The following is a 48546-nucleotide window of genomic DNA, read 5'->3' as shown; positions in this document are numbered from 1 at the left end:
GCTGGTGTCATCGTGCAAACACTGCTGCACCACCAGCAGCTTGAACCCCTCATCGTATCGATTGCTCATAAAAACACCCCGAAGGTTGGATTGGGTGTCCAACTTTCGGGGTGCAGTTCAGAATGGCGGGGTTCGTTTTTTCATGGCCCTCAGTCATCTAAATAGCGGCAAATCTTTTCACCCAGCAGTAGAAAGAGCGATACGATGACCGCAATGCCAAGTTGGAAAAGCCCCGCCTCATAGGCAGCCGCACCGACGATATTGGCAAATTGAATAGCCTGAAAAAACAGGTAGAGGCCGACGACGGTGCTTAGCACGGCGGCTACACGGAACGCGTTGGCCAAGGTGAAGAGACCGTGATGCGTATCAGTAGTGGTGTCCTCGGTTTTGGTGTTTTCCGGTGAACTCATTACCTCTCCTTTTAAATCACTGTATCCATTTGATTCAAAATGAGCTGATATCGGTATGGAAATCAGCGCGTCGGCAGTGGTTATCGGCGAGATTGTGAGTAACTTTAGCGAACCCTATTGAAGAGGCTCGGACACCGCCGAGCCTACCGGCTGGGTGACATCCTAGACTGGCCCGAGTCCGTATGAATCGGTAATTTCTGATTAAGAAATTTGACATTTGTCAATTTTTTGCTCTCTTTTCCTCAATTCCGTTCTTCCCAGGCCGATAAGGTCTATAGGCAGGCCCGGCCTGCCTATGTGCTAGCACAACGATAACGACAGCCTTCACTGAGCGTTCTGTTCGCCAAAGGTTGCCTGGCAGGAGAGCAAGGGATGAATTCCATAACGCTGACCAACATCCATGATGCCGAGCCTTTGTGGTCGGCGGAAAAATCGCATGAGCCGACGCCACGCCCGGAGCGACTGGGCTTCAGTACCCGCTTGACCTTGATGATTGTCTCCTTGGTGCTCATCTCGGTGATGTTGGTGGCTGGCCTGGTTTACGCCCAGTACCGTCAGTCCTTCACACAAGCTACCGTCAATCAACTGCAGGGTACCGGCGAAATGATGGCCGGTGCCTTCACCCAGTGGCTCGGTGCCCGCCAGGATGAGATCGCCTTCGTGGCGGGGCTCGACCCCGTACGCCAAGTAGAGGTCGAACCTCTCCAGCACCTGCTGACGCGCCTTGCCGAACAGAGCGGCTACTACGATACGATCTTCTTCGTTGGCGCCGACGGCGTGGGAGTAGCGGGGGTGAGTTTCGAAGGGCGTGCCGCTGTGATGTCTGCGGAGGAAGCCGCCGAGTTCCAGGTGGCAGACCGCGCCTGGTTCCGCGAGGCGATTCAGGGCCAGCCGGTGTTCTCCCAGCCGCTGGTGTCGCGTGCCACCGGCAATCAGGTGAGCAACGTGGTGGCGCCCGTGTTTGGCGATAACGGCGAGGTGGTAGGGGTGGTGCGCGGTGCGGTGCGGCTCGACGTCTTGTTCGAGCGTATGGCTGAGATGTCGCTCGGCGGAAGCTCCGACACTTATCTGCTGGGTGGAGATGGCATGCCGGTGACCCCGGTGGCGGCGCTGGCGGGTGAAAGCCGCGAGCTGGCTACCCAGGCGGCGGTGGCCATCGGTGCCGGTGAGCACGGGGTGGGCCGCTACGCAGACGCCGCCGGTACTCCGGTGATCGGCAGTTATACCTTCCTGCCGCTGCTCAATTGGGGGCTGGTGGTGGAGGTGCCCGAGCGCGAGGCCTTGGCCGAGGTGTCCCGGTTGTTCTGGATTCTGGTGGGTATCACCGCGCTGATCGTTTCGATCGCCGTGCTGGTGAGCATGGGCGTGGTGCGTTCGGTGGTGAAGACCCTGGGGGGCGATCCTCGGCGGGCTGCCGATGTGGTTCGGCGCGTAGTGCAGGGCGACCTGACCATGCGAGTGCCGGTTAAGCCCGGTGACACCACCAGCCTGCTGGCACATATGCATGAAATGCAGCAGAAACTGCAGGCGATGATGAGCGACATTCGGCGGACTGCCGAATCGGTCAGCGTGGCGAGCAGCGAGATCGCTCAGGGCAACGAGGACCTGGCCAGCCGTACCGAGGAGCAATCCTCTTCGCTGGTCGAGACGGCATCGAGCCTAGAGCAGATGACCGCCACCGTTCGCCAGACGGCCGAGTCCTCCGCTCAGGCGCGTGAGCTGACTGTCGATCTCGATGAGCAGGCGCGCAATGCCAGTGGTGTGGGGCAGCAGGCGGCTCAATCCATGGGTAGCATCAAGCAGGCCAACAAGCGGGTCGAGAGCATCGTCGAGGCCATCGACGGCATCGCTTTCCAGACCAATCTACTGGCGCTCAACGCCTCTGTGGAAGCGGCGCGGGCTGGCGAACACGGCCGTGGTTTTGCCGTGGTCGCCACTGAGGTACGCAACTTGGCGGGCCGCTGCTCGGCCGAGGCCAGCAAGATCCGCGAGCTGGTCGATTCCAGTGTTGCAAGCGTCGATGAGGGCGAGCGTCTGGTGAGTATGGCAAGTCAGCAGCTGGCGAGTATTGCTGAGGGGGTGCAGCGGGTCTCGAGCTTCATCAGCGAGATTGCTACCGCTGCTACCGAGCAGTCGTCTGGCATCGAGCAGATCAACATGGCGGTTAGCCAGCTAGACGAAGTAACACAGCAGAACGCTTCGCTGGTGGAAGAGGCCACCGCCGCTAGCCACTCCCTGAGCGATCAGGCACGGGAGCTGGCGAGGCTGGTACAGCGCTTCAAGGTCGATGAGGGTAAGACGTTATCCCAGTTGGCGTGATACGAATGGCCACCGCTTAGCTTATACTGCACGGCGGTGGCCAGTCTCATCATCATGCAAGCTCAACGGCCTCGCCGTGATGGCGCTCCGGGTGACGGGAATCGGTTACTATTGGTGGCGTTCCGATCTGCCGGGTGCCCTTTCCCCATGCCTAGTATCGATGTCGTCATCGACCTGTCCGCCGAGGCTTGCCTGGCTCACTATGAGGGTCGGGTAGGGCAGGTGCTGGCCTATAGCCTCGATGGCCGCCGGGTGGTGTTTCCCGCTGAAGCGCTGCGGCGCGTGGTGACGCGTGACGGTGTACACGGCACCTTTCGGCTCTCGTTCTCCTCAGAAGGTCGCTTTCGCGCGATTGTCCGCCTGAGATAGCCGCTCCAATCGAAATAGCGTTTAATCTTCGCTCTGTTTGTCGAATGTCAAACTTCGGCATCTCGTTAGGTTGTAAGAGCTCTGATATAACCTGGTCCGTGCCAATCGGCCAGCTTCGGGTGGCCGTGTACAAGGACCCTATCATGTTTACCAGCAAATCGCGGGAACCCCGCGAGTACCAAAATCGTGGCCTGGACGCCCTGGCCGAACCGCCCGAGGTAGGCCACGAGCTGTTCGTCGGTCTGAGCGCTCTTCGCGATACCCTGAGCAGTCGCCACCATACACGGGACTTTGCCTTCGCTCATGCCCGCTACCTGCGCAGCCGAGTGCTGGCGCTAGGGCTCATCTTTGCGCTGCTTTCGCCACTGTGGATCGTGGTGGACACTTTGGTACTACCGGTCGAACTTCTGCGTTATACGTTGCTGGGACGGGTCATGCTGATGCTGGGACTGGTGGGGGTGCTGGCGCTGGCCTATCTCAGCCGCGAGCGAATCCGGCGCATTCGTTTCAGCGCTGGCATGCTACTGGCGCTCCCGGCGGCCTTCTACTTGCTGGTGTTGGTCATCCTACCGCAGGAGCAGTTGGTAAACCTGGTTGGCTATGGCTTCATTCCTTTCCTGCTGGTAGCGGCACTCAGCGTGTTTCCCTTCACGCTGTTGGAATCCTTGGGGGCCGGCCTCGCCATGCTGGGGCTACTGGCCTTTGCGCAACTGACCGATGGCAGTTGGCTGAGCGGACAAGGGGTAGAGAGCCTCTGGTTACTGGCGACCCTGTTGGTAGTGTCCCTGGCGGCCAACCATTTCCAGCTCAGCCTGCTGTTACGGCTCTATCGCCAGGCGACCCACGACCCGCTGACCGGTCTCTTCAACCGGGGGGCGCTCGAGGTGCATCTGAGCAAAGTGCAGACCTGGCAGCGCGCAACCGAGGGGCAGGGGAGTTTCGGTAACGTGCCCTGTTCGTTGTTGATGCTGGACCTCGACCATTTCAAGCGTATCAACGACAGCTACGGGCACTCGGCGGGCGATAGGGTGCTGTGTCAGTTCGCGGACCTATTGGTGAGGCAGACGCGTCGGCACGATTGTGTTGCTCGCTATGGTGGCGAGGAGTTCGTCATCATTCTGGTGGGCAGCGGTGAAGCTAGAGCGATGGAAGTTGCCGAGCGCATTCGCTATGCCGTGGAGAAGAGCGAATTCACCGACCACGACGGCAAGATCATAGCGGTAACCACCAGCATCGGTGTGACCCGGCTGCTGCAGGACGAGCCGCCCCAGCAAGCGCTGAAACGTGCCGATGAGGCGCTGTACCGGGCCAAACGGGAGGGGCGCAACCAGGTCATGGGGGCTAACGATCCTTTGATTGGAGAGTGACGCCCCCTCAAGTCTTTCGACCACCTGCCGATATTCGATTTCATAGAGAGTCGTCTAGCGGGGTCCTGATGCCCAACAATTCACAGCAGGTAGCGTTGCATACCTGGCTGCTACTCGTGCCGCTTCTGCTGCTGGTCATGGGAGGCATCAATGGCCTGGCGAGCTGGCAGCTTCCGGTGGAGTGGCAGCCGGCTTGGGTCAGTTTGCCCATCATGCTGCTGGTGGGCGCCGGTCTGCTGGCAACGCTGCTGGGTCGAACCAAGATGGCACAGTGCTGTGGAGCACTGTTACTTCCGTTCGGCCTGTTCGCTCCCGCGCTGACCTGGCTACCGCCGGGGGGAGTCGCGGTGCTGCCGCAGTACATATCACTTTCTCCTGCAACCAGCATTGCAGTACTGATCGCTTCGATCTGTCTCATGGCAGGTATCGGCTCTGCGCGAGGTCGTCTCTCCTGGTGGCTCGGTGGCGTGGGGATCGTGCTGGTCGGTGGGCTTAGCATCGTCGCTGGGTTAAGACCCGATTTGCTTATACCTAGCCCTTGGGGCGCCGCCTTTGCCACGCCATTTACTGCCTTGCCTGCCTTGCTGACGGGCACCGCCATGGTGCTGATGGCCCGCAACCCTACCGTCTCTCCTGTGCTGATTCGTAGTGTGGTCATGGCATTGGCCGGTGGGGTCCTGTCGAGCGGCCTCGCCTGGTACGCGCTCACCTGGCAGCAGTACGATGCCAGACAGCAGCACGCAGCCGAGTTGTTCAATAACTTCAAGGTCAGTGCAGAGCGCGTGGTGGACAGGCATCAGCGTGAGCTGCAACGCATGGCAGCTCGCTGGGCTGAGTTCGGAGGATTGCCGCCGCCCTCGTTTCGGCAGGTCGAAGCCGATACCTATTTCCGTGACCTGCCTAGCCTGCTATCGCTCTACTGGCAGGATGGTGAGAGCGAGCGGTTTCAGTGGGGGCGGGAAAGAGAAGTGTCGTTCCAGTTACTCAACTGGCTGGAGCAGCATGACTGGTTGCTCGACTGGTTGGCAGTCGGCGGGGAGTATCCACGCTGGGTCTTGCCCGATGCCGCTCGTCCTGAGCTGGCTGTGGTGTCAGTACCGCTGAGTCAGCTTGCCGAGGGGCGGCTGATGGCCGTTCTTGACCTGCGCCGGCTGTTGGAACAGGAAATCCATTCGCTTGCTACGCCGCTTGCACTCTCCGTTCGACGCCAGGGAAGCCTGATGGTGGCCAATCGAGTCTCGGGCGAAGTGGCGACCGAGCTTCAGCAGGGCTTTTTGATACTGCCCGGGGGAGTCACCTTGAGCGTCAAGGTTCAGGGCGATGGTCCCTTCGCGATGTCCAGTCTGGGCGAGGCAATCCCCTTGGGCGTAGGGGTGGCGGGGCTCGTGTTGAGCTACCTGCTAGCATTCAGCCTGGCCATGGCCGATCTGAGCCGCCGCCGTTCACTGGCCCTGGCGCGTACTCAGCGGCACCTGCGGGCTCAACAGCGCGTGCAAACCTTGATTGCCCGCGATCAGCCGTTGGAAGAAACGCTCGGAGCCATTTGCCGCATTGTCGAGGCGCAGGTGCCTGGTGGCATCGTATCGATCATGCTGTGCGACGAGACGCGTCTTTATCTGGATCGAATCTACAGTATCAGCTTGCCTCAAGCATACTGCGACGCGGTCACTGGTACCGCGATAGGACCGAAGAACGGTGCCTGCGGTCGGGCGGCGTATATCCGTGATTTCGTAGTATGTGCCGATATCGCTCATGATCCCAACTGGCGAGGGTTTCATGCCCTCGCCGCCGAGCACGGTCTCAAGGCGTGCTGGTCATATCCCGTGAGGGCCAGCAATTCGGAGGTGTTGGGTACCTTTGCCATCTATTATCGCGAGCCGGGCGAGCCCAGGAAAAGCGACCGGCGCCGCGTGGTCGAGGCCGCCGAGTTGGTATCCCTGGCGGTGGAGCGTGAACGCAACCGTGAGGCGCTGAGGGAGAACGAGCAGCGCTACCGCTCGCTGTTCACCTATCACCCCGATGCGGTGTTCTCGCTCGATCTGGCAGGACACTTTACGTCGGTCAATGCTGCGTGCAGCAAGATCACGGGCTACGCCATGGAGCAGCTCATCGGCTCCCATTATTCGGTGTTGGTGTTGCCCGAGGATCGTTCGCGTATCCAAGCCTTGTTCCGCAATGCGGACCCGGGCGAGGCCTTCCGCTATTCCGCCACCATTTACCATCGCGAGGCGCGGGCCGTCTATCTAGATGTGACCAATTTGCCCATCGTCGTCAATGGTAGCGTGATCGGCTTTTACGGTATTGCCAAGGACATGACCGAGCAGCATCGGCGAGAGACGGAGCTGCGTATTCTCCAGCGCAGTGTCGAGGCCAGTATCAACGGCATCGTCATTGCTGATGCCAGGGCAGAGGGAAAGCCGGTCATTTACGTCAACGAGGCGTTCGAGCGCATCACCGGCTATGGACGCGACGAGGTGCTGGGGCGTAGCTGCAGCTTCCTTCAGGGCAGTGAGACGGATCCGGAAGCGGTGGCATCGATGGGCAAGGCGCTGGCCGAGCGGCGCGAGATCAACGTCACGCTGTGCAATTACCGTAAGGATGGTACGCCTTTCTGGAACAATCTCTACTTGGCCCCGGTGCGAGACGGAGAAGGCACGGTAACGCATTTCGTCGGTATTCAGCATGACATCTCCGAGCGTAAGTCCTATGAGGCGAAGCTCTCCTTCCATACCAGCCACGATGCGCTGACGGGGTTGGCCAATCGCTCTCTGTTCGAAGACCACCTTCTGCATGACGTTCAGCTGGCCAAGCGCCATGGCCGCATCCTGGCGGTGCTGTTCGTCGACTTGGACGATTTCAAGCCGATCAATGACAGCCTCGGTCACGAAGTGGGCGATCAGGTGCTGATTCAGGTTGCCCAGCGCCTGGCGGACGAGCTGGATCCCGGCGATACGCTGGCCCGCTTCGGGGGTGACGAATTCGTCATTTTGCTGCCTGAGCTTGCTCGTGAGGAGAGTGCCATTCGTCTGGTGGAGCGATTGCTCACATGTATTCGACGCCCGTTCCGGGTTGCCGAGCATGAGCTTTACATCGGTGCCAGTGTCGGTATCGCCTTTTTGCAGGATGAGCTGGAGAATCCGGTCGAGCTCATCCAGCAGGCCGATATGGCCATGTATCGGGCCAAGCAGAAGGGGCGAAACGCCTGGGAGTGCTTCACCAGCGATATCAACGATGAGGTCAGCGCGCGGATGGCATTGCGCAACGATCTGCAGGAGGCGATCGAGGCGGAGAACTTCGAACTCCATTACCAGCCCCTGCTCGATGCCCATAGCGGCGATGTGGTCGGAGTCGAGGCGCTGGTGCGCTGGAAGCACCCCGTCAAGGGTTATCTCTCTCCCGGCCTGTTCATCCCCTTAGCCGAGGATACCGGTCAGATCGGTCCTATCAGTGAATGGGTATTGCGTCAGGCCTGTCGGGACATGTGTCGGCTGGCGGCCGAGGGTTATGGCCAGTATCGCGTTTCGGTCAACCTCTCGCCGCTGCAGTTCCGGCGGCCAAATTTTTTGTCCAACCTGCAGCAGGCGTTACTCGAGACCGGGCTTGCGCCGGAATATCTCGAGCTGGAGCTGACCGAGGGTATCCTGATGGCCGACTCGGCCGCTGCCGTCGAAACGCTGCATCGCCTACGTGATATGGGCGTCGAGGTTTCCATCGACGACTTCGGCACGGGTTTCTCCAGCCTGAGCTATCTCAAACAGTTGCCGATCGGCAAGATCAAGATCGACCGCAGTTTCGTACGCGATATCGCCACCAGCCGTCATGATGGCGCGATCGTCCAGGGCATCATCTCCATGGCGCACCATCTGGGGCTTGCCGTGGTGGCGGAAGGCATCGAAGATGCCGAGCAGCGTGACTTCCTGGCGGCGCATGGCTGCGATGTGTTCCAAGGCTTCTTCTTCGCCCGCCCCATGCCGCTGCAAAAGTTGCGTGCTTACCTGGGACAGCCGACCGTCACTAGCGAGGGCGATGCACTGCCGGCCAGCAGGTTTTCGTAGACGGAAACGACAATCGTAAGACAAAAAATATCAGTGACCCAAGGGTGGAGAGGCGAGGATGGGGCAGCAAGGGGATGAATTCATTCGGGTGGGGAGTCCGAGCGAGATCGAGGTGTTGCTGGATCAAATGATTCAGCCTGGCGGTGCCTCACTGCTGCTCGACAAGCCAGGCAGTGCCCCCATGCCGGTCGTGGTCATGGAGCAGACGCCACCAGCATCGATGCTTATCGACATCACGGCGGTGCGTGAGATCGTGGGGGAACTGAAGCGGGGTATCGGGTTTCGCCTGTTGGGCCAGGTACACGGAAAGATGATTCGTACGCCTGCACTCAAGGCTCTGCAGGTAGAGGTCCTGCAAGGACGGGTGCAATGTCAGTGCGATTATCCTCACTACCTGGAAGAGCTGCAGCGGCGTGAGGCCTACCGTGCCCGGCTGCGGCTGGGTATGGAAGTGGGAGCCATCCTGCGTGCCAGTGAAGGAGTGAGCGATGCTACGGTCCAGGGGGACCTCAAGGATCTCTCGCAGCAGGGGTGTCAACTGGAGCTGCCCTCTTCGGCTGCCGCTCTGCTGGCCGAAGCGGCTCTGGTGGAGGTCGAGCTGTGCTTTCCCAATGGTAGCCGCTTCATGGTGCAGGCTGCCCCGCGCCATCAGGTGGCGGACAGTGACCGCCAGACCTTGAGAGTGGGGTTTCAGTTCCACGCTTGCAGTGCCGAACAGGAGCGCAAGCTATGGTTCTTCGTTCGTGAGATCGAGCGCGAATCATCACGCTATAGCGACGAATCCGACGTAGGGCGACTGCCCTCGATGCTGTTCCAGAGCCAATCTTCCGGTGCTTCGCCAGCGGTAGGCAGGCGTAACTTGTTGACCTATCCCACTCCCATGGCGCGACGCCTGGCGCGGGTGGCAGGCTATCTGGATGCGCAACTGCTGGAACTGCAGCAGGGCGACGACGTCGATCCGGTACAGCTCTCCCGGCATGCCGACATGCTGCTCCAACTGGCCGAGGAGGATATCGAGGCGCTGCTATTCGCGACGCGCTGCCTGAGCCAGGAGCCGGTATTGGTGCGTCACGGACTGGGAGTGGCCGTGCATATGCTGGCCCTGGCCGGTACGAGTTCGGTGCCGCGGGATGTGCGCAAGGCCGTTGCCGCGAGCGCGATGATTCATGACTTGGGTAAGGGGCTGCTGCCGTCCGGCCTGCTTGCGGCCGGTTCGTTTGGGCCGGATGAGCATACCCAGCTCAAGCAGCATGTCGATCTGCTGATGCAGCGAATGGAGCGCTGCCAATGGCTGTCGGAGAAGGTGCTGCACGCCGTGGTGGTCAGCGCCAACGAGCGACTGGATGGTAGCGGATACCCTAAGCGTCTCATGAGTGAAGGACTTTCCGAGTTGGCGCGCATGAGTGCGGTCGTCGATGTGGTGGATGCCATGCGCCGCAACCGTGCCGACCGACCGGCTTGGCGTATCGATACTGTCTATCGGCACCTGCTCAAGTCTCCTGAGCAGTTCGACCCGCGCTGGGTAAAGCGTTACGTGCAGCGCTTCGGGCTGCGTCCGATCGGCTCCTTGGTGCGTTTCTCCGGCGGTGCGCTGGGCTGGATCCAGCGCCTCGATCAGCAGGGCAAGCCCTTTCAGGTACAGCTGGCCGACGAAGCGGTTCCGCCCGCTGAGACCATGGGCGAGGTGTTGCGCGGTGATGTCGAATCGCGCCTGGGCGAGATGGTCGAGGAGGTGCCTGTTTCGACCTGACGATTCTCCCGTCAGCAGGACTAAAGTTGGCCCATTTTCTGCCGATATAGCGAAATAACCCCTAGGTCGCGGGCTTTTCACCGGAACCCTTGGCGCGAAGCCTGCCAGAATAGCTGCATGGAAAAGGAAGCGTCATGACGACGATAAGCTCACTTGGCATTGGTTCCGGGCTGGATCTCAACGGCTTGCTCGATCAGCTCAATGCGGCCGAGCGCAAGAAACTCGAGCCGATCAAGCTGCAGCAGAAGAACCATCAGGCCAAGATATCGGCCTATGGCAAGCTGCAGAGCGCGCTGACCAAGCTGCAGGAAGCAGCCGCCAAGCTTAACGATCCGAAGTTCTTCCAGAACGTCTCGAGCAATGTCGTCGGCAGTGGCGTAAAGGCGGCGGCCAAATCGGATGCGCCGCCGGGGCGCTACTCGGTCAATGTCGATAAGCTGGCTACCGCCCAGGGTATCGTCGCCAATGGTGTGGAGAGTCGGACGGCCAAGCTTGGCGCAGGGCAGATCACCTTGACGCTTGGTAACGGCACGTCGAAAGAGATCGCCATCGACCCTGCCAAGAGTTCGCTCGAGGATGTTCGTAAGGCAATCAACGACAGCAAGTCGGGTGTCACGGCGACTATCGTCAATGATGGTCAAGACAAGCCTCATCGCCTGGTGATCACGTCCAACAAGACCGGCACCGAGTCGGCGGTCACGGCGGAGTTTTCCGGCGAGTTAGCTGCCCATCTGGGGGCCGGGGCCGAGATCACGGTCCATGCTCAGAACGCGTCGCTCACCGTCAACGGCATCCAGATCACCAGCCAGACCAACCAGGTGGAAGGGGCTATCCAGGGGGTGACGCTGGATCTGGAAGAGAAGACCAAAGAGGACGGTAGTGTCACCGTGGTAGTCGAGCGCAACACTCTGGCGATACGCGAGGGCATCAGTGGTTTCGTCAAGGCTTATAACGATCTGCGCAAGACCGTCAGCGAACTTACCAGTTTCAATGCCGACACCGGTGCGGCTGGTGAGCTGCTCGGTGATGGTGCTCTGCGCACCGTAGAGTCGCGTCTGCGCGGCGTGCTGAGTGGTGGAGTTGAGCAAGGCGAACTGCGCATGCTGTCGGATCTAGGGATCACCCTGCAGCGCGATGGCACGCTTAAGCTCGATGAAGAGAAGATGAGCGGCCTGGTTGCCGGAAACCCTCAGGCGCTGGCCAGTTTCTTTGCTGGTGAGAACAAGGCGGGCGGGTTGTCGGGCAAGCTGGGAGAGACCCTGGACCAAGTGTTGCGCGATCGTGGGCTGCTTGACAATGCCAAGCGTGGGCTCGAGTCACGCATCACCGGCCTCAAGGAGCGCCATGAGCGCATGGAACGTAGCATCGAGCAGACCATACAGCGTTACCGCGTACAGTTCGGTCAGCTCGACGCCATGATCGCCAGCATGAATCAGGTCAGCGATTACCTGTTCCAGCAGTTCGATATCATGAATGCCCAGCTTGGGCGCAAGAGATAAGGGTGCCCTCGGCTGTGCCGAGGCTGACGCCACAATCATTCAAGTCATGCCACCATAGGAGAGTTTCGCCATGACTGTCATGCGAGGAGCCGCCGCTTACGGCCGTGGTGCCGGTGCCTATGCGCGGGTTGGAGTGGAAAGCGGCGTGATGTCGGCCTCGCCCCACCAACTGATCGTGATGCTGTTCGACGGTGCCCTAGGCGCCATTCGCGCGGCGCGTATCCATATGCAAGCCGGCAACACGGCGGAGAAGGGCAAGTCCATCTCCAAGGCGCTGGATATTGTCAACAACGGCCTCCTGGCCGCGCTGGACACCGAGAAGGGGGGCGAGATCGCCGAGCGGCTTGGTTCACTCTACGATTACATCGGCAGGCTGCTGTTGGCGGCCAACCTGCACAACGATCAAGAAAGTCTCGACCAAGCCGAGAAGCTTCTGGATGACATCGCATCGGCTTGGCGCGAGATCGGCAGCGCGGGAGCGCAAGGCTAAATGGCAATGTCCACCCCACGTGCTGTCCTTGACGGCTATACCCGACTCCGGAAGCAGGTTGCTATCATGCTCGAGCTGGCAAGAGCCGGTGAGTGGGACGCCCTCATCGAGCGGCAGTCGGGCTACCTGCAGCTGGCGGACCAGCTCCGGCAGCTTGACAAGGAGGCCGAGCTTAACCAGGCGGAGGTTCAGCTCAAGGCTGATCTGCTCGAGGCGATTCTGGCCGACGACCTGGCCATTCGCGAGCAACTGCTGGCACGCCGCAACGAACTCGGACAGCTGATGGGCACCAGCCGACGGCAGCGTGATCTGCATCGTAGTTATGGCAAGCAGGCAGCCTCGGTCGTCGAAGCGAGAGACAAGTTCGATCCGGAGACGCCGTGAGTGGCATCACGCCCCTGCTGGATACGCTGCTCCACCAGGTGTTGGGCAAGCGTGTCGATACGGCGCCACCACGCGACCTGAACGAGCCCGTACGCCCGGTCGATCCGGGTGAGGGCCCCCGAGCCCTGCATAGCGACTCGCGGCTGGACGGGCGACGGCCTGCCGTGGCGCCACTCCCCGGTGCGACGACTTCCACCCAGCGTGGCGAAGGTCAGACACCGCGAGCCGATGTGCTATCGCCACCCGCTTCCACCCAGACCCACTTCAGCCCCTCGGCCCGAACCATTGCCGATCTTCTGCTGCGCTTTCCCGCCCCACCTTCGGTATTGAGCGCACCTGCTCCACTGATGGGGGCGAACGAGGCGCCGGGCGCCACCACGCTGGCCGACAGGCTGCAGACAGCCATACGCGACAGCGGTCTTTTTTACGAATCGCACCTCTCGCGCTGGTATCGGGGCGATGTGAGCCGCCAACAGCTGGAGCGCGAGCCGCAGATGATGCGTACGCTGCGCTTCACGCTGGCATCGACACCGCTCGGAACCACCGGCTCTGCGCCTGCCGCACCGTTGGCCGGGCAAAAGCCATTCACAGGCATGCCGCCAGGGTCTGGCCAGGCGAGCCCGGGTCAGCCGATACCGGGGCAGGCAATGCAGGGCCAGGCGCTTCCGGGGCAGGCGGCGCAGGCCGCGCAAACCTATATCTCGACAGAATCGTTGTATCCCGCTGCAGCGCGCGGCGAGCGTCCGGGTGGTGAAGCGCAATCTGCCCACCTGGGAGCGGCAAGGGATGTTCCGATGTCCGCCGTGTCCCGTGAGGGTGGGGAGATGTCGGCGCGTGAAGTCGTAGATCCCTCGCTGCGGGCTCGCGGCGAACCTGTGCACGAAAGTCTTCAAGGGGTGGTCCGTCATCAGCTCGAGATGCTGGTAACGCCCATCCTGCGTTGGGAGGGGGATGTCTGGTCGGGCATTTTCCTGGCCTTGATGATCCACATGCCCGCCGGTGCCCGGCGCGATGGGGATGAGGCCGACAGCGGTGAAGAGGACGCCACATCCCAAGCCTGGCACTCCGAGCTCCGGTTGACGGTGCCCAAGTTGGGTGAGATTCGTGTTGCCCTGTGGTTGCAGGAGCACCGGCTCCGGCTTCAGCTGTCGAGCCGGGACCATACTGCGCTGACTGCCTTGCAGGCCGAAGTACCCGAGCTCGAGCGCCGGCTCAGGGCGGCTGGGGTCGAGACGGTATTGATCGATGCTCGTCCGTGGGAGACGGTTGTGGAGAGGGGGGGCTATGACGAAACCCAAGCCTGAGCGTCGCCGTCAGGCGGTGGCGCTGGCCTATCGTGACGGCGATGATGCGCCGCGAGTGCTGGCCAAGGGCTACGGTGACATGGCCGAGCGAATTCTGGCCGAAGCTCAGCGGCAGGGAATTTATGTCCACGATGCACCGGAACTGGTGTCGCTGCTGATGGGGCTGGATCTCGATGAGCGCATCCCGCCGATGCTCTATCAGGTCATCGCCGAACTGCTCGTTTGGGTGTACGAAGTCGCCGACACTCAGGATTTACAAAGAAACGATTAGTGTGTTCATGTAAAAAATTGTAACATGATGTATTTTCCAATCGCTTTGTCAAGTGGGTCGTGTGATTTTTTTTGTGTTGCTGCACAAGGCGTTAACAATCTAACCCTTAAGACTTAGCAGGCTCAGTAGTATGCCTGAATGAGCCTCTGGTGCACTAGTGGTTGGCAGGTTGCAAAACAGTGGTCACAATGCGGATGTAAGCTTTTATAGGATTTCAGTGCGTGTCAGGTATTGCTTTGCCTGCGCGCTCTGAGCTCCGGCACAGAATGTAAAAAACTATAAGTACACGTGATTCAACCGCGTGCAGGGAACCTAAAAATGAAGAACATGAACCACCTGGATGAAATCCAGGAGCTCAATCTTGCCTATCTGCTCCTGGCTCAGCGACTGCTCAACGACGACCGTGCGGCGGCCATGTTTCGCCTGAAGATCGATGGTGAAACCGCAGATCTTCTCTCGTCGCTTGGTGTCATTCAGCTGACCCGCCTGGCGCGCACCAATCAGCTGCTCTGCCATTTTGGTTTCGAAGGTGCCGAGCAGCTGCGTCAAGTCATCGATAACCCCCGTGACAATGGATTGTCCCAGTTCCACGCCTCGCTGCTCATGGCAGGCCGTGGAGCGACTTCCATGTCACGGGGGGTGTGAGATGTCACAGAAAAGCCTCGTCGAGGAGATGCAGCAGGTCCAGTTGGCCATCGAGTTGATCGAGCTGGGGGCGCGTCTGCAGGTGCTGGAAACCGAGACCGACCTGAGCCGGGCACGCCTGATTCGGTTGTTCAAGGAGGTGCGTGGCATGTCGCCGCCCAAGGGCATGCTACCGTTCTCCACCGACTGGTTCATTACCTGGCTGCCCAACGTGCATGCCTCGCTGTTTTACAACATCTATCGCAATCTGCTCGAGGAGCAGGGGTGCGAGAGAATGCAGGCTTTCGTCACTGCCTATCGCCTCTACAGTGAGCAGGTCGGCATCGACCAGGCTGAGCCGGTGCTGGCGTTGACCCGTGCCTGGACCTTGGTGCGGTTCTTCGAAAGCGATTTGTTGCAGCTTTCGAAATGTACGCATTGCAGCGGCCACTTCGTCGCTCATGCCCATACGCCGGATCACGATTACGTCTGCGGCATCTGCATGCCGCCCTCACGTGCCGGCAAGACGCGTAAGCGTCGCGAGCGTGAAGCTGCCGAGATCGAGCAAGAGATGGTGCTGACCAAGCGTGTCGGTTGATTAGCTTGCCGTCGAACGCTCGATGAAACCTTTTGAACGCCGCCCCGGCCGGGGCGGCGTTCTGCTGTCTATCCACTCGAATTCACTCTTTTTTTTCTGTGTGGCCTCAAGTGTTGCCGAGTCAGGCCGATAGATTGGGTTAACGACGACTCGCATCCACTAAAGGGTATCGGTTGTGCTGATTCTGCTTGGTTACATCGTAGTCATACTGTGTGTCTTCGGTGGCTTCGTGCTCGCCGGCGGCTTCCTTGGCCCGCTCTACCAGCCCACGGAGCTGTTGATGATCGGTGGTGCCGGCGTGGGAGCGTTCATCGCTGCCAACAACGGCAAGGCGATCAAGGCCACGTTCAAGATATTCCCCAAGCTCAAGCGCACCAAGAAGTACAACAAAGAGATGTACCTGGAGCTGCTCGCAGTCCAGTTCAAGCTGCTGACCAAGGTGCGCCGCGAAGGCATGCTGGGCATCGAGCGCGACATCGACAGTCCGCAGGAGAGCGCACTGTTTCAGGAGCACCCCAAGGTGCTGGCCGATCCGATGATCATGAATTTCCTCACCGATTACCTGCGCTTGATGGTAGCCGGGGGCATGGATCCCATGGAGATCGACGAGCTGATGCTCCATGAGATCGAGACCTTTGAACAGGAGGCGCACATCCCGGCAGATGCCATCGCCAAGGTGGGCGACGCCATGCCGGCATTTGGGATCGTGGCCGCCGTCATGGGCGTAGTGAAGGCCTTGACCTATGCCGATGCCGGGCCGGAGCAGATGGGGGAGATGATCGCCCACGCTCTGGTCGGAACCTTCCTGGGGATTCTGATGGGCTACGGTTTCATCAATCCGGTGGCCAGCAGTATCGAGCGCCAGATCAAGGAGGCGGAGAAGATGCTGCAGTGCATTCGTATCACCCTGCTGGCCAGCCTGCATGGTTACGCACCGCAGTTGGCGGTTGAGTTCGGCCGTAAGGCCCTGCACACCGCCGATCGGCCGGGCTTCACAGAGCTCGAGACCTACGTGCGTAACGCCAAGTCGGGTGCGGCAGCGGAATGAGTGCGGCGGGAGACAAGCGCCCGATCATCATTCGGCGCAAGAAGGTCGTCCACGGCCACCATGGCGGGAGTTGGAAGATCGCCCTGGCCGACTTCATGACGGCCCTGATGGCCCTGTTCCTGGTGATGTGGATTCTGTCGGTGGCCAGTGACGAGCAGCGTCAGGGTGTGGCGGATTACTTCAGTACGCCATTGACCGGCGCGGTCATGGGGGGGGATCGCTCGGGCAGTACCCGTGCCATTCCCGGCGGCGGCCCCGATCCGGCCCATAGCGATGGGGAGCGGGCTCGTATCGATACGCGGGAGTACTCACGGCCCAGCGAGCAGCAGCGTCGCTTCTTCATGGATCTACAGCGGCGTATCGAGGCGGCGATCGATGCCGATCCCGAATTGCGCGAGCTGCGCCAGCAGATGCGCTTCGACCTGACACCCGAGGGGCTGCGTATTCAGCTGCTCGATCATGAACTCCGACCGATGTTCGCCATCGGTAGCGACCGTGTCGAGCCCTATATGCGAAGTCTGCTGCGTACCATTGCACCGTTGCTCAACGACTTGCCCAACTACCTCAGTATCAGCGGTCATACCGACAGCCGCCCCTATGCGGGGGGATATCGTGGCTACAGCAACTGGGAGCTCTCCAGCGACCGGGCCAATGCCTCGCGGCGTGAGCTGGTGGCCGGTGGGCTTGACTCGGATAAGCTGCTTCGCGTCTCGGGCTTCGCGGATCGCGTCATGTTACCGGATACCGACCCGTTCGATGCCGACAACCGTCGCATCGAGCTGTTGGTGCTGCTGCCGGAGGTGGCTGAGTACATTCGTCGGCCGGGTATTCTGGGTGGTCCAGGTGTGCCGAGCCCGATGAGTGCGCGACTGGAGAGCGAGGTTGATCTGGCGCCCGTTGAGCAATTTACCGAAAGTCTGCGCCGCACGCTCAATCCCCAATAACCCCTTTTGACACCAGGTGGTGAAGCGCATGGATATCACGGATTTCTATGACACTTTCTTCGAGGAAGCCGAAGAGCTGCTGGCCGACATGGAGCGCTACCTCTTGGAGCTCGATGTGGACGAGCCTGACAGCGAGCAGCTCAATGCCATCTTCCGCGCCGCCCATTCGATCAAGGGGGGGGCAGGCACGTTCGGCTTCGATGCTCTGCAGAAGACGACTCACCTGTTCGAGAACCTGCTCGACCATACCCGCAAGGGCGAGCTTCGGCTGCGTCGGGATATCGTCGATACCTTTCTGGAAACCAAGGATATGCTCAGCGATCAGCTAGACGCTTATCGCAATGGCGATGAGCCCGATCAGGAAGCTTTCGAGCGAATCTGCCAGACGCTGCAGCGTCTGGCGCTCGAGGAGATCGGTCAGGACCTGGAGAGTGGGGTGCCGGCGGTGGCCAGCCCCCAGCTTGCAGCGAAACCCGAGCCCGAAGCCCCCGTGGAGCAGGGCGCGGCGAGCGACTCCGATCTGCGTGTCGTGGCGCTGCTCAACGTCGGGGAGAAGGACCGCCAGCTTCTCGTCGAAGAGCTGGGGCAACTGGGCGAGGTCGTCGCACAAGGGGGCGACGAGTCGTGCTATGAGGTCACGCTCAGTTCCAGCGTGAGCAACGACGATATCGAAGCGGTGATGTGCTTCATCATCGACACCGATCAAATCAAGATTCGTGGGGCCGATGCGGGCGAGGCGCCCCAAGCCGCAGCCCCGGCAGCGGCGACAGAGGTGGCGGAAGTGCAGTCGGCCCCGGTTCAGGCCGCAGTGGAGCCGACCCCTTCGGCTTCGTCCGCCGCCAGTGTTAAGACCGATAGTGTCAAGACAGACAGTGCCAAGCCCGACAGCGAGAAGCCTGCCAAGGCGAAAGCCAAGGCCAAGGGCGGCGGCGAGTCCACCTCCATTCGGGTGTCCGTCGACAAGGTCGATCAGATCATCAACCTGGTGGGCGAACTGATCATCACCCAGTCGATGCTCGATCAGACCGTCAGCGAGATGGACAACGTCGCCAACAGCGCCCTGCAGAACGGCATGAGCCTGCTGCAGCGCAATGCGCGGGACCTGCAGGAGTCGGTCATGTCGATCCGCATGATCCCCATGGATTTCGTGTTCAGTCGTTTCCCGCGGGTGGTGCGCGAAACGGCCGCCAAGCTGGGTAAGGAGATCGAGCTGGTCACGGAAGGCGAGTCCACCGAGCTCGACAAGAGCCTCACCGAGCGCATCATCGATCCGCTGACGCACCTGGTGCGCAACAGCCTCGACCATGGCATCGAACCGCCCGACGTACGTCAGGCGGCAGGCAAGCCGCGTACCGGCAAGCTGGTGCTCTCGGCCAAACACCAGGGCGGCAACATTATCATCGAGGTGATCGACGACGGTGCCGGGCTCAACCGCGACAGGCTGTTGGCCAAGGCGCGGGAGAACGGTTTGCCGGTTAGCGACACCATGAGCGATGACGAGGTGTGGCAGCTCATCTTTGCGCCGGGGTTCTCCACCGCCAAGGAGGTCACCGACGTTTCCGGGCGCGGGGTGGGCATGGACGTGGTCAAGCGCAACATTCAGGGTATGGGTGGGCACGTGCAGATCATGTCCAAGCCCGGGGAAGGGACCACCATCCGCATCGTCCTGCCGCTGACGCTGGCGATCCTCGACGGTATGTCGATCAAGGTCGGCAACGAGATGTTCATCCTGCCGCTCTCTGCCGTGCTCGAGTCGCTGCAGCCGTCGCGTGAGGATCTCTATGCCATGGCCGGCGACGACGTGGTGCTCAAGGTGCGCGATGAGTACCTGCCCGTGGTGGCTGTACACGAAGCCCTCGACGTGCCCAAGGCCAAGACTGAACTGACCGAGACTATCGCCGTGATCGTACAGGGCGAAGGGCGCCGCTATGCCTTGCTGGTCGACGACCTGGTCGGGCAGCAGCAAGTGGTCGTCAAGAATCTGGAAACCAATTACCGCAAGGTGCCGGGCGTCTCCGCCGCTACCATCCTGGGCGATGGTAGCGTGGCGCTGATTCTCGATATCACCGGCTTGCACCGCCTGAGCCGGGAAAAGAAGGAAAAGCGCCGACCTGTGCGCAAACCGGCACTCGAAGCCCTCACCAATGAAGAGCTGGAGACCTGATCATGAACCAGACGAACGAATCAGCACTGGCCGCGGCCGAAGCCCACAATCGCGAGTTCCTGGTGTTCTCGCTGGGCGAGGAGGAGTACGCCATCGATATCCTCAAGGTGCAGGAAATTCGTGGCTACGAGAACGTAACCCGCATCGCCAACGCCCCGGATTTCATCAAGGGGGTGACCAACCTGCGCGGCGTCATCGTGCCTATCGTAGACCTGCGCATCAAGTTCCACCTCGACAAGGTGGAGTACGGCGGCCAGACCGTGGTGATCGTGGTCAACGTCGAAGATCGTGTCGTCGGCATCGTGGTGGATGGCGTTTCGGACGTCATGACGCTCTCACCGGACCAGATCAAGCCGGCGCCCGAATTCGGCGTCACCCTGTCGTCGGATTTCCTCAGCGGCCTGGGCAGCCTCGACGATCGCATGTTGGTCATCGTCGACATCGACAAACTGCTCACCAGCGATGAGATGGAGCTGGTCGAGCGTGTCGCCGAGTGAGGCTGTCAAGTTTTTGACGAACAAGCCGATATTATCATTACCGGCGACTCGTCAGCGGGGAATTGCCAGGGAGGAAGACGTGAAGCTAATCGATAACCTGACGGTCAGGGCCAGTTGGTTTCTGGTATTGCTCTTTTTCGGCGGCATGATCGTCGTGCTGAGCGGCCTGGGCCTCTATGCCTTGCAGCAGAGCGCCGCCGCCGTCGCGGCCATGGCACCGCATGCCGGAGAGTCGGGCGCCGCTTACCTGGCGGCGTTCGAGACCATGTCCGGCCTGATGCGCCTGGCCATCGTTGCCGTACTGGCCGGGTCTTTGTTGGTCATGGTCATCGTCGTGTGGGGCATCAGCGTCAACGTGCTGAAGCCACTCGCGCGCCTGGTGGGGTATTTCGAAGGGTTGGCCAAGGGCGATCTTTCTCAACCGGTGGAGAGGCGCGGCAACAACGAGATCGGTCGGCTCTTCAACTCGCTCAGGCATATGCAGGATGGGCTTTCTCAGACCGTCGGCACGGTGCGTAGCAGTAGCGAGGGCATCTACGTCGGTGCCCAGGACATTGCTGAGGGCAACGGTGAGCTGTCGTCGCGTACGGAGCAGCAGGCCGCCTCACTGGCCGAGACCGCCTCGAGCATGGAGGAGCTGGCTTCCACCGTGGAGCAGAACGCCGACAATGCGCGGCAGGCAAGCCAGCTGGCAGTCGAAGCCTCGCGTACCGCGGCTCAGGGTGGCGAGGTGGTCGGTGAGGTCGTCGCGACCATGCACGACATCAGCGAGAGCTCGCATCAGATGTCCGACATCATCGGTGTGATCGATAGCATCGCTTTCCAGACCAATATCCTCGCGCTGAATGCCTCGGTGGAGGCTGCCCGCGCCGGAGAGCACGGCCGCGGCTTTGCCGTAGTGGCTCAGGAAGTGCGCAGTCTGGCAGGGCGCAGTGCCTCTGCTGCGGGGGAAATCCGCACGCTGATCGCGGCGTCGCTGGAAAAGGTCGACGTCGGCACAGCCCGTGCAGACAAGGCGGGTCAGACCATGAGCGAGATCGTCGCCGCCGTGCAGCGAGTGAGCGACATCATGGACGAGATCGCCTCGGCCTCGCTGGAGCAGAGCAATGGCATTGGGCAGGTCAATCAGGCCGTGACCCAGATGGATCAGGTCACCCAGCAGAATGCCGCGCTGGTACAGCAGGCGGCGACGGCGGCGACTCAGCTCGAAGCCGAGGCGGCTCGCCTGCGTGAGGCCGTGCTGCGCTTCCGTCTGGCAGGGCAGGCCGGCAAAGCGGAGCAGGAGCGTGCCGTGCGGCCTGTTTCCGGTGGCAGCCAAGTCGCCAGGCTGGAGCACGATCCGCTGCCGGCCAAGCGCCACAATGCCCAGGCAACATCGTCGAATGCTACGCGAAATGAAAAAGAAGAGGAGCAGTGGGCCTCGTTTTGAGGTTTCGATGCTCTCGAGCAGGTGGAGACACGCACGCTGGTACTCCGCTTCCTGATGAAATGCGGTAGTTGGGGGAATAACAAATGCGCAATAACCAACCGGTGACACAGCGGGAGTACAAGCTGAACGATCAGCACCTGCTGATCACGCGGACCGATCTCGATGGCCGCATCACTTACGCCAACGCTGCGTTCGTCGAGGTCAGCGGCTTTGAGCATGTCGAGCTCATCGGGGCCAACCACAACATCATTCGTCATCCCGACATGCCACCCGAAGCCTTTGCCGACCTATGGCAGGCGATCAAGCGCGGCGACTCCTGGCAGGGTGTGGTCAAGAACCGGCGTAAGGATGGCGATCACTACTGGGTCAACGCCACGGTCACGCCGATCGTCGAGAATGGAGAGTGCCTCGGCTACACCTCGGTGCGTACGGCAGTGGAGCCTCATGTTGCCGAGGCGGTAGGGCGTGCCTACGAGCAGCTAAGAGCGGGTCGCTCCGGCCTTGCCATCCGCCAAGGGCAGGTGATTCGTCGCGGGCCCCTGGGGTGGCTGGCACGTACCAACCTGCACAGCATCCGTGCGCGGCTCTCCATGCTGACGTTTTCGGCGCTGCTGCTGCTTACCATCAGCGGAGGTGTCGGGTTGTACGGCCTGCAAGTTTCGGGCGAGCGTCTGGCCGAGCTCAACCGCGACGGTTTGCAGGACGTGATTCGACTGCAGCAGCTCGATCAGGCTATCGCCGATGCGCCGCAGCGGCTCTCCGGCCAGGAACGTATGGCGCTGCTCAACGTACGTCACGATGTCGCCGAGTCCCTGGTGGTCGGCAGTGAGCGTTTGACACAGCTGTGGCAGGAGTATCTTGCGCGGGACGTGAACCGTACGCCGGTTGCCATGGAGTTCGATGCGGCACTGACCCGTTACATGCAAGAAGGTCTGGTTCCCATGGCGGAAGCGCTGGGTGGCCCCGAGGCGTTCGATGCCATGATGGCGTTGAACAACGAAACGGCGGGGCTGCGAGAAAGTGCCGATGCGCTGTCGGACCTGGTCAATCAGCTCGTGGAGCAGCAACGGCTCGCGGCGTTGAGCATGGCGGAAGAGGCCGAGCGTGGCCAACAGCAGATGTTGTTCGGGCAGTTGGCATTCCTGGCGCTGGGCTTCGTGCTGCTGTTGGTCATCAGCGTATGGATCATGCGTGCCATCACGCGACCGGTGCGACGTGCCATCGATTTCAGTCTGCAGATCGCTTCGGGCAACCTGGCGGTACGTGCGCCGAAACAGAGTCGTGATGAAATCGGCGAGCTGCTGGGTTCGCTGGATACCATGCGCAAGAGTCTCTACAGCACGACCGAGAGGGTACAGCAGGGCATCGACGTGGTAACGCCGGCGTCGCGCTCCATCGCTCAGGGCAACGAGGATCTCTCCGCTCGCACCGAACAGCAGGCCGCCTCGCTGCAGCAGACCGCCTCCAGCATGGAAGAGATGACCACCACGGTGCAGCAGAACACCGACAACGCTCGTCAGGCCAGTGGGCTGGCGCTGGACAATGCCAGCCGCGTGCGCGACACCGGCGAGCTGATGCACGGCGTGGTGCAGACCATGGGACGCATCACCGCCGGGGCGGAGAAGATGAAGGACATCATCAACGTGATCGACTCCATCGCCTTCCAGACCAACATCCTGGCGTTGAACGCCTCGGTGGAGGCGGCGCGGGCGGGAGAGCAGGGGCGTGGCTTCGCGGTGGTGGCCGGCGAGGTGCGCAATTTGGCCGGTCGCAGCGCGGATGCCGCCAAGGAAATTCGCCAGCTGATCGACGGCTCGGCCAGCGAGATCCATGAAGGCGCCAGTCAGGTGCAGCGAGCCGAGCAGGCGATGGCCGAAGTGGTGGCGGCCTCTCAGCGGGTCAACGACATCATGGGTGAGATCACCGCCGCCTCGGAAGAGCAGAGCAGCGGTATCGGCCAGATCAATCAGGCGATCACCGAGATGGACCAGGTCACGCAGCAGAACGCCGAGCGCGTGCAGCAGAGCGCGCGGGCAGCCAGCGACCTGCAGCATCAGGCCGAACAATTGGCACAGACCATCCGTGTCTTCCGCTTGCGGGGGGCCGGGCTCGAAAAGGTGGAGAGCCTCTCGGGTAACAAGGATGCCAACACGCATCATCAAGCCGGCACGCAAAGAAAGCCGGTCCAGACGCCAGCCTTGCAGCATGACCCTCTCCCCAGCAGGCGAGCATCGACCGGAAACCGGTCGGCCGCCGAGGAAGAGTGGGAAACGTTCTAATGGGGATTCTCATGAGGCGGTGAAGGATAATAACTATGCGTGACAATCAACCGGTGACACAGCGGGAACTCAAGCTTGACGATCAGCACCTGCTCATCACGCGCACGGATCTGGAGGGGCGGATCACCTATGCCAACTCCGCATTCGTGGAAGTGAGTGGGTACGCCCACGAGGAGTTGATCGGGTCGCCTCACAATCTGATCCGCCACCCCGACATGCCCAAGGCAGCCTTCGCCGACCTGTGGAAGACCGTGAAGGGCGGTAACACATGGCAGGGAGTGATCCGGAACCGATGCAAGAACGGTGATCACTACTGGGTGCAGGCTGCGGTCACGCCGATCTTCGAAGAAGGCAAGTGCCTGGGCTACACCTCGGTGTGTACACGCGCTGCGGAAAAGGATATCGACAAGGCATCGAAAGCCTATGCCCTGCTGCGGGAAGGGAGGGGCAAGCTGGCATTCAAGCAAGGGCAGCTGGTGCGTCGTGGACCCTTGGCGGTCCTGGCCCGGCTCAACGTGCACACCATTCGTGCCAAGCTGGTAATGCTGACCGTAGTCCCCGTCTTGCTACTGTTGCTCAGCGGTGCCGTGGGGCTCTACGGGCTCAAGGTATCGGGCGACAGGGTTGCTGAACTGAACGGCAATGTGGTGCAGGATATTGCCGATCTGCAGCGCATCGATCAGCTGCTGAGCCAGCTGATGATCGATCTGGAGCGACCGGTGCGCAATCCCAGAGCACTACGGATGGAGCAGATTCAAGAGTTGGCGGGTGAGGCGGAAGGCGTCGTCGAGCGAATCCAGGCCGCCTGGGCGAGCTTCCTCGAAGGAGAGGATACGACCCTCGGCGAAGTGGCTGAGTTGAGCACCCGGCTCGATACTGCCATCGATAGCGGTATCCGTCCGACCCTGAAGGCACTGATCGACGGCAGCGGCTTTGCCGCCTATGAAGCCTACAATGACGTGCTGCGCCCGGAAGTCGACGCCATGGGCAGCAGCATCAACACCCTGGTAGCAGGCAAGCTCGACTATGCTGATCGATTGGCTGCCGAAGCCGAGCGCGGTCAGCAGATGATGCTGACCGGCCAGATCGCAGCGCTGTCGGTGGGGATTCTGTTCCTGGTTCTGCTGGGCATCTGGACCCTGCGTGCGATTACGCGACCGGTTAACCGGGCCGTCGATTTCACCCTGCAGGTGGCCTCGGGCAATCTGGCGGTGCGCTCACCGGACCGGACCCGCGATGAGATCGGCGTGCTGCTCGGGGCACTCAATACCATGCGCAAGAGTCTCTACAGCACCACCGCCAGCGTGCAGCAGGGCATCGACGTGGTAACGCCGGCGTCGCGCTCCATTGCTCAGGGCAACGAGGATCTCTCCGCGCGCACCGAGCAGCAGGCCGCCTCGCTGCAGCAGACCGCCTCCAGCATGGAGGAGATGACCACCACGGTGCAGCAGAACACCGACAACGCTCGTCAGGCCAGTGGGCTGGCACTGGACAATGCCAGCCGCGTGCGTGATACCGGCGAGCTGATGCACGGCGTGGTGCAGACCATGGGGCGCATCACCGCCGGGGCGGAGAAGATGAAGGACATCATCAACGTGATCGACTCCATCGCCTTCCAGACCAACATCCTGGCGTTGAACGCCTCGGTGGAGGCGGCGCGGGCGGGAGAGCAGGGGCGTGGCTTCGCGGTGGTGGCCGGCGAGGTGCGCAATTTGGCCGGTCGCAGCGCGGATGCCGCCAAGGAAATTCGCCAACTGATCGACGGCTCGGCCAGCGAGATCCATGAAGGCGCCAGCCAGGTGCAGCGAGCCGAGCAGGCGATGGCCGAAGTGGTGGCGGCCTCGCAGCGGGTCAACGACATCATGGGTGAGATCACCGCCGCCTCGGAAGAGCAGAGCAGCGGTATCGGCCAGATCAATCAGGCGATCACCGAGATGGACCAGGTCACGCAGCAGAACGCCGAACGCGTGCAGCAGAGCGCGCGGGCAGCCAGCGACCTGCAGCATCAGGCCGAACTACTGGCTCGTGCCATCCGCGTGTTCCGCCTGCGCGGCGCCGGCCCCGAGCAGGTGCCGAGCCCGCAGCAGAAACATTCTTTAGATACACGGACCGAACGAACGAGTGCCGCCCCCGCGTTGTCGCACGACCCGCTTCCCGTGAAGCGGGCCGCCGTCAAGCCGAGCAAAGTGGCCACCGATGAGGAGTGGGAAACGTTTTGACACAGTTTCGGGCGCCCGGTAGCGAACCGGGGCAATGGTCAGGGCTGGGTCACCTGGAGCGTGACCTGGTGCTGACCGATGAGGACTTTGCCAAGATCCGCCAGCTGATCTATCAGCGGGCCGGAATCGTACTGGCGGAGCACAAGCGTGAGATGGTCTACAGTCGTCTGGCCAAGCGCTTGCGGCATCATGGCCTGACCCGCTTCAGCGACTATCTGGAAAGGCTGGCACGCCAACCCGATGCGCGGGAGTGGGAGGCATTCACCAATGCTTTGACCACCAATCTCACCGCTTTTTTCCGCGAGATGCACCATTTCCCGCTGCTGGCAGAACACGTCAGAAAGGCCACGGGGCCTGTGCGTATCTGGAGCGCGGCGGCCTCCACCGGCGAGGAGCCCTACTCCATCGCCATGACGCTGCACGAGAGCCTGGGTGCACGAGCTACCGAAGCTCGTGTGGTGGCGACCGATATCGATACCGAGGCCTTGGCCCGTGCTCGGGCCGGGGTCTATCCCATCGAGCAGGTGCGCAAGCTCGATGATGAGCGGGTGAGGCGCTTTTTCCAGAAAGGGCGGGGGCAGCAAGAAGGTTTGGCCAGGGTGCGTCCGGAAGTGACGTCCATGGTGGAGTTCCTGCACATGAACCTGCTGGCTCCTCAATGGCCGATCAAGGGGCCTTTCGACGCCATCTTTTGTCGTAACGTGATGATCTATTTCGACAAGCAGACCCAGGCACGCATCCTCGAACGCTTCGCTCCCTTGCTCAAGCCCGATGGCCTGCTATTTGCCGGCCACTCCGAAAATTTCTCGTACATCAGCAAGGTATTTCGCCTGCGTGGGCAAACCGTTTACACCCTGGCCTAGCAAGTGCCCGTGCTCGGCCAGTTTTCGCCTAATGCCTAAAGTTTTTGCCGACCGTGCCGATCAATGAGGCATACCCTTTGCTGCGGGTCGCAAAGACTCCCCTACGTGACAGGAGATTTGCCTTGGGATCGAACAGGATCAAGGTGTTGTGCGTTGACGATTCGGCGCTGATTCGTGATCTGCTCAGCGAGATCATCAACTCGCAGCCGGACATGGAAGTGGTGGCCGTGGCACCGGATCCACTGGTCGCGCGCGATCTCATCAAACAGCACAACCCCGATGTCCTGACGCTCGACGTCGAGATGCCGCGCATGGACGGTCTCGACTTTCTCGAGCGTCTCATGCGTCTGCGTCCGATGCCGGTGCTGATGGTCTCTTCGCTGACCCAGGCCGGTTCGGAAATCACACTGCGTGCTTTGGAGCTGGGAGCGCTCGATTTCGTCGCCAAGCCGTCGCTGGGCATTCGCAGCGGTATGCTGGAGTACGCCAACGACATCGCCGAGAAGATCCGCGCCGCCGCCAAGTCGCGACCGCGACAGGCGCGCCAGGCTCAGGCAGCACCGCGTGAGGCGCTCAAGGCGCCCCTGGTATCGAGTGAGAAACTGATCATCATCGGTGCCTCCACCGGCGGCACGGAAGCGATCCGTGCCGTGCTCGAGCCGCTGCCGGCCAACAGCCCGGCCATTCTGATCACGCAACACATGCCCGGTGGTTTCACCCGCTCTTTCGCCGAACGGCTCAACCGCCTGTGCAACATTACCGTGAAGGAAGCCAGCGACGGCGAGCGTGTGCTACCGGGGCATGCCTATATCGCTCCGGGGGATGCACATCTCAAGTTGGCGCGAAGCGGGGCGAACTACGTTGCCAGACTCGACGACGGCCCGCCGGTCAACCGCCATCGCCCATCGGTGGACGTGCTGTTCCACTCCGCCGCCACCCAGGCCGGGCGCAACGCCATCGGCGTGATACTGACTGGCATGGGCAAGGATGGCGCCGCCGGCCTGCTGGAGATGCGTCAGGCAGGCTCGGCCACCCTGGCACAGGACGAAGCGAGCTGCGTGGTCTTTGGCATGCCGCGGGAAGCCATCTCGCTGGGCGGGGCCGTGGAGGTGGTCGGCCTCGACGAGATTCCGGAACGACTGATGGCACTGGTGGCCGTGTCCGGCCGTGCCCAGCGTGTCTGACTATTTTCTATTTCATCAAGAACAACAACAAGAAACAGGAATTTACCTGTCTTAATCGCGAGGAACGCCGAAATGAGCCGCATTTTACGTAACATCAGCATTCATGCTTCCATGATTGCCGTGCTGGTCTGCTTTGCCGTACTGATCGGTGTGGTGTCGTTGCTCTCGATCATGTCGGACCGGCAGGCCACGCGAATCATGGTCGATCTCGATAGTATCAACGTGCAGCAGCTCAACGAGATCAACCGTGCCGATGCGCTGCTCAACGTGGCACGCGTGAGCCTTGAGATCGCTTCCAACCAGATCATGCTGGGTCGTATGGCAGATGCCAACCAGCAGCTCGATATCGCCGCCAATCGCATGGATCGCGCAGAGGTCAGGCTTAGCAACTTTGCAGCCGTGCCGAAGTCGGCTGAGGCACAGGAGCTGGCGCAGCAGCTCGAGCGGAATTTTCATACCGTGCTGGGCCTCGTTCGTGAGCAGCATATTGCTTTGGACGAACTCAATACACCGGGATTCGGTAATCTTCGTGACCAGTTGATCGAGCCGAGTAACGCGCTGGCTGAGAACATGACCGAGTTCGTTGCCTACGGTTTCAGCAGTGGCCAGGCCATGACCGAAGACTTCCGCGTTCAGTCGGAGCGCTTTGTGTTCATCACCCTGGGCGCGCTGTTGCTGGCGCTGGTGGTACTGGTGCTGGTCTATGTGGGGCTGCGCAGCACGGTGATCCGCCCGCTCAACTCGGCGGTCAAGCATCTGCAGGCCATCGCCAAGGCCGACCTGACGGCCAGAATACCCGAGGGCAGTCGCAACGAGATCGGCAAGCTCTTCAATGCCATGCGCAACATGCAACAGAGCCTGACGCGTATCGTCGGCCAGGTGCGAGACGGCAGCAGCTCGATTCATATCGGTACGCGCGAGATTGCCAGCGGCAATGCCGACCTCTCCTCGCGCACCGAGCAGCAGGCGGCTTCGCTCGAGGAGACGGCCTCCAGCATGGAAGAGCTCACTGCCACGGTGCGCCAGAATGCCGACAACGCGCGTCAGGCCAGCGGGCTGGCCCTGGATGCCTCGACCACGGCAGAACAAGGCGGCGAGGTGGTGGATCGCGTGGTCAAGACCATGGTGGGAATTTCGACCAGCTCGCAGAAGATCAGCGATATCACCAGTGTCATCGATTCCATCGCCTTCCAGACCAACATTCTGGCATTGAACGCCTCGGTGGAGGCGGCGCGGGCCGGTGAACAGGGGCGCGGTTTCGCCGTGGTGGCCGGTGAGGTGCGCAACTTGGCCAGCCGCAGCGCCACGGCGGCCAAGGAGATCAAGGAGCTCATCGATGGTTCGGTGGCTCAGGTCAAGGAAGGGTCGCTGCTGGCCGAGCAGGCCGGCGAGACCATGGACGAGGTGGTCAAGGCCGTGCGTCGGGTCACCGACATCATGGACGAGATCTCCGCAGCGTCCCAGGAGCAGAGCGACGGTATCGAGCAGGTGAGCCAGGCGGTGGGTCAGATGGATCAGGTGACCCAGCAGAATGCCTCGCTGGTGCAGCAGGCAACGGCCGCCGCCGCCTCGCTGGAGGAGCAGGCGAATCGTCTGGAGCAGGCCGTGGCCGTGTTCCGTCTGTCCGGCGACGTGGAGTCCGAGATCAAGACAGATGCTGGCGGCGGGGCTTTGGCGAAGCGCGTCGGCGTGCCTGCCCTGGCCGAGCCGGGCGCCTCGTCGCGCAGCGCGTCGCGCGTACCGGCCGAGATCGACCCCAAGCCCAGCCGCAAGCCCCGTAAAGAGACGGTGGCCGAGGGTGACTGGGAAGAGTTCTGAGTAGTGTAAACGAATCCCGACGGCACTTGGGCGGCCGTCGGTCATGGATCATTGCCTGGATAGAAGAGAGGAATCCCGATGGCCGATAAGAACATGAGCTTTCTGGTGGTAGACGACTTTCCGACCATGCGTCGGATCGTTCGGAGCCTGCTCAAGGAGCTCGGTTACACCAACGTCGAAGAGGCCGAAGATGGCCAGGAGGCGCTGAGCAAGCTGCGCGGCGGTTCGTTCGAGTTCGTGGTGTCCGACTGGAACATGCCGAATCTCGACGGCCTGGAGATGCTCAAGCAGATTCGCGCCGATGCCGCGCTCAAGGACCTGCCCGTGCTGATGGTCACGGCCGAGGCCAAGAAGGAGAACATCATCGCGGCAGCCCAGGCGGGCGCCAGCGGGTACGTGGTGAAACCCTTCACCGCCGCCACGCTGGAAGAGAAACTCAACAAGATATTCGAGAAACTGGGCAAGTGATGGCGGCTGGCCTGTCCTGCTTGCGAAGGAGACGACAAGATGAGCTCAAACGAGTCGCCCGGTGCTGCCGGTGAGGACCTGGTCCAGCGCATCGGCCAGCTGACTCGCATGCTGCGGGAAAGCATGCGTGAGCTGGGGCTGGACAAGGAGATCGAGAAGGCGGCGGAAGCCATCCCCGATGCGAGGGACCGGCTGAACTACGTCGCCACCATGACCGAGCAAGCGGCCGAGCGTGCTCTGAATGCCATCGATCGTGCCCAGCCCCTGCAGGATTCGATCAGCAGCGGCGCCGAGTCGCTAGACAAGCGCTGGGCAGCGTGGTTTGCCGAGCCCAAGGAGCTCGACGAGGCGCGCGAGCTGGTCAAAGAGACCCGCTCCTATCTGGCCGAGGTGCCCGACAAGACCCAGGCGACCCAGAAGGAGCTGCTCGAGATCATGATGGCCCAGGACTTCCAGGACCTGACCGGCCAGGTGATCAAGAAGATGATGGACGTGATCCGTGAGATCGAGCACCAACTGGTTCAGGTGCTGATCGACAACGTACCCGAGGAGCTGGCCCGCGAGAACATGCAGCGCAAGGCCAACGACCAGTGGGAGAACGATGCGCGGCGGCGGGAAGAGGGGCTCAAGAACGGCCCGCAGATCAAGCCCGGCGCCGATGTGGTCACCAATCAGGATCAGGTGGACGATTTGCTCGACCAACTCGGTTTCTGATTGTAGTTTAGCGATTTGCTTAGCCGTCTCTTCCAACTGTACTACCTTCCCTGCGCCGAGGGTCGTGGCCGATAAAGCCACGATCATCGGCGCTTTTTGGCGTATCGCCATCCCCCCGTTGACGCCACAATGGCCACCGTGCGGAAAAGTGTGCGGGAGCCATGGCCGACCAGAGCAGCGATCAGGAAAAGACCGAAGAGGCTACGCCTCGTCGCCTCGAGAAGGCGCGAGAGGAAGGCCAGGTCGCCCGCTCTCGTGAGCTGACCACCTTCATGCTGCTATTGGGTGGTGTGGTCGGCATGTGGTCGATGGGGGCGCTGCTTTACGACCAGTTGGGCCTGGTAATGGAGCAGGCCTTCCTGTTCGAGAGGCGTCAGGCCTTTGAAACCGGTCCCATGCTGAGCAATGTGCTCGACCTGGGAACGCGCACGCTGTTGACCATGCTGCCGCTGTTTCTGTTGTTGACGGTGGTGGCATTGGTGGCACCGGCGCTGCTGGGCGGTTGGCTGATCTCGGCAAAGTCACTCAAGCCTCAGATGTCTAAGCTCAACCCGTTCAAGGGGCTGAAGCGCATGTTCGGCGTCCAGGCCCTGGTCGAGCTGTTCAAGGCGGTGGCCAAGTCGACGCTGATAGGCGGTGTGGGCATGGCATACCTTTACTTCAACCGCGGGGAATACCTGTCGTTGATGGATCAGCCGACCACCCAGGCGTTGGCGCGGGCTTTGATGATGGCTGCCCAGGCCTGTGGGCTTATGGTATTGACGCTGCTGGTGGTGATTCTGATCGACGTGCCTTACCAGCTGTGGAGTCATGCCAAGAAGTTGCGCATGTCCAAAGAGGAGGTCAAGCGCGAACACAAGGAGTCGGAGGGCGACCCGCACGTCAAGGCGCGGATTCGCTCCCAGCAGCAGGCGATGGCGCGCGGTCGTATGATGAGCAAGGTACCGGAGGCCGATGTGATCATCACCAACCCCACCCACTATGCCGTGGCGCTGCAATATGACGAGATGCGCATGGGGGCTCCCCGCGTTGTAGCCAAGGGCGCCGACATGGTGGCGGCACGTATCCGCGAGCTGGGCGAGGAAGCCGGCGTTCCGCTGCTTCAGGCGCCACCGCTGGCCCGGGCGCTGTATCATCACGTCGATCTGGACCGCGAAATTCCGCTGGATCTGTATACCGCCGTGGCGGAAGTGCTGGCCTGGGCCTTCCGTCTCAAGCACGTTACCCAAGAGGGGGGAGAGGTGCCGCCTACACCCGAAGACTTGCCTATCCCAGAGAGCCTGGCCGTGCCGGCTACTGACACGGGCAATGATGCCGCTGATCAGGGGCCGTCCGTGCCCGATGGAGCGCGTCGATGAAATCCCTGAGCCATCTCATTGGGCGTCGCGACTGGATGGGCGACGTGCGCATGAAGCTGCTGGCCGGTCCGATCCTGATCATCATGATCCTCGGCATGATGATCGTTCCGCTGCCGCCTTTTGCACTCGATCTGCTGTTCACCTTCAACATTGCACTGGCCGTGATGGTGCTGCTGGTCAGCATGTTCACCCAGAAGCCGCTGGATTTTGCCGCTTTCCCGGCGGTGCTGCTGTTTACCACGCTGCTGCGACTGTCGCTCAACGTGGCTTCGACCCGGGTCATCCTGATGGAAGGACACCAAGGCGGCGACTCCGCCGGCAAGGTGATCGAAGCCTTCGGGCAGTTCCTGATCGGCGGCAACTTCGCCGTGGGCCTGGTGGTGTTCCTGATCCTCGTCATCATCAACTTCATGGTCATCACCAAGGGCGCAGGGAGGATTGCCGAGGTCGGTGCGCGCTTCATGCTCGACGCCATGCCCGGCAAGCAGATGGCCATCGATGCCGACCTCAACGCCGGCCTGATAGGCGAAGAGGACGCACGCAAGCGGCGTGCCGAAGTCGCCCAGGAGGCCGACTTCTACGGCTCCATGGACGGTGCCAGCAAGTTCGTGCGCGGTGACGCCATGGCCGGCCTGGTGATCATGGTGGTCAATATCATCGGCGGGCTGCTGATCGGCATGCTGCAGCACGGCATGGGCTTCGGCGATGCCGCCAAGACCTACACCCTGATGACCATCGGCGATGGCCTGGTGGCCCAGATTCCCGCCTTGATCATCTCAACCGCTGCCGGCGTGACCGTCTCGCGGGTCAATACCGAGCAGGACGTCGGCCAGCAGATGATCAGCCAGCTGTTCGTCAACCCTCAGGTCATGGTGCTGGCGGCGCTGGTCATGGGGCTGCTGGGGCTGGTACCCGGCATGCCCAATCTGGTTTTCCTGATCTTCACCGGACTGCTGGCTGGCTTGGCCTGGATGCTGACGCGCCAGAAGGAGCAGCAACTGGTCGAGCAGGAGCTCAACACTGAGCCGCTACCGCAGCCTGAGGCGCCCGAGGCCAGCTGGGACGACGTGCAATTGGTGGATACACTGGGCTTGGAGGTCGGCCACAGGCTGATCCCGCTGGTGGATCAGCGCCAGGATGGCGAGCTGCTGGGCCGCATCAAGAGCGTGCGCAAGAAATTCGCTCAGGAGGTCGGGTTCCTGCCGGCTGTGGTGCACATTCGCGACAACCTGGAACTGGGTGCCAACACTTACGTGATCACCCTGAAGGGAGCCGAGATCGGCCGCGCTGAAGCCTTCCCGGGACAGTGGCTTGCCATCGACCCCGGTCAGGTCACCGGCCAGCTCCAGGGCACGCCGACTGCCGACCCGGCCTTCGGCCTGCCGGCGATCTGGATCGACGCGGGTCAGCGCGAGCACGCCCAGGTGTACGGCTATACCGTGGTCGATGCCGGCACGGTGATCGCTACCCATCTCAACCACTTGCTGCACCGCCATGCGCCCGAGATGCTCGGCCGTCAGGAGGTTCAGAAGCTGCTCGACAAGCTGGGCGAGGAGCAGAAGTCTCTGGTCGAAGATGTCGTGCCCAAGGCCGTCAACCTGACGGCGCTGCAGCGTATCCTGCAGAACCTGTTGGAAGAGGATGTCTCGATTCGCGACATGCGTACCATACTGGATACGCTGGCCGAGTATGCCCCGCATCAGCAGGACACCAACGAGCTGACGGCGCTGGTACGCATTGCTCTTGGGCGGACGATTACGCAGCAATGGTATCCAGGACGCGATACGCTGAATGTGATCGGCCTGGATGCCCAGCTCGAGCAGGTGCTGATGCAGGCCATGAACGGCAACGGAGCACTCGAGCCCGGGCTGGCAGCAACGCTGATGAGTCAGGCCGAGCAGGCCGTCGAGCGGCATGAGGCCAGCGGAGAGCCACCGGTACTGGTGGTCCAGCACAGTCTGAGGCCGCTGGTGGCCAGGTTCCTGCGTCGGCGCATGCGCCACCTGGTGGTCATGTCACAGGCGGAAATTCCCGATGATCGGACACTGCGCGTCACGTCGCTGGTGGGAGGTCGATAATCAATGAGTGTCATGCGGTTCCTGGGAGCCAACAGTCGCGAAGCCATGCGTCAGGTGCGTGCGGCGCTTGGCGATGAAGCCCTGATTCTGGCCAACCGACATACCGAGCAGGGGGTCGAGATCCTGGCAATGGCCGAGTCGACAGCACCGGCTACCAGCGAGGGAACTTCCCATAAGCAGCCCGAGCCCGAGAGTGCCGCGGCCCGAGCGGTGCCGACAAGCGCAGACCCGGCTCAGTCGCAGGTGCAGGCCTTCGAGGCCATGAGCGCCAGGCTGCTCGAGGAGATGCGTGACATGCGCGCCTTGCTGGCACGCGAGAGAAGCCGGCCGGAGGCGGGTGGCACGGCCGGCGAGCAGTTCGTGCGGGCAATGCTCGAAGCGGGCTTCAGCCCGGCGCTGGCCGAAGAGGTCGTGGCCTCGTTGCCGGAAGAGCTGGCTGAGGTCGAAGCGCTGGACGAGCGTGCCATGGCCTGGCTCGTGCGCCAGCTATCCAAGCGACTCGAAGGCCTGGACGACGAAGCCGCCTTCATGGACCGTGCCGGTATCGTGGCGCTGATCGGTCCTACCGGAGTAGGCAAGACCACCACCACGGCCAAGCTGACGGCACGCTACGTCATGCGCCACGGCACCCGGCCGGTGGCGCTGGTAACCACCGACAGCTTCCGTATCGGCGCTCATGAGCAACTGCGTATCTATTCGCGGCTGCTCGACGTTCCCATGTACGCTCTCAACGCCGACCAGCCGGTATCGGATCTGCTCGAGCGCATGAAAGGCAAGTCATGCGTCATCATCGATACGGTAGGCATGAGCCAGCGCGATCAACGCGTGATCGAACAGATCGGTCACCTGCGCGGCGGCGACACCTCGGTGCGTCTGGTGCTGCTGCTCAATTCTGCCAGTCAGCCGGAGACCCTGGAGGAGGTGGTGGTGCGCTATCGTCAGGCGGCCCAGGCAGCCGGCGGCGAGATTACCGACTGCATCATCACCAAGCTGGACGAGGCGGGCAGGTTGGCCCCTGTGCTGGACATCATCATGCGCCACGGGCTGCGGCTGCTGTTCGTCTCTCACGGCCAGCGGGTGCCGGAGGACATGGCCCTGGCCGAGCCCGTCTCGCTCATCGAGCAGTGTCTGGCCAATCGTGTGCCCCTGGCTCGTTCCACCGCCTCGCCGACGGCCCCAGACATCTCCTCGCGCGGTGCCGGCAATCTGCTGGGGCAGGGGCGCCGACTGGCTACGGTGCTGCAGGCGTTGCGCCAGCGCTTGCCGGCCTTCGACGGGCTGGAAGCCGTATGGAACTTGCTGGGTTTGCCGGCTTCCGTGCAGCAGCAGCGTCTCGATGCGCTGCTGGCGGATCATCCCCGGCCCGGCCAGGCTCACGGCATGCTGTGGAGCGAGCGGCGACGGGTTCCGGGCGAACACTGGGCGATGCCCGATGTGGCACTGAATGCAGAGGGAACCTGGCTGGCGCTGCCGCTGTTGCAGCATCGCCAGGTGGCGGGCCTACAGGCGCGTCTCGAAAGCGCGTTGCAGCACCACGCTGCCGGTGTGCATCTGATGAATGGGCTACCCGATGCCGAGGCCGGCGACTGGCTGGAGCGTCAGGGGCTGTCCTGGTGCAGCCAGGTTCGGAGCAGCTTGCGGGTCGCCCATGCGGGCGAGCGTCACAGCTTGGCGGCGCTGGAGTCGATGGCCGAGGCCACCGGCCAGGCTAGCTGCCGCTTCCGCGGTGCTCCGGCACGTCTCATGCTCGCGACGCTGCCGGTAGAGGTGAGGTTCAAGGGCAGTCGCCGTGAGCGGTCGGGCTTCGACGCGCAGGCCTGGTTTGGTGAGGTTCGCGATGCAGAGAGTGGCAAGGCCTTGGCCAGACGCCATTGGATCGTTCCCGCCGTGCTGAATCGTGACCCCCAGCCGCTGCTGCTCGCGCTGCTGCAAGCCGATGTGTTGCCGCAACTCGCTCGCCGCGCCTGGCAGCGCCTCGAGCATGCTGAAGCTGGCGATCTGCGTGCTGATGTCCGCTTGCTCATGGCTAGTGGACTGGCCACGGTGGCAGCTCACCTCGACCTTGCCGAAGACGAGGCCGCCATGGATCTCAGAGCCGAGCTGTTGGGCCTCGGTGGTGGGCGTCGCCGACGCCGAGACGTGGCGCTGCTCGAGTCTCTACTACAACTTTTCCTGGTGCGCGATGCCATTCGCCACCTTGGCCTCGGTGAACGGGAGACAGGCTAGATGGGATGGGACCAGGCCGCGGGCTTGCGCCAATGGGCAAATGGAACGACGCAGGACGAGTGCCCGACACACGTGGCCGAGATGCTGGTCGAGCTGGCCACAGGAAACAAGGCGGAGAATGTCCGACCCAAGCAGGCCAGCGCTCAGCCTGCCGGCACCAAGGCGGCGGTGGAGCGACCGAGGCCGCCGCGCAGTGAGGGGGAGCGGACGCTGATGGTGCTGGGCCTGCCGGGCACTGCCGAGCGACACACTGCACGAGTCACCGAGCTGCTTGAAAGCTGGGCGCACGAGGGGCGTCGCTGGGTAGGCGATCCCGGCAGCTGGCGTATCGTGGCGCTACCGATCTCCAGCCCGCATCTGTCGCTGCTGGCAGCGCAGCAGTCGCAGTGGGCGCTGTGGATAGACGACGATCTGGAGGCGTTCCGCCGCGGTTATCGCATGCTCAAGCAGATCGCCGAACAGGGTGGCCCGCGTCGCTTGATTGCCGTGCACCCGTCGGGCGTGGGGCGCCAGGGCCTGTTGAGCAATCTCCAGTACGTTGCGGAAGCGTATTTCGATATCGAACTGTTGGTATTGGCGCGATGAAACCGCACAGGCTAGGGCAACTCTGTTTTCTGACCCTTTGCGTGCTGTGGGCGGGCATGGCTCAGGCGGCCGGCAGTTGGGTGGCCACGGCGCCTGCCGTGCACGTCGTCATGGCCGAGCGACCCGCCATGTCCGCTGCCTTGTTGCCGCCATCTCCCGAACTGGCACACGGGCAGGTGATGGGCCGCGTGGTCTGGCAGTTTCAGCCGCCAGCCGGCAGGGAGGTGAACGCCTGGCTCTGCCATCCGGGGGCCTGCATTCGCCTGCCCGGGCCGCGAGGGCAGACCGAGGCACTGGCCGGTGTGCCGGCGGATACGCCACTGAACTTTCAGTTTTCCCTACAGGAGCGTGGGCAGCGTGCCGCAACCCTGCAGGGGCTGCAAGTGATCGTGAATCACGACGACCTGCAGTGATTCTGACCCGTCGAGCGCCGATCGGCATCGCTCGAGGGAACCGTCAGCCGCGAGAGCAAGAGCATGTACACAGCACGAGGCAAGATCGAACAGGCAGACCTGCTGGAGGAGTACCTGCCGCTGGTGAGGCGCCAGGCGCTGTCGATGCAGGTTCGACTGCCGGCAAGTATCGAGCTCGATGATCTGATCCAGGCCGGCACCGTGGGGTTGCTCGAGGCGATGGGTCGCTTCGATGCCACTCAGGGGGCGAGTTTCGCTACCTTTGCCAGCCAGCGTATCCGTGGCGCCATGCTGGACGAGCTGCGCAGCCGCGACTGGCTGCCTCGCAGCGTGAGGCGTAATGCCCGGGCGGTCGATGAGGCCGTGCGCAGTCTGGAACAGAAGCTCGGCCGGGCGGCAGACGAGCTTGAGATAGCCGCCGAGCTCGACATGGAGCTCGAGGAGTATCGCCAGCTGCTCAGTGATACCAACAGTGGCCATCTGCTGCCCTTCGAGGTGCTCGTCTCGGAAGGCGCCGAACCCGGCATCGAGGACGCTTCGCTCGATACGCCTTATCACATGCTCATCGACGAGGAGCGGCGTCGGCAACTGGTCGATGGCATCGAGGCACTGCCCGAGCGCGAAAAGCTGCTGATGGCGCTCTATTACCAGGAAGAGCTCAACCTGAAGGAGATCGGCGCCGTGCTCGGTGTCACCGAGTCACGCGTGTGCCAACTGCATAGCCAGGCGGTAAGCCGGTTACGGGCACGCCTGGCGGACAACGACGTCTAGGTTTTCCCAAGCGCAAGGGTTTCCCAAGCGTAAGGCTTTCTCCAAGCACCCGGCGCGGTTAGGCAGCTCTCGCATGCCTACAGGTTATCCATCAACGCCTTGGTGCTGGCCAGTGCGTTCATGTAGCAGCCATGCAGTCGGTCAGCGGGAACTTCATCGATAGCTTCTTCGACCTGGCGCTCGTGGTTCTCGCACAGGACGAGCACGGCACCGAGAGGTCCGCTGCGATACTTCAATGCCTTGATGATCGGTTCGCCCAAAGGCAGGTGGTCGAGCAAGGTATTGCGATCCTCTTCGAGCAGGGCATCCATCATCGAGAACAGCCCGGTGGTGAAGGCATCCTCGGGATCGAGAGTAGGGAAGGGGGCCGCCAGATGACGGCACATGAAGGCGCGGATCAGCGCCATACGCAGCACGATGCGGGATGAGGGCTGCAGACTTGCCAGGGTCAGGGTCAGGATCAGCCGACGCAGTTCTATCAACCCCAGGATCTGTACCCCACGCTGCAGATCGACCGCCTTGCCGCCAGGATTGAAATAGGTAGAGTTGGCGCGGCGCAGAATCGCCACATGCAGATGAGGCACCTGCACCACCAGCTCGTGCAGTCGGTTGAGGTCACTGCTGTCTTCCTCATAGAGGGCGCGAATCAGGCGAATCTGGGCGGCGCGGTTGCCGTGGCGTCCACGGGGCGGCGAGGCAATGAAGCTGGGGCGTGCCAGATAGTCGCCGTCATAGTAATCGCAGCCCATCATCTGGTAACGCTCCAGGGCATCGCGGCTGTCGAGATTGCCGACCAGTAGCTTGATATTGCGAGCCGGGAGCTTTTCCAGCGTCTTTTCGTCCAGTTCGTTGGGTGAGCTCAGCTGTATGATGTCACAGCGGCCAAGCAACGCCTCGGGATCCTGCTTGAACAGCCGAGAAGGCACGATGACCCGATAGCCTCGCTCACGAATGTCATCCAGGCGCCCGAGCAGCTCGCTATCCAGCGTACTGGCTTCGGCAACGCCAAGCGCTAGCCGCGGTGCCGGGGTGGGCAGCAGTTCGGGGCGATCGAGCCACTCCAGGGGCAGGTCGACGAACAGCGTCCTGTCGCCTAGCAGCCCAGCATCGCCAAGCTCGTAGACGGCGCTGGCCAGGGCCCGGGCGGTAGCGGACATGAGGTCCTCGGCCTCATCCTCGGCGTCGCTGCGCCGGGTGTAGACGAGACGATCCGCCACGTGATGGTGGCTGGCATCGTGAACCGGATGGAGAGCGATGGTGAAAGGCTCTGGACCCCTTTGGTCGGGCATGTGGCTTGGCTCCCTGCTGAGTGTTGCAACACCCAGGTATGTTCTCATGTTTCCAGATATGACGGCGGCTCCGGTGCCGCTTGTCCTGCGCTTGCAGCATCTACAATGCCTGGCGCAGCGCCGCGAGGCCCGGTTCGAGATCCGGTGCGAGGCTCTCGAGGGCGGGGCGCGCATGAAAGAAGCCCTGCTGCTTCGGAATGCCGTGACGCCCCAGCCACAGTGCCTCGTCGCGGGTCTCCACGCCCTCGGCAATCAGGTCGATACCGAGCTCCCCGGCAAGGCTGACGAGGGCTCTGAGAATCGCCTGTCGGCGAACGTCGTCATCGCAACCCATCACCAGGGCGCGGTCTATCTTGAGCCGGTCCGGGTGCAGTATCGTCAACAGATCGAGATTGGCGAAGCCGTTGCCGAAGTCATCCAGGGCAGTGGTGAATCCCATGCTGCGATAGGCTTCGATGATATTGCGCAAGTGCTCTTGGTCCTGCACCTTTTCGCTTTCGGTAACCTCGAACACCAACCGCTCCGTCGGCCACCCAACCTTCTGGGAAATGGCCAGCGTCGCCTGAATGCACGCCTGGGGTTCGTAAACGGCATTGGGCAGAAAATTGATCGACAGGCTCTCGCGCATGCCGAGCCGGCTGGCAAGCTCGATGGCGCGGATGCGGCAGGCCTGATCGAAGCGGTAGAGCAGGCGGGGCGTCACCTTGGCCAGGATGCTGCCTGCAGATTCGCCGGCGGGCCCTCTCACCAAAGCCTCGTAGGTGATGATTCTGGCCGAGCCCAGATCGACGATCGGCTGGAAGGCCATGGTGAAGTCGAAAGGAAGTTCGCCTTCGCAGCGTTCGCAGTGTCCCTCCTTCTCGGCGCATCGATGCATGGCAACTCCTTCCCGGGCCTGTTCGGTATCGTCTGCGTGTTTGAGCAGTGCAGTGCACTCACCGTCTCGTCTAATCGTCACCGGTCAAGCCCACTTGACCATCCTATCGGCGGTGCTGGTAAAAACTTTAGTCGCTCAGTGAAAATTGATCTGTATCAATTGTTCATAAGCAATCTCGGTATCGAATTAAAGCGCTCGCTATCGCTGCCGATAATTTTCGTTAGACTCGATGCCCGCGCATCACAGGAGCATGAATGAATCCCTCGACTATCATCGGCATGTTTGCCAGTGTCGTGCTGCTCGTCAGCGTCTTGTTCTTCACTGCCGAATCGCCCCAGAGCTTTCTCAATCTGCCGGGGCTGGCCATCGTGCTGGCGGGCACCATGGCGGCGACCTTCATCAGCTATCCGCTCAAGGAAGTCGTCAGGGTGGTGCGTCTGGTGGGGCTGGTGTTTCGGCGCGAGAACACCTACATAAGGGACGACATCAAGGAGCTGGTCGACATCTCGCGACTGTGGTTCAAGGGCGACGTCAGGGCCGTCGAGGCGGCACTGGAGAAGGCGCGCAACCCCTTCCTGCGTACCGGCATTCACTTGGTCATTGCCAACACCAAGGAAGAAGAGATCTTCGATCTGCTGCGCTGGCGCATTGCCCGCCTCAAGGCCCGCGAGCACGCCGAGGCGCAGATATTTCGCACCATGGCAACCTATGCACCGGCCTTCGGCATGATCGGTACCCTGGTGGGGTTGGTCAACATGCTCGAGGTGATGGAGTCCGGTGACCTACACGTGATCGGACCGCGCATGGCGGTGGCCTTGCTGACTACCTTCTACGGCATCCTGCTGGCCAACCTGGTGTTCAAGCCGATCGCCGTGAAGCTGGAGCGGCGCACCGAAGAGCGTCTGATCGCCATGAACATGGTGCTCGAGGGCATCTCGCTCATCACCAAGCGGCGTCTGCCGTCGTTCATCGAGGAGACCCTCAACTCCTTCGTTGCCAACTATCACGATGAAATCCGCGATCCCAGCGTGGCCAAGCGCGACGCTATCGACGATCAGGTGCAGAATGCTGGACCGTAGCACCCGCAACGTGCTGCATCCCCCGGCTTCTGGAGAGGGGGATGAAGAAAGCTGGCTGGTCAGCTACCTGGACGTATTGACGTTGCTGATCACACTGTTCGTGCTACTGCTCTCGCTGGCCGGGAACGGCCTGGCCGTGCAAGGCAGTCGTCATGGCGGCGAGGTGGCCACGGCGATCACTCCTCAGGCCGAGGCGGCGGCACGGATGGTGGCGGGAGCGGGGCTCAAGCCGCAGCACGAGGGGTTGCAGCCGCGCTTGCAGAGTCTGAACATCGAGGGCGTCAGCGTCGCCGAAGGGCAGCGTGGCATCACCCTGCGTATCGATGACAACCTGCTGTTCAGCAGTGGCCAGGCCACCCTGACGGCGCAGGGGCGCGAGGTCCTGAGTGGCTTGCGCGAAACGCTGGAAAGATTCGACGGGGACATTTCGGTCGAAGGGCACACCGACGACATTCCCATCGCCACCGCCCAGTTTCCCTCCAACTGGGAGCTCTCTTCAGCGCGTGCGATCGCCGTGCTGCGCTATCTCTCCGAGCTTGGGGTGTCTTCCCAGCGGCTGCGGGCGGTGGGCTATGCCGACACACGCCCCATGGAGAGCAACGACTCCATCCAGGGGCGTGCCGCCAACCGCCGCGTGGAGCTGCTGTTGCATCAGGAGTTGCGGGATAGCTAGGGGGCGTTAGCCCCCTCAGTGATCGACCCGGCCCAGTAGCAGAAACTCGATCAGCGCCTTCTGGGCATGCAGGCGGTTGCCGGCTTCCTGCCATACCACGGCGCGCGGATCGTCGAGCAGCGTCTCGCTGATCTCCTCGCCGCGGTGGGCCGGCAGGCAGTGCAGGAAGAGCACGTCCGGCTTGGCCAGGTCGAGCAGCGCCTCGCTGACCTGGAAGCCGGCGAAGTCGGCTTCGCGCTTGGCCTGTTCCTCTTCCTGGCCCATCGAGGCCCACACGTCGGTGGTGACCAGATCGGCACCGGCCACGGCTTCGGCGGGGTCGCGCAACAGAGTGACCCGGTCGCCGGCGGCAGCGAGAATGTCCTGGCGCGGCTCGTAGCCCTCGGGGCAGCACACCCGCAGTTGGAAATCGAACTGGCGCGCGGCGTTGATCCACGAGTGGCACATGTTGTTGCCGTCGCCGATCCATACCGCCGTGCGTCCGCGTACGCTGCCGCGCAGTTCGGTCCAGGTCATCACGTCGGCCAGCAGCTGGCAGGGGTGATAATCGTCGGAGAGCGCATTGATCACCGGTACCGAGCTTGCCGCGGCATAGGTCTCGAGGCCGGCATGGGAGAAGGTACGAATCATGACGATGTCGACCATCTCCGCGAGCACCCTGGCGGTGTCCTCGATCGGCTCACCGCGGCCGAGCTGCGTGTCGCGCGGCGAGAGGAACAGCGCGTGGCCACCGAAGTGCGCCATGGCGGTTTCGAACGAGACCCGGGTGCGCGTCGACGACTTCTCGAAGATCATCGCCAGCGTGCGATTGGTGAACGGCGCGTAGACAGGCCCTTGCGCGCGCAGGCGATTCTTGATCGTGATGGCGCGCTGGATCAGGTAGTGCAGCTCGTCGGGGCTCAGGTCCAACAGGGTCAGGAAATGGCGTGTCGCCATGGCGATCTCTCCGCGCGAAAAAACCACCATCCTATCCAGCCGGCGGGGGATGCGCAATTCGCTCGTCATCAGTAGAATGGGGCCATGAGTAAAAGACTGAGCGTTGCACTAGGGTATTTTTCCTCTGCATCCTCAGCCACCACATCTTCCAACAGGGAGCGCACATGAGCACTACCATCGAGAACATCCAGCGCCAGATCAGCGAAAACCCCATCCTGATCTACATGAAGGGCACACCCCAGCTGCCGCAGTGCGGCTTTTCCGCCCAGACCGTGCAGGCTCTGATGTCCTGTGGCGAGCGCTTCGCTTTCGTCAACGTGCTGGACAACCCCGACATCCGCGCCGAACTGCCCAAGTATGCCAACTGGCCAACCTTCCCCCAGCTGTGGGTCGACGGCGAGCTGGTGGGCGGCTGCGACATCGTCACCGAGATGTATCAAAGCGGTGAGCTGGAAAAACTGATCAAGGACGCGGCGGCCCGGGCCAACGCCAACGAGGAAGGCGGTAACGCCTGATCCCGTTTCCCCGCAGGGTTCGACAAGGCCCACGAGCTTCGGCTCGTGGGCCTTGTCACTGTTGGGCCGGTACTTGCTCACTTACCTCGGGTTACCAAAACCCAGAACAGAGTCGATTGAAATCCTTCGGTCCCGCTACCACGCTGAACGGGACAAGGCCCGAAATGGATTCAGGCAGCAGGTGGCTTCGAACGCAAGGCGAATACCGCCGGGAACGTCGTTCGCCGCCTCCTGAAACGACAGGGAGGAAGCATGCAAACGCCTTTGGAAATCACCTACCAGCATGTCTCGCGCTCGGCGTGGATCGATGAGTACGTACGCTCCCGCGTGGCCAAGCTTGAGAATTTCAGCAAGGATATCGTCTCCTGCCGCGTCACCATCGAGCAGACCCAGAATCCCCACAAGACAGGCAACCCCTATCGAGCCCAGGTCGAAGTGACCTTACCGGCCAAGGGTGAACTCGTGGCCGAGAAGAGCGACAAGGTAACCGACCCCCAGGTCCAGCTTCGCCCCATCATTCGCAGCGCCTTCGAAGCGATGGAGAAGCAGCTCAAGAAGCAGACCGCCAAGCGTGACGGCAAGGTCAAGCAGCACAACGACGAGCCATTGCCGCCGGTGGCGACGGTAGTGCGCATGTTCGAGAAGGATGGCTACGGCTTTCTCAAGAGCATCAGCGGCCAGGAATATTACTTTCACCGCAATGCGGTGCTGCACGGCGACTTCGACCGCTTGACCGTGGGTACCCGGGTGCGTTTCGAGCCTAACGAAGGCGACGAAGGACTACAGGCCAGCTCCATACAGATCATCGACAAGCCCGGCGTGGGCGGCGCGGCGGATGGTGAGGACGACCTCGACATGCCCGCCGGCTGGGAGCAGGAGCCCCGTCACTGAGAGCCTGTAGTACTGAGAGAGCCCTGTACTGAGAGAGCCCTGTACTGAGAGCCCTGGAGCAGAGCGTCAGAGTTCCTCGAGGCCCTGCTCACGCTGCGCCAGCGCCCAGCCGCCGAGGTCCTTGTAGCGGTTGACGATGGCGCAGAACAGCTCGGCGGTGCGCTCGGTGTCGTAGCGTGCCGAGTGCGCTTCCTGGTTGTCGAAGGGGATGCCCGCCGCACGACAGGCCCGAGCCAGTACCGTCTGGCCGTAGACCAGCCCCGAAAGGCTGGCGGTGTCGAAGCTGGAAAAGGGATGGAAGGGGTTGCGCTTGATGCCGCAGCGGTTGACCGCGGCATTGAGAAAGCCATGATCGAATGCGGCGTTGTGGCCCACCAGCACGGCGCGGGTGCAGCCGTGGGACTTGATCGCCTTGCGCACCGGGCGAAAGATCTCACCCAGGGCTTCGGCCTCGGAAAGCGCGACCTTCTGGCGCAGCGGGTCGTCGAGCTTGATCCCGGTGAAGTCGAGCGCCGACTGTTCCACGTTGGCGCCGGAGAAGGGCTGCACATGGTAGGCGTAGGTGGCGTCGGGCATCAGGTTGCCTTCCGGGTCCATCGTCAGCGTCACCGCGGCGATTTCGAGAATGGCGTCGCGTTCGGCGTTGAAACCGCCGGTTTCTAGATCGACCACCACCGGCAGGAAACTGCGAAACCGCTGGGCCATCAACTCGCGGGTGATCGCCTCGCTCATGCGCCTCTCCTCATCACTTCCCTCTCGCTGCCTGTCGCTGTCGTCGTATCGCCGTGGTACTGGCCAGCCATGGCCAGGCCGCTGCGTTTGGAGCAAAAGTCTATCAGCTTGGCTGCGATACGTCCTGTCGCCGGTATTCGCCAGCCGGCAGCCACGCTATACTGCTCGCTCTGTGACGTTTACCTGAGAGGAGCCCCCGAATGTCCGATGTCAAGAAGGTCGTGCTTGCCTATTCCGGCGGCCTGGACACGTCCGTCATCGTCAAGTGGTTGCAGGAAACCTACAACTGCGAAGTCGTGACCTTTACCGCCGACATCGGTCAGGGCGAGGAAGTCGAGCCGGCGCGTACCAAGGCCCAGGCGCTGGGTGTGAAGGAAATTTACATCGAGGACCTGCGTGAAGAGTTCGTGCGCGACTACGTCTATCCGATGTTCCGTGCCAACACGATTTACGAAGGCGAGTACCTGCTGGGTACCTCCATCGCGCGTCCGCTGATCGCCAAGCGCCTGATCGAGATCGCCAACGAGACCGGTGCCGATGCCATCTCCCACGGCGCCACCGGCAAGGGCAACGACCAGGTACGCTTCGAGATGGGTGCCTACGCGCTCAAGCCCGGCGTCAAGGTGATCGCGCCGTGGCGCGAGTGGGACCTCACTTCCCGCGAAAAGCTGATGGCCTACTGCGAGCAGCACGACATTCCCATCGACTTCTCCAAGAGCAAGAAGAAGTCGCCGTACTCCATGGACGCCAACCTGCTGCACATCTCCTACGAGGGCGGCATCCTCGAGGATCCGTGGGCCGAGGCCGAGGAGGACATGTGGCGCTGGAGCGTGTCGCCCGAGGCCGCGCCGGATGAGCCCACCTACGTCGAGCTCACCTATGACAAGGGTGACGTCGTCGCCATCGACGGCAAGCCGATGAAGCCCCACGAAGTGCTCGAGAGGCTCAACAAGCTGGGCGGCGACAACGGTATCGGCCGTCTCGACATCGTCGAGAACCGCTATGTCGGCATGAAGTCCCGCGGCTGCTATGAAACACCGGGTGGCACCATCATGCTGCGCGCCCACCGCGCCATCGAATCGATCACCCTCGACCGTGAGGAAGCGCACCTCAAGGACGAGCTGATGCCCAAGTACGCCAAGGTGATCTACAACGGCTACTGGTGGAGTCCGGAGCGTCGCATGCTCCAGGCTGCCATCGACGAGACACAGAAGAACGTCTGCGGCGTGGTGCGCATGAAGCTCTACAAGGGCAATGCCACCGTGGTCGGTCGCAAGTCCGAGCAGTCGCTGTTCGACGAGTCCATCGCCACCTTCGAGGACGATGCCGGCGCCTACAATCAGAAGGATGCCGAGGGCTTCATCAAGCTCAACGCCCTGCGTCTGCGGATAGCGGCCGGCAAGGGCCGCCAACAGGCCTGATTTGCCCGTTTCGCTGCGATGATGCGCCGGCCCCAGGGCCGGCGCTGTCGTTTGAAAAAGCTGGTAGGGAAGAATTCGTAGGGAAAAACGGTAGGGGAGAGAACGATGCTGAAGAAACTTTTGGGTGGGTTGTTCGGCAGCGGTGAGGTCAAGCCGGCCACGGCCAAGGCCGCCGAGCCGGTGGAGTACAACGGCTACCAGATCGTCTCGGAGCCGGTCGAGCAGGGCGGCCAGTACCGCGTCAGCGGCTGGATTCGCAAGCCGGGTGCCGATGGCGAGCTGCTCGAGCATCGTTTCGAGCGCTCCGATCTGGTGCCGGGCCGTGAGGCCTGCGACCAGCTGATGGTGAGCAAGGCACAGCGCTACATTGATCAGGTCGGCGACGGCATGTTCGAGCCGCGCTGAGCCGGCCGTAGCGGAGGATCGTGCCGTATCCTCATCCCTTGGCCCAAGTGTGTGGCGGTGCTGGTCTCGATACACTAGCTCCTAATACACATGAGTGGTGGGGAGACGACATGCAACTACTGCACCGGGCCTCGCCCTGGCGTGAACTCTTCGCGGGCGATACACCACCGGCGTCGGCAACCTTGCTGGCGCCGCTGTGCGAAGCGCTGGACGAACTGGAGCTGGCGACCGATCTTCCTGCCGCCCATGCCTGGCAGCCGCGGCTGGTCGAGGCGCTCGAGCGGCTCGACCTGCCCGCCTGGCGTATCAGCCAGCTGATCAGCGATCACAACGAATTGCTCTACCGGCGTGCCATTCTGCTCTCGCTCAACGAGATGCAGGGGCAGGGCTGGGGCAAGCCCCCGGTGGAATTCTGCGTACTGACGCTGGGTTCTGCCGGGCGTCACGAAAGCCTGCTGGGGCCCGATCAGGACAACGCCATGATCGTGGCCGACTACCCGGACGCCCGTCATACCGAGATCGACGGCTTCTTCCAGGCGTTGGGCGAACGCTTCACCGCGCGCCTCGACGAGGCGGGCATACCGCTGTGCAACGGCCATGTGATGGCACGCTGGCCGATGTGGCGCAAGCGCCTCTCCGAGTGGTGCGAACAGCTAACTCTGTGGACCCAGGAGCGGCGGGTCAAGCGCGTACAACAGAGCAACATCCTGCTCGATTTTCACCCGGCCTTCGGCGATGCTGCGCTTGCCGACGCCCTGGCCGAACATGTTCGTCTCATCATGCCCAGGGCCAGCCTGTTCCTCGACGAGATGGCGCAACTGCTCGATGAACTGCCGGTGGCACTGGACCGCTTCGGGCGGCTGGCTGGAGACGGCGACGGAGCGCCCCACGAGAATGCCCTGAACCTCAAGCGTCAGGGGCTGTTGCCGCTGGTCAATGCCGTGCGCCTGTTGGCGCTGCGCCATGGCGTGAGTGTGCCAGATACGCGCCTGCGGCTGCCGGCGCTGGTACTCAAGGGGGCTCTGACGGCGCAGCAGGCCAGGGCGGGCATCGCGGCGTTTGACCGCCTGCAGGAGCTGCTGCTGCAGGCGCAACTGGTGAGCCTGAAGGCGGGTGGGGCGCCGGACGGCTGGGTCGACGCGACCCGGCTGGAAGAGGACCAGCGTCTGCTGCTGCGTCACGATATGCAGGTCATCCGCCGCCTAGTGCGAATGGCACAGAGCGGCCGCA

At 62.2% G+C, this 48546-nt stretch carries 42 protein-coding genes (1 of these 42 cut by a window edge); 37 read left to right on the top strand and 5 right to left on the bottom strand.

Annotated features, from left to right (window positions below; translation table 11 throughout):
* Positions 1-149 precede the first annotated feature (149 nt).
* Positions 150-410 (bottom strand): hypothetical protein, encoded by a 261-nt coding sequence (locus tag HOP59_RS21635; RefSeq protein WP_234255556.1) that lies wholly within the window; start codon positions 408-410, stop codon positions 150-152.
* Between the two features lie 372 nt (positions 411-782).
* On the opposite strand from HOP59_RS21635, the gene HOP59_RS21630 reads away from it, so the two are divergent.
* The 30 genes from HOP59_RS21630 (at position 783) to HOP59_RS21485 (ending at position 38498) form a co-directional block, all read left to right on the top strand.
* Positions 783-2729, top strand: coding sequence for a methyl-accepting chemotaxis protein (locus HOP59_RS21630; RefSeq protein WP_234255555.1), 1947 nt, complete (start codon positions 783-785; stop codon positions 2727-2729).
* Between the two features lie 147 nt (positions 2730-2876).
* On the top strand, positions 2877-3098 hold the full coding sequence (locus HOP59_RS21625; RefSeq protein WP_010628902.1) for a DUF2835 domain-containing protein: 222 nt from the start codon (positions 2877-2879) through the stop codon (positions 3096-3098).
* A 143-nt stretch (positions 3099-3241) separates the two neighbouring features.
* Positions 3242-4465: a GGDEF domain-containing protein gene (locus HOP59_RS21620; RefSeq protein WP_234255554.1), complete on the top strand. Its 1224-nt coding sequence runs from the start codon at positions 3242-3244 to the stop codon at positions 4463-4465.
* Positions 4466-4533: 68 nt separating this feature from the next.
* Positions 4534-8520: a sensor domain-containing phosphodiesterase gene (locus HOP59_RS21615; protein ID WP_234255553.1), complete on the top strand. Its 3987-nt coding sequence runs from the start codon at positions 4534-4536 to the stop codon at positions 8518-8520.
* A 58-nt stretch (positions 8521-8578) separates the two neighbouring features.
* Positions 8579-10270 carry an HD domain-containing phosphohydrolase gene (locus HOP59_RS21610; RefSeq protein WP_010628899.1) on the top strand — a complete coding sequence of 564 codons (1692 nt, stop codon included), beginning with the start codon at positions 8579-8581 and terminating at the stop codon, positions 10268-10270.
* A 134-nt stretch (positions 10271-10404) separates the two neighbouring features.
* The gene (gene fliD, locus HOP59_RS21605; protein ID WP_234255552.1) at positions 10405-11769 is read left to right on the top strand and encodes a flagellar filament capping protein FliD; all 1365 of its coding nucleotides are present in this window, start codon (positions 10405-10407) and stop codon (positions 11767-11769) included.
* Positions 11770-11839: 70 nt separating this feature from the next.
* A complete protein-coding gene (gene fliS, locus HOP59_RS21600; protein ID WP_010628897.1) occupies positions 11840-12259 on the top strand; it encodes a flagellar export chaperone FliS in 420 nt (139 codons plus the stop codon).
* Positions 12260-12643 carry a flagellar protein FliT gene (locus tag HOP59_RS21595; RefSeq protein WP_026038176.1) on the top strand — a complete coding sequence of 128 codons (384 nt, stop codon included), beginning with the start codon at positions 12260-12262 and terminating at the stop codon, positions 12641-12643. It abuts the gene before it with no gap.
* Positions 12640-13947: a flagellar hook-length control protein FliK gene (fliK, locus tag HOP59_RS23630; RefSeq protein WP_141638632.1), complete on the top strand. Its 1308-nt coding sequence runs from the start codon at positions 12640-12642 to the stop codon at positions 13945-13947. Before HOP59_RS21595 ends, fliK begins: the two co-directional genes overlap by 4 nt.
* Positions 13928-14218 carry an EscU/YscU/HrcU family type III secretion system export apparatus switch protein gene (locus HOP59_RS21585; protein ID WP_010628894.1) on the top strand — a complete coding sequence of 97 codons (291 nt, stop codon included), beginning with the start codon at positions 13928-13930 and terminating at the stop codon, positions 14216-14218. Before fliK ends, HOP59_RS21585 begins: the two co-directional genes overlap by 20 nt.
* Before the next feature lie 318 nt (positions 14219-14536).
* Complete coding sequence (gene flhD, locus HOP59_RS21580; RefSeq protein WP_234255551.1) at positions 14537-14863, top strand: flagellar transcriptional regulator FlhD; 327 nt, start codon at positions 14537-14539, stop codon at positions 14861-14863.
* A gap of 1 nt (position 14864) precedes the next feature.
* Positions 14865-15440: a flagellar transcriptional regulator FlhC gene (flhC, locus tag HOP59_RS21575; RefSeq protein ID WP_010628892.1), complete on the top strand. Its 576-nt coding sequence runs from the start codon at positions 14865-14867 to the stop codon at positions 15438-15440.
* A gap of 175 nt (positions 15441-15615) precedes the next feature.
* The gene (motA, locus tag HOP59_RS21570; protein WP_010628891.1) at positions 15616-16488 is read left to right on the top strand and encodes a flagellar motor stator protein MotA; all 873 of its coding nucleotides are present in this window, start codon (positions 15616-15618) and stop codon (positions 16486-16488) included.
* Positions 16485-17432 (top strand): flagellar motor protein MotB, encoded by a 948-nt coding sequence (motB, locus tag HOP59_RS21565; protein WP_010628890.1) that lies wholly within the window; start codon positions 16485-16487, stop codon positions 17430-17432. The genes motA and motB overlap by 4 nt, the downstream gene beginning before the upstream one ends.
* Before the next feature lie 28 nt (positions 17433-17460).
* Positions 17461-19596 carry a chemotaxis protein CheA gene (gene cheA, locus HOP59_RS21560; RefSeq protein WP_010628889.1) on the top strand — a complete coding sequence of 712 codons (2136 nt, stop codon included), beginning with the start codon at positions 17461-17463 and terminating at the stop codon, positions 19594-19596.
* Between the two features lie 2 nt (positions 19597-19598).
* Positions 19599-20093: a chemotaxis protein CheW gene (locus tag HOP59_RS21555; protein WP_010628888.1), complete on the top strand. Its 495-nt coding sequence runs from the start codon at positions 19599-19601 to the stop codon at positions 20091-20093.
* A 79-nt stretch (positions 20094-20172) separates the two neighbouring features.
* The gene (locus HOP59_RS21550; RefSeq protein ID WP_010628887.1) at positions 20173-21522 is read left to right on the top strand and encodes a methyl-accepting chemotaxis protein; all 1350 of its coding nucleotides are present in this window, start codon (positions 20173-20175) and stop codon (positions 21520-21522) included.
* Between the two features lie 83 nt (positions 21523-21605).
* On the top strand, positions 21606-23801 hold the full coding sequence (locus HOP59_RS21545; protein ID WP_234255550.1) for a methyl-accepting chemotaxis protein: 2196 nt from the start codon (positions 21606-21608) through the stop codon (positions 23799-23801).
* Positions 23802-23836: 35 nt separating this feature from the next.
* On the top strand, positions 23837-26020 hold the full coding sequence (locus tag HOP59_RS21540; protein WP_234255549.1) for a methyl-accepting chemotaxis protein: 2184 nt from the start codon (positions 23837-23839) through the stop codon (positions 26018-26020).
* Entirely contained in the window at positions 26017-26883 is an 867-nt protein-coding gene (locus tag HOP59_RS21535; RefSeq protein ID WP_010628884.1) for a CheR family methyltransferase, read from the top strand. Before HOP59_RS21540 ends, HOP59_RS21535 begins: the two co-directional genes overlap by 4 nt.
* Before the next feature lie 122 nt (positions 26884-27005).
* Entirely contained in the window at positions 27006-28067 is a 1062-nt protein-coding gene (locus HOP59_RS21530) for a protein-glutamate methylesterase/protein-glutamine glutaminase (protein WP_010628883.1), read from the top strand.
* Between the two features lie 72 nt (positions 28068-28139).
* Positions 28140-29885, top strand: a complete 1746-nt coding sequence (locus HOP59_RS21525) for a methyl-accepting chemotaxis protein (protein WP_234255548.1) — start codon at positions 28140-28142, stop codon at positions 29883-29885.
* A gap of 78 nt (positions 29886-29963) precedes the next feature.
* Entirely contained in the window at positions 29964-30353 is a 390-nt protein-coding gene (gene cheY, locus HOP59_RS21520) for a chemotaxis response regulator CheY (RefSeq protein WP_010628881.1), read from the top strand.
* A 39-nt stretch (positions 30354-30392) separates the two neighbouring features.
* The gene (gene cheZ, locus HOP59_RS21515; RefSeq protein WP_010628880.1) at positions 30393-31067 is read left to right on the top strand and encodes a protein phosphatase CheZ; all 675 of its coding nucleotides are present in this window, start codon (positions 30393-30395) and stop codon (positions 31065-31067) included.
* Positions 31068-31228: 161 nt separating this feature from the next.
* Positions 31229-32425, top strand: a complete 1197-nt coding sequence (gene flhB, locus HOP59_RS21510; RefSeq protein ID WP_010628879.1) for a flagellar biosynthesis protein FlhB — start codon at positions 31229-31231, stop codon at positions 32423-32425.
* The gene (gene flhA / locus HOP59_RS21505; protein ID WP_010628878.1) at positions 32422-34503 is read left to right on the top strand and encodes a flagellar biosynthesis protein FlhA; all 2082 of its coding nucleotides are present in this window, start codon (positions 32422-32424) and stop codon (positions 34501-34503) included. The genes flhB and flhA overlap by 4 nt, the downstream gene beginning before the upstream one ends.
* A 3-nt stretch (positions 34504-34506) precedes the next feature.
* Positions 34507-36729: a flagellar biosynthesis GTPase FlhF gene (flhF, locus tag HOP59_RS21500; protein ID WP_338073357.1), complete on the top strand. Its 2223-nt coding sequence runs from the start codon at positions 34507-34509 to the stop codon at positions 36727-36729.
* Positions 36730-37314: a hypothetical protein gene (locus HOP59_RS21495; RefSeq protein ID WP_234255547.1), complete on the top strand. Its 585-nt coding sequence runs from the start codon at positions 36730-36732 to the stop codon at positions 37312-37314.
* Entirely contained in the window at positions 37311-37727 is a 417-nt protein-coding gene (locus HOP59_RS21490) for a flagellar protein FlhE (RefSeq protein ID WP_234255546.1), read from the top strand. The genes HOP59_RS21495 and HOP59_RS21490 overlap by 4 nt, the downstream gene beginning before the upstream one ends.
* 63 nt (positions 37728-37790) lie before the next feature.
* Complete coding sequence (locus HOP59_RS21485; RefSeq protein WP_010628874.1) at positions 37791-38498, top strand: RNA polymerase sigma factor FliA; 708 nt, start codon at positions 37791-37793, stop codon at positions 38496-38498.
* Between the two features lie 77 nt (positions 38499-38575).
* Here the strand turns inward: HOP59_RS21485 and HOP59_RS21480 are convergent, their stop codons facing one another.
* Together HOP59_RS21480 and HOP59_RS21475 are read right to left on the bottom strand one after the other, a co-directional pair.
* The gene (locus HOP59_RS21480) at positions 38576-39787 is read right to left on the bottom strand and encodes an EAL and HDOD domain-containing protein (protein WP_234255545.1); all 1212 of its coding nucleotides are present in this window, start codon (positions 39785-39787) and stop codon (positions 38576-38578) included.
* A 100-nt stretch (positions 39788-39887) separates the two neighbouring features.
* A complete protein-coding gene (locus HOP59_RS21475) occupies positions 39888-40664 on the bottom strand; it encodes an EAL domain-containing protein (RefSeq protein WP_010628872.1) in 777 nt (258 codons plus the stop codon).
* A gap of 254 nt (positions 40665-40918) precedes the next feature.
* Between HOP59_RS21475 and HOP59_RS21470 the strand changes: the two genes are divergently transcribed.
* Positions 40919-41743 (top strand): motility protein A, encoded by an 825-nt coding sequence (locus HOP59_RS21470; RefSeq protein ID WP_010628871.1) that lies wholly within the window; start codon positions 40919-40921, stop codon positions 41741-41743.
* A complete protein-coding gene (locus HOP59_RS21465; RefSeq protein WP_010628870.1) occupies positions 41730-42416 on the top strand; it encodes an OmpA/MotB family protein in 687 nt (228 codons plus the stop codon). Before HOP59_RS21470 ends, HOP59_RS21465 begins: the two co-directional genes overlap by 14 nt.
* Positions 42417-42431: 15 nt before the next feature.
* Here HOP59_RS21465 and argF read toward each other — a convergent pair whose 3' ends face one another.
* Complete coding sequence (gene argF / locus HOP59_RS21460; protein ID WP_010628869.1) at positions 42432-43352, bottom strand: ornithine carbamoyltransferase; 921 nt, start codon at positions 43350-43352, stop codon at positions 42432-42434.
* Positions 43353-43516: 164 nt separating this feature from the next.
* Between argF and HOP59_RS21455 the strand changes: the two genes are divergently transcribed.
* Both HOP59_RS21455 and HOP59_RS21450 read left to right on the top strand, forming a co-directional pair.
* Positions 43517-43867, top strand: a complete 351-nt coding sequence (locus HOP59_RS21455; protein ID WP_010628868.1) for a Grx4 family monothiol glutaredoxin — start codon at positions 43517-43519, stop codon at positions 43865-43867.
* Positions 43868-44119: 252 nt separating this feature from the next.
* Positions 44120-44758, top strand: coding sequence for an HPF/RaiA family ribosome-associated protein (locus tag HOP59_RS21450; protein ID WP_026038172.1), 639 nt, complete (start codon positions 44120-44122; stop codon positions 44756-44758).
* Positions 44759-44824: 66 nt separating this feature from the next.
* Here HOP59_RS21450 and rnt read toward each other — a convergent pair whose 3' ends face one another.
* Entirely contained in the window at positions 44825-45490 is a 666-nt protein-coding gene (rnt, locus tag HOP59_RS21445; RefSeq protein ID WP_010628866.1) for a ribonuclease T, read from the bottom strand.
* Positions 45491-45690: 200 nt separating this feature from the next.
* On the opposite strand from rnt, the gene HOP59_RS21440 reads away from it, so the two are divergent.
* The 3 genes from HOP59_RS21440 to HOP59_RS21430 form a co-directional block, all read left to right on the top strand.
* Positions 45691-46911 carry an argininosuccinate synthase gene (locus HOP59_RS21440; RefSeq protein WP_234255544.1) on the top strand — a complete coding sequence of 407 codons (1221 nt, stop codon included), beginning with the start codon at positions 45691-45693 and terminating at the stop codon, positions 46909-46911.
* A gap of 105 nt (positions 46912-47016) precedes the next feature.
* The gene (locus HOP59_RS21435; RefSeq protein ID WP_234255543.1) at positions 47017-47316 is read left to right on the top strand and encodes an HlyU family transcriptional regulator; all 300 of its coding nucleotides are present in this window, start codon (positions 47017-47019) and stop codon (positions 47314-47316) included.
* A 110-nt stretch (positions 47317-47426) separates the two neighbouring features.
* Positions 47427-48546, top strand: partial view of a DUF294 nucleotidyltransferase-like domain-containing protein gene (locus HOP59_RS21430; protein ID WP_234255542.1) — the 5' portion only. 5 nt of this gene lie beyond the right edge of the window; 1120 of the gene's 1125 nt are visible here — the first part of the coding sequence; it begins with the start codon at positions 47427-47429; its stop codon lies beyond the right edge, outside the window.

Source organism: Billgrantia aerodenitrificans, assembly GCF_021404405.1.
Lineage (GTDB): Bacteria > Pseudomonadota > Gammaproteobacteria > Pseudomonadales > Halomonadaceae > Halomonas > Halomonas aerodenitrificans.
Note: the sequence above shows the minus strand (reverse complement) of the source record. Positions and strands in the feature narration are given on the sequence as shown.

Excerpts from the sequence above, each read along its gene's own strand:
- HOP59_RS21635 (WP_234255556.1), bottom strand. The coding sequence starts at position 410 with ATGAGTTCACCGGAAAACACCAAAACCGAGGACACCACTACTGATACG.
- HOP59_RS21630 (WP_234255555.1), top strand. The coding sequence starts at position 783 with ATGAATTCCATAACGCTGACCAACATCCATGATGCCGAGCCTTTGTGG.
- HOP59_RS21625 (WP_010628902.1), top strand. The coding sequence starts at position 2,877 with ATGCCTAGTATCGATGTCGTCATCGACCTGTCCGCCGAGGCTTGCCTG.
- HOP59_RS21620 (WP_234255554.1), top strand. The coding sequence starts at position 3,242 with ATGTTTACCAGCAAATCGCGGGAACCCCGCGAGTACCAAAATCGTGGC.
- HOP59_RS21615 (WP_234255553.1), top strand. The coding sequence starts at position 4,534 with ATGCCCAACAATTCACAGCAGGTAGCGTTGCATACCTGGCTGCTACTC.
- HOP59_RS21610 (WP_010628899.1), top strand. The coding sequence starts at position 8,579 with ATGGGGCAGCAAGGGGATGAATTCATTCGGGTGGGGAGTCCGAGCGAG.
- fliD (WP_234255552.1), top strand. The coding sequence starts at position 10,405 with ATGACGACGATAAGCTCACTTGGCATTGGTTCCGGGCTGGATCTCAAC.
- fliS (WP_010628897.1), top strand. The coding sequence starts at position 11,840 with ATGACTGTCATGCGAGGAGCCGCCGCTTACGGCCGTGGTGCCGGTGCC.
- HOP59_RS21595 (WP_026038176.1), top strand. The coding sequence starts at position 12,260 with ATGGCAATGTCCACCCCACGTGCTGTCCTTGACGGCTATACCCGACTC.
- HOP59_RS21585 (WP_010628894.1), top strand. The coding sequence starts at position 13,928 with ATGACGAAACCCAAGCCTGAGCGTCGCCGTCAGGCGGTGGCGCTGGCC.
- flhD (WP_234255551.1), top strand. The coding sequence starts at position 14,537 with ATGAAGAACATGAACCACCTGGATGAAATCCAGGAGCTCAATCTTGCC.
- flhC (WP_010628892.1), top strand. The coding sequence starts at position 14,865 with ATGTCACAGAAAAGCCTCGTCGAGGAGATGCAGCAGGTCCAGTTGGCC.
- motB (WP_010628890.1), top strand. The coding sequence starts at position 16,485 with ATGAGTGCGGCGGGAGACAAGCGCCCGATCATCATTCGGCGCAAGAAG.
- cheA (WP_010628889.1), top strand. The coding sequence starts at position 17,461 with ATGGATATCACGGATTTCTATGACACTTTCTTCGAGGAAGCCGAAGAG.
- HOP59_RS21555 (WP_010628888.1), top strand. The coding sequence starts at position 19,599 with ATGAACCAGACGAACGAATCAGCACTGGCCGCGGCCGAAGCCCACAAT.
- HOP59_RS21545 (WP_234255550.1), top strand. The coding sequence starts at position 21,606 with ATGCGCAATAACCAACCGGTGACACAGCGGGAGTACAAGCTGAACGAT.
- HOP59_RS21540 (WP_234255549.1), top strand. The coding sequence starts at position 23,837 with ATGCGTGACAATCAACCGGTGACACAGCGGGAACTCAAGCTTGACGAT.
- HOP59_RS21525 (WP_234255548.1), top strand. The coding sequence starts at position 28,140 with ATGAGCCGCATTTTACGTAACATCAGCATTCATGCTTCCATGATTGCC.
- cheY (WP_010628881.1), top strand. The coding sequence starts at position 29,964 with ATGGCCGATAAGAACATGAGCTTTCTGGTGGTAGACGACTTTCCGACC.
- cheZ (WP_010628880.1), top strand. The coding sequence starts at position 30,393 with ATGAGCTCAAACGAGTCGCCCGGTGCTGCCGGTGAGGACCTGGTCCAG.
- flhB (WP_010628879.1), top strand. The coding sequence starts at position 31,229 with ATGGCCGACCAGAGCAGCGATCAGGAAAAGACCGAAGAGGCTACGCCT.
- flhA (WP_010628878.1), top strand. The coding sequence starts at position 32,422 with ATGAAATCCCTGAGCCATCTCATTGGGCGTCGCGACTGGATGGGCGAC.
- flhF (WP_338073357.1), top strand. The coding sequence starts at position 34,507 with ATGAGTGTCATGCGGTTCCTGGGAGCCAACAGTCGCGAAGCCATGCGT.
- HOP59_RS21495 (WP_234255547.1), top strand. The coding sequence starts at position 36,730 with ATGGGATGGGACCAGGCCGCGGGCTTGCGCCAATGGGCAAATGGAACG.
- HOP59_RS21490 (WP_234255546.1), top strand. The coding sequence starts at position 37,311 with ATGAAACCGCACAGGCTAGGGCAACTCTGTTTTCTGACCCTTTGCGTG.
- HOP59_RS21485 (WP_010628874.1), top strand. The coding sequence starts at position 37,791 with ATGTACACAGCACGAGGCAAGATCGAACAGGCAGACCTGCTGGAGGAG.
- HOP59_RS21480 (WP_234255545.1), bottom strand. The coding sequence starts at position 39,787 with ATGCCCGACCAAAGGGGTCCAGAGCCTTTCACCATCGCTCTCCATCCG.
- HOP59_RS21475 (WP_010628872.1), bottom strand. The coding sequence starts at position 40,664 with ATGCATCGATGCGCCGAGAAGGAGGGACACTGCGAACGCTGCGAAGGC.
- HOP59_RS21470 (WP_010628871.1), top strand. The coding sequence starts at position 40,919 with ATGAATCCCTCGACTATCATCGGCATGTTTGCCAGTGTCGTGCTGCTC.
- HOP59_RS21465 (WP_010628870.1), top strand. The coding sequence starts at position 41,730 with ATGCTGGACCGTAGCACCCGCAACGTGCTGCATCCCCCGGCTTCTGGA.
- argF (WP_010628869.1), bottom strand. The coding sequence starts at position 43,352 with ATGGCGACACGCCATTTCCTGACCCTGTTGGACCTGAGCCCCGACGAG.
- HOP59_RS21455 (WP_010628868.1), top strand. The coding sequence starts at position 43,517 with ATGAGCACTACCATCGAGAACATCCAGCGCCAGATCAGCGAAAACCCC.
- HOP59_RS21450 (WP_026038172.1), top strand. The coding sequence starts at position 44,120 with ATGCAAACGCCTTTGGAAATCACCTACCAGCATGTCTCGCGCTCGGCG.
- rnt (WP_010628866.1), bottom strand. The coding sequence starts at position 45,490 with ATGAGCGAGGCGATCACCCGCGAGTTGATGGCCCAGCGGTTTCGCAGT.
- HOP59_RS21440 (WP_234255544.1), top strand. The coding sequence starts at position 45,691 with ATGTCCGATGTCAAGAAGGTCGTGCTTGCCTATTCCGGCGGCCTGGAC.
- HOP59_RS21435 (WP_234255543.1), top strand. The coding sequence starts at position 47,017 with ATGCTGAAGAAACTTTTGGGTGGGTTGTTCGGCAGCGGTGAGGTCAAG.